This is a genomic window from Dyadobacter sp. HNCC25DJ183 (genome assembly GCF_056895175.1).
On the sequence record NZ_JBXHAP010000001.1, the window covers coordinates 173,015 to 230,685 of the forward strand.

The window sequence follows — 57,671 nt, forward strand, 5'->3', positions numbered from 1 at the left end:
ATCATGTTACGCGTGTTCACACCCCGGCAATTGGAGAAAACGGGTGTGCAGTCCGTATCGGTCGTTTCATTTTTGGTAAATGCAGTCGGCGTATCTGCGCAATAGTCGGTACCGCAATTCTGGTCGCCCCAAATGTGGATCAATCCAAGCCAGTGCCCAACTTCGTGCGTGGTGGTGCGGCCCAGATTGTAAATTCTGCTGGTGATCGCATCTGAATTTCTGCCAAAATACCTGAAATCGATAATCACACCGTCTGTTAATGCGTCTTTCGCTTCATCTTCTTCGGTACCGAGACCGGCAGTCTGGCTCGTTATTTTCGTAACAATGGGGAATTGGGAAGTGCCCAGGTACCTGTCGTTCAGGCGGCATACCCAAATATTCAGGTAGCGGTTAGTTGACCAGGCCGGAGAAATTTCAGCGAGCTCGTCAGCATCACTGACCGGGCTGAATTGCGACTTTGCATTGTAGGTGCGAACAATCGTTACCAGTTTAAACCGAATGCCGGTATCTACCCCCAGGGAATCGGTATAAAAACCCTTGTAGCCGGACGCATTGCCGTAATCTTCATTAAGTACTTCAATCTGGCTGGCGACTTGCGCATCGGTAATGTTCGCATTGTTGGCCCCACCGATCCGCTGGTTTTCCTGTCCGTGGATCAAATGCACGACGACAGGAATTGTAATAATTTCATCCGCATTGATCCGGCTGGCTTTTCTTAAACGAACCTGGTTCTGAATCAATTCTTCCGAATGCTGGCGCAGCCTGAGCAGCGCGGGATTCTTCAATACTCTCAAAGAATCCCGCTCGGTGCTCGCGCAACGGGTTAATTCAGCGTCGGGTACCTGCGCTATCGAGATAGCAGCAGTGCCCAACACCATCAGCAACAATGCCAGTAACCTATTGCTCCGATTTTTCATAAGCAGCCAGAATATCCTTAACCAAGCGGTGACGCACCACATCTGATCCGTCCAATTCAACAAAGCTGATCCCTTTGATCCCTTTCAAAACCATAATAGAGTCAGTAAGACCTGATTTAAGATTTTTCGGCAAATCGATCTGTGATTTATCACCTGTAATAATTGCCTTGGAACTCGGGCCCATCCTTGTCAGGAACATTTTCATCTGCATTGGCGTGGTATTCTGCGCTTCGTCCAGCAATATGAATGCATTGTTCAGCGTCCGTCCGCGCATATAGGCAAGCGGCGCGATTTCGATCGTCCTGCTTTCGAGGTATAACTTCAACTTCTCCGGCGCGATCATATCGTCCAGCGCGTCGTAGATCGGGCGCAGGTACGGATCGATTTTTTCTTTCAGATCGCCCGGCAAAAAGCCCAGGTTCTCCCCTGCTTCCACCGCTGGCCGTGTGATGATGATCTTTTTGACTTCCTTGTTTTTGAGAGCGCGTACCGCAATGGCCACTGCTGTATATGTTTTACCCGTTCCCGCGGGACCAATTGCGAATACCAGGTCAAACTTGGCCGCCTGCTCGACCAGCAGCCTTTGGTTAGTTGTTTTTGCTTTGATAACGAGGCCTTTATTTCCGTAAAGGATCACATCGTCATCGTCTTCGCCACTTGGCACCGGCGTTTTGGAAACACCGTTGAGGTAGCCTTTTACATTGTCATTGGTGATTTTACCATATTTCTGGTAGTGTGCCAGAAGCGAGTCCATTACATCTGTGATCCTGATAATCTCGGGCGCCGTGCCCTGAATGCGGATCTCGTTACCGCGTGAAATGATCTTGCTTTCCGGGAAAGCGGCGGCGACCTCCTTAATATTCGAATTGTGAATACCCAAAAAGTCAACCATTGAAACGTCTTCGAGCGTGATGATTTTTTCCAGCAAATGAATCAAAGTTTAGTGTTTACCTATTTGTTCTAAAATTTAGTAATAATACCAACATTTATAAAACAAAGAATTACAAAATCCTATTCCGCACACGAAAAAATAATGCAAAAACGCCTGTTTTCCGACCAACTATTTCATTATCAGATTGGCAGGAAAATGAAGTTTTTTTCCAAAAAAATAAAGGCCCAACTTCAAGATCCTTTCTTTTGATCGCGCCCTGCATTGCGTAACTTTGTCTTCTATGGAAAACGAAAAGGCACCCAATAATTCTTTCAGACAAGGCTCCAAATCAGGGGCTTTCGCTAAAAAGCCTTACGGGGCGAGGACACCATCTATCGATCAGACTCTCAGTAAATTGCCTCCTCAGGCCGTGGATATGGAAGAGGCTGTGCTCGGCGCTCTGATGATTGAAAAAGATGCTTTGACGGCCGTGGCTGACATTCTCCGTCCCGACAGTTTTTACAAAGAAGCTCACGTACGGATTTACAGCGCGATTATCACCCTTTTCGCCGATTCGGAGCCGATTGATATGTTGACGGTTACCGCCAAGCTGCGAAGCACCGGCGAGCTGGAAATGATCGGCGGTGCTCCATACATCATGCAGCTGACCAATAAGGTCAACTCCGCTGCCAACATCGAATATCACGCACGGATCATTTCGCAGGCTTATATCAAGCGGGAGCTGATCAAAATATCCTCCGAGATCCAGCGGGAAGCATTTGAAGATACTACAGACGTTTTCATGCTTCTAGATAAAATGGAACAGAACCTGTTTCAGATATCGGAATCCAACATTAAGAAGAACTACGCGGATATGGGCGCGCTGATGCGACAGGCATTGGCTGAGCTCGACCAGAAGAAAAACAATAAAGACGGTCTTACCGGGGTTCCATCGGGTTTCAGTGCCCTGGACCGACTTACTTCGGGCTGGCAGAAAACCGAATTGATGATCCTGGCGGCACGTCCTGGTATGGGAAAAACGGCATTCGTCGTTTCTTCGCTCCGAAACGCAGCTGTGGATTTCAACATGCCGGTCGCCATTTTCTCGCTTGAAATGTCCTCTGTTCAGCTTGTGAACAGGCTTATTTCGGCAGAGGCTGAAATTGACAGTGAAAAGATCAGAAAAGGGAGCCTGGCCCCGCACGAGTGGGAGCAGCTGCATCACCGCATTCATCGCCTGACTAATGCGCCGATTTTCATCGACGATACTCCCGCCCTATCCATTCTCGAACTGCGTGCCAAATGTCGCCGTTTGAAGGCGCAGCACGATATTCAGATGATCGTGATTGACTACTTGCAGCTGATGACCGGCGATACCGGCGGCAAAGGTGCAGGTAACCGCGAGCAGGAAATTGCAATGATTTCGCGGTCTTTAAAAAACCTGGCGAAAGAACTCGACGTGCCGGTGATCGCACTGTCGCAGCTTAGCCGGGCAGTAGAAACGCGTGGCGGAGAAAAACGCCCTCAGCTTTCGGATTTGCGTGAATCGGGATCGATTGAGCAGGATGCCGATATGGTTATCTTCCTTTATCGTCCTGAGTATTATGGTATTACCGAAGATGAAGCTGGCAACTCGGTTGCAGGTATCGGCGAGGTAATTCTGGCAAAAAACCGGGCTGGTTCACTGGATACCATACAGCTACGGTTTATCGGTAAGTACACGAAGTTCGCCGACCTTGATTCCGCTTACAGTCCAGCGCCCTTCTCGGTAGACAGGCCGATTCAAACCACAAACCCGATCGGTTCATTCGAGAGCCAGGCAAACCCATCATCAGCAGGCGGCACACTAAGAAGCCGCGCCAACGATCTCAGCAACTTCGACTACAAAGGCCCCGACAGCGAGCCGCCGTTTTGACCCCACCATTTACCCCTAAATCCCCCCGACGGGGGACTTTTGCAATCTGCATAGTCCCCCGTCGGGGGATTTAGGGGGGCTACTTCCTCACCAGCAACGCCACATTCTCCACGTGGTGCGTGTTTGGGAACATATCTACGGGTTGCACTTTGGTAACCTCGTAAGCTTCCGACATCAATGCGATATCCCTGGCTTGTGTGGCTGTGTTGCAGCTTACATATACAATGCGGTCCGGTGCGGCTTTCAGGATTGTTTCTATAACAGGTACGTCCATTCCGGCGCGGGGCGGATCGGTGATGATTACATCTGGTCTTCCGTGCTTGTTTAGAAAACCTTCGTTCATAATGCCGCGCATATCTCCCGCAAAAAACGACGTGTTCGTAATTCCGTTCAGTTCCGAGTTCCTGCGCGCATCCTGCACTGCGGCCTCCACATACTCCACTCCGACAACCTTCCTGGCCCTACGCGCAACGAAATTGGCAATCGTACCTGTTCCGGTGTAAAGGTCGTACACAGACTCATTACCTGTCAGGCCGGCATACTCGCGCGCGACGCTGAAAAGCTGGTAAGCCTGTTCTGAGTTCGTCTGATAAAATGATTTCGGACCAACCAGGAAGGTCAGGTCTTCCATCGTTTCACGGATAAAATTCTCGCCCGCGAAATGGATTACTTCCTGATCCTGGTACGAATCATTTCCTTTCAGGTTAATGATATAGTTGAGCGAAGTGATCTCAGGGTGCGTTTTGTGCATATACTCCATTACCTCGCTGATCGCCTCCTGATTATCGGCACCAAACTGCACGATCACCATTACGTCTCCCGTATTCGCAGTCCGCACAACCAGGTTGCGCATAATGCCGACGTTGAACTTAACATCATAGTAAGGAATGTTCTTCAGATCAGCGAAGTGGTGCAGGGAGTTGCGGATCGTGTTGGAAGGGTCCGGCTGCAAGTGGCAGTGGTCAACCGTGAAAATCTTGTCAAAACGCTTTGGAACGTGAAAACCGAGGGCATTTTTGGAAAACTGCTGTCCAGAATCCATTTGCTCCTTTGTAAGCCAGCGCCAGTTTGAAAAAGTGAATTCCAACTTATTACGGTAATATTCCGTCCTCGGAGCAGCGATAATCTGGTTAATGTCAACATTTTTGATCTTCCCGATCCGTTCAAAATGATCGATCACCTGCTGCCTTTTGAATGTAAGCTGATGCGTGTAGTCGATGTGCTGCCACCTGCAACCGCCGCAAACGGTGTGATGCAGGCAGTATGGGTCGGTACGTAGTTCGGAAAGCTTGTGTGTTTTTGTAACAATAGCTTCTTTGAGTTTCTTCTTGGTTTTTACAACCTGCAAATCAACGATGTCACCCGGAGCCACATTTCCTTCAACAAAAATTACACCGTCTTCGGACTTAAATATACATTTGCCTTCTGCCGCAAAATCGGTAATTTCAACGTACTCATATTGATTGTTTTTGAGCATACTTTCTTGTTTTAATTCTTAATCCAAATCATATAGGATCATTTTTACTGCTTCATTCAACCATGAAAAAACGTTTTCTCTGGTCTGTTTTTCTTCTTTTCTTTTTCTTTCAAGCCAAAGCAACGCACATCGTCGGCGGCCAGCTTTTCATCACGCAAAATCCCAACGAGTACTATAACTACAATATGGGACTTACCATGTACTTTGATGCCCTGAATGGTAATCCCGGCGCCGAAGATCTCTCGGTAGTAATTTACGTGTTCCGAAAACGCGACAATGCACCGATTGGTTGGCTTGAAGCCCCAAAAATAGAACGAAAATCGGTCACCTACGCTAATCCGCTTTGCGGAATATCCACACTGCAGACTTACATGATCACTTACAGTACTGCACTGCGGCTCGAACCCGGCCAATTCAACGATCCCGACGGCTATTACATGGTTTGGGACAGATGCTGCCGCAATGGAACGATCACGAATATCCAGAACCCGGGCGACGCCGGGAGCTTGTTCTACCTGGAATTCCCGCCATTGATGAAGAACAATGCAAATTTCAAAAACTCCTCCCCTGTTTTCCCGGCCATTAAAGGCGATTATGCGTGCGTGAATTCTCCTTTTTTCTTTGATTTCGGCGGTTCAGATGCAGATGGTGACAGTCTTTCCTACAAACTGATCACACCCATGCAGGGTTACTCGGATAAAGCGAACCCCAGCATTCCCGCGCGTGGCTCGTCCAGCTATCCGCGCCTTAGCTGGATCAATGGCGTTTCGGAAGCCAATATAATCCCCGGCCCCGATCCCCTGAAAGTGAATCCTAAAACGGGAATGCTCTCCGTAACGCCTGGTAGCGTCGGCCTGTATGTATTTGCGGTGCAGGTAGATGAATTCAGGAATGGCGTCAAAATCGGCTCTCTGACGCGGGATTTTCAGCTAAAAGTAGTCGACTGCCCCAAGATGGACCCACCCAAACTCTTGTACAAACCCAAAGGAAAAACAACCTGGTACAGCGAAAATGAAATAATAACCGTCAAAAAAGATGATCCCAACTGCTTCGAAGTCATTGTTACCGACCCGACAGTAAACCAGCTGATCAAGGTCAACGGGCGCGCTGTAAACAATTCCAAAGATTACTTCACGATCCTGCCAGCTGAATTCCGCACCACGATCGCGAATGATACACTTAGATTTGAAGTATGCCTCGACGAATGTTTCGTGACCTACGATAACCGCCCGATCAAGATCGAGCTGATTGCGGAAGATGAAAGTTGCCCGGTCCCGTTAATGGACACGCTCAGCATTTTCATCCGCCGGGAAAGTTCCGGCAACAATCCGCCTGTGGTGAGTACTTCGTTAGGCAGCGACTTCGTGCATGTTACTGCTGGTGTACCGGTCAACTTCACTGTTTTCGGGAAAGATCCAGATAAGGATAAGCTGGCATTATCCGGCCGCGGTCGCGACTTCAACATGAATGCAATGGGCATGAACTTCCTGGCTGCTTCGGGAACGGAGAAAGTACAGCAGAACTTCACCTGGACGCCGCCTTGCAATGCGAAAAAAGGAGATACACTTACAGTCGACTTCAAACTCGAAGATATGAGGTGCGAAGGAAATCCGATGCCGGTCTCAAAACCTGTGTACTTTGTGGTCGACGAATCACCGAACAACCCGCCGACTGTCGGGACCTCACTCCCGGTGCAGGAGGTTAGCTATACCATCGGCACTGCGGAAGGAATTTCATTTGATGTGTTCGGAAATGATCCTGATACCAACGCGATCAGCCTGGTTGCGGCCGGACGAGGGTTTGACCTGAAAGAAATGGGAATGTTGTTTGAAGGCAAAACAGGAATGAAGACCGTAAGCTCCCCCTACTCCTGGAATCCTGAATGCGGCCTGCTGGGCGGCGAAGCTGAGCAGACTTTCATGGTTGATTTTATTTCGCTGGACAAGAGCTGCGCTTCCGCAAGTGACACCACAACGGTAAGGATTACGGTGAAGGATACCGAAGAAGAACCCTTCCCGGAGTTCCCGAATGTGATCACTCCAAATGGTGATTCGAAGAACGACTGCTTCGTATTCCAGGATCTGCCCCGCGACAAATGCGACGACCAGTTCAAGGATATCACCATCTATAATCGCTGGGGGAAGCAGATCTACTACTCGAAAATCCGGCCAAACGACTGGTGCCCGGATAACATTTCAGGCGGGTATTATTACTACCTGATCCAATATACCCGCCGCTCCTATAAAGGCGGATTGACTGTCCTGAAGTGAAAATTTAGGTAGCTAATTGGTATAGTTATTTTCATTAGATCAATACAAAGAATTCATATTGGTGTGTTTAATAAATATTTAAAGTATGATAAGCTGCAAGTATATTATAAATATCAAAAGCAAGTAGCAAATTAATTGTATAATACTATAAATTCATTTCTAACATATTGATCTTTTTGTACTTTCAAAAAGTATCCAAAATATAATAAACAAAATATGTATACATTGTTTAAAGTAAGGTAACAGGCTGAGGATGAATACCACTTCTCCTCCGTTCACCTTCCTCCATTTTCCCTTCCAAATATTATTCACATCAAAAGAAACATAAATGAAAATCGCATTAATAGGAGCCACTGGATTTGTAGGCTCTCATGTGTTACAGGAACTAATTAGCAGAGGTCACGAGGTAATCGCAATTGCACGCAATACAGACAAAATTGCAACAGATAGCGGACGCGTTACGGCTGTGTCGGCGGATGTACTGAAACCCCAGGAAGTGGCAAGCGCAGTCACCGGAGCAGATGCAGTAATCAGCGCCTATAACCCTGGCTGGACCAACCCGAATATCTATGCAGAATTCCTGGCAGGTGCACAATCAATCCAGGCGGGAGTAAGGCAGGCAGGCGTGAAAAGATTGCTTGTGGTTGGCGGTGCGGGTAGCCTGTTTGTGAAGCCCGGCGTTCAGCTTATCGACACGCCGCATTTCCCGGAAGAATACAAGCCCGGCGCAAGTGCCGCGCGTGAGTACCTCGAAATATTGAACGAAGAGAACGAACTGGATTGGACCTTCCTCAGCCCTGCCATTGAAATGCATCCGGGAACTTCCGGTAGCAAAACCGGCACGTATCGCAAAGACCTGGAAAGTCCGGTCTATGATGAAAACCACAGGAGCATTATCTCGGTAGAGGATCTGGCACTCGCAATCGTGGATGAGATCGAGCAGAACAATCACATCAAACAGCGCTTTACGGTGGCCTACTAGTATAAGGTAAGTATTATCAAAAGTTTGGATAGTTTATAACAGCCTAAATGGCGCAAACTATCCAAACTTTATTTTTGTATTAACCGATATATACTTTTAATACTAATTATATTAATAAAAAGTAATACCAAATCCATACTTTAAGTACATACTATTTTATTGAAAGTACTTGATGTTCAATATTAACCCTCCTGACGGCAAATATTATAAGCTCAATACTTTAAGGCTAAAAAGCGGAAAAGTTAGGCTCAGACAGCCGCATATCTGCCAAAAATTGAGGTTCTTTGCAACTTCTGCCACCAATTGATTTTCTTAATGATACTTCGATATGCCGGATTTACACTCCTGCTTATTTGCCTGACCGCTGGTCAAGGTTTCTCTCAGCGTTTTTTAATGGACCTTGTTGATACCACCAACCAGATGGGAAAGGGTATGCTGTCCATCTATGAACGTTATAATCGCGTTCGAATCAGCGGCTACATTCAACCGCAGTTTCAATATATATCCAGAAAAGGCGCCGAAACTTACGGCGGCGGGAATTTCAGTTCAGCGGCTAACAATCGGTTTATGCTCCGGCGGGGAAGGTTGCGTGTAGATTACGCGCACTTAAATGAGCACAACGATCCGACTTCTTACTTTGTATTCCAATTTGACGGAACAGAAAGGGGCGTCGCGATCCGGGATTTCTGGGGCCGGTTTTACGAAAACAAATTCCGGCTTTTCGCATTGACCACCGGGATGTTTGCCAGGCCTTTCGGATACGAGGTCAACCTTTCCTCTGCCAACCGGGAAAGTCCGGAACGCGGCCGGATGTCGCAGATCCTGATGCGGACTGAGCGCGATATTGGTGCGATGCTCACCGTCACCAGCCGGCACACTGATCTATGGTGGCAGAAATTAAAGCTCGACGCGGGCGTCTTCAATGGGCAGGGAATGTCGGGACCGATGGATTACGACAGCCACAAAGACGTGATCGGCAGGTTCAGCCTCAAACCGACGAAAATGCGTGCATTAGGCGGCGCCACACTTTCAGCCGCAGTATCCAGTTACCTTGGCGGGATCACGCACCAGTCGAAGCTATATTACAAGACGCAGCGGCGCGGGAGTGAGTACGTCATGATCGGCGATTCGACTGAGAGCAACCTCGGAAAAGCCGCTCCGCGCAACTACGCCGGCGCAGATATCCAGATCAGCTTTCCCAACAAGAGAGGCGAAACGGAATTCAGAGCGGAGTACATCAAAGGAAAGCAAACCGCCACATTTGCCACGAGCGAGACACCGGGCGTTTACCCGGTGACAAACGGTATCAAAAATCCGCTGTACGTTCGCAATTTTGATGGAGGGTACTTCTATTTTCTTCAAAGTCTGGGGAGCCTTGAACACATGCTGGTTTTCAAGTACGACTGGTATGATCCCAACAAGCTCGTTTCTGGAATGCAGATATCTGATGTAAAAGGTTTCAGTAAGGCTGACTTACGGTACGACACCTTTGGAATGGGCTACATATACGTTGCCAACGAATCGCTGAAATTCACCTTTTACTATGACATTGTCCGGAATGAAAAGTCAGCACTGGCAGGCTTTGAAACCGATGTAGCCGACGATCTTTTTACCTGCCGCGTGCAATACAACTTCTAACTGCCGAACCGTTCGGAAAGTACCTTTTGCCGGTAAGTAAATATCGAATTTACCTCATTTCGTACGAACACCGCATTAACTACATCTCCCAGAATTCCGAGAGGTACCTTATAATTCAGGATATCTTCCATTAAAACACCGCCATCCACTTCGGTGAAGCGGTGCTGATGGTGCCAGAATGCATACGGACCAGACCGCTGTTCATCCACAAAATATTTCCTGTCGACAACGTGCGTGATCTCAGTTGTCCATTTCAATGGAATGCCCAGCACCGGCTTGACAATGTACCGGATGATCTGCCCCTCGTACATTTTCTCACCGTGGTGTCGCGACGTCACTACAAACCCCATGTGAGCGGGCGTAATATCTTTCAAATTGGCGGGATTGGAAAAAAACTCCCAGGCTTCGTCTAGTGAGACGGGCAACTTTTGCTTAAAATATAGCTCTTGCATTGTGTGTTGTTTAGGAAAATACCAAAACATCCGCGCCAGCGAACAAACCTGATGTGGCACGATTTTAGCCCAATCAAGATAGGACTAAATTCTGAGGAACAATGAACAGAAAACTGATAGCAACAACATCCACGTCGATCTACGCAAGTCCGTCTGATGTCTGGAAGGCATTGATTGACCCTGAGATCGTAAAAAAATATATGAATGGCGCCGAAATAGATTCGGAGTGGCAGGTCGGAAGCCCGATCCTGTTTACGGGTCAGTTTGAGGGCCGGACTTACGTCGACAAAGGCACGATCCTCGAAATCATTCCCGAGCGTGTTTTAAGTTACTCGTTCTGGAGCCCGCTGGCGGGCGTTGAGGATTACGAAGACAACTACGCACACGTTACCTATCACATTTCAGAATATGATGACGAAACCACGCTAACTATCACTCAGGATAACCTGGATTCGGAAGATGCTGTGGTCACAGCCGAAGGTCACTGGATGAAAGTGTCCAGGGATATCAAACGCATTCTCGAAAACGAGCACAAGCACGTTCTGTAAATGCATTACAACCTTTCCGGACTTTGAAACCCGGAAAGGTTGTTTTTTAAAGTTTCATACTAAGTGCAATCCGCTTCCTCGAAAGATCCACCTCAGTTACCTTCACCTGCACAACCTGCTGCAACTTGACAATCTCATTAGGATCTTTGATAAAGCGGTCTGCCATCTGAGATACGTGCACAAGTCCATCCTGCTTTACTCCCACATCCACAAACGCGCCGAAAGCCGTGATATTCGTGACAATACCTGGAAGTATCATTCCCACTTTCAGATCTTCCGGCTTTCTAACGGATTTGTCAAAATTAAATTTCCTTATCTGATCACGGGGATCTCGGGCCGGTTTCTCCAACTCTGCAAGAATATCTTTTAAAGTTGGCAGACCCACAGTATCAGAAACATACTGCTCCGGGCGTATCTGCTTGCGGATTTCAGGTTTGCCAATCAGGTCTTTAATAGACGAGCCTGCATCTTTCGCCATTTGCTCAACCAGACTATAACGCTCAGGATGTACCGCGCTATTATCCAATGGGTTAACGCCATTTTCAATGCGTAGGAAGCCGGCAGCCTGCTCGAATGCTTTGGCTCCCAGTCGGGGAACTTTCAATAATTGTTGACGAGATTTGAAATTCCCGTTTTTAGCCCTGAAATCCACGATATTCTGCGCCAGAGCGGGTCCGAGGCCAGAAATATACCTTAATAAATGCTTGCTTGCCGTGTTGAGATTTACGCCTACGGAATTCACGCAACTTTCTACGACTGTATCCAAAGCATTTCGCAATGAATTTTGGTCGACATCGTGCTGATATTGCCCTACTCCAATAGATTTGGGATCAATCTTCACCAGCTCGGCCAGCGGATCCATTAACCTTCTTCCAATAGAAACCGAGCCCCGAACAGTCACATCCTTGTCAGGAAACTCCTCGCGCGCCACTTCCGAAGCAGAGTAAATGGAAGCGCCCTGTTCACTTACCAGGAACAAACCGATCTCCTTATAGTCTCCTGATGCATCCAGAATTTTCTTAACAAAGTCTTCGGTTTCTCTGCCGGCAGTTCCATTCCCTACTGCAATCGCTTCTATTTTAAACTTTCGGATCAACTCTGTGACCCTGGCTTGCGCGTCGGCGGGTCGGTCAAAAGGATAAATTACCTGGTCTGTCAGCAGGTTTCCCTGGTGATCCAGCACCACCACTTTGCAGCCTGTGCGATAGCCCGGGTCGATCGCGAGTACATTCTTCTGTCCGAGCGGAGCCGCGAGCAGCAGTTGCCTGAGGTTTTCAGTAAATACCTGAATGGCGGCTACATCGGCTTTTTCCTTAGACAAATTACTGAACTCAGTCTCAATGGAAGGTTTCAGCAATCTTTTATAACTATCCGAAATCGCGGCTTCAATCTGGTCTTTACACAATGAAGAACCTCTCAGGAAGAGCCGGTCCAATGTTTCGAGCGCCTGGTCCTCGTCCGGCGAAATATCTACATTTAATATACCTTCCTCCTCGCCACGACGGATCGCAAGCAGTCTGTGCGACGGAATGCGAGAAAGCGGCTCACTGAAATCGAAATAGTCGCGGTATTTGACACCCTCTTCTTCTTTCTTCTTTTTAACCCTTGAGGTAATTACAGCACCCCTCTGAAAAACCTGCCGGACCCTGGCCCTGGCATCCTGGTTTTCATTGATCCATTCAGCCATAATATCACGCGCACCCTGCAAAGCGTCGGCCACAGTACCTACCTGATCATTCAGAAATGCGCCCGCTCTTCCTTCCGGATCATTTTCCTTACCTGAAAAAATTGCCTGTGCGAGTGGTTCAAGCCCTTTCTCGATAGCCGCAATGGCGCGTGTTTTTCTTTTTTGCTTATATGGTAAGTAAATGTCTTCCAGCTCGGTAAGTGTAAAAACACCTTCAATTTTCCTGCGGAGTTCGGGCGTCAGCTTACCCTGTTCCTCAATACTTTTAAGGATCGCTTCCCGGCGTTTTTCAACGTCCAGTTGCTTTTGCCACAGCTCACGTATCGCCCCGATCTGCACTTCGTCCAGCCCGCCTGTTGCTTCTTTCCTGTACCTGGCAATAAAAGGCAGCGTAGCGCCTTCTTCAAAAAGCTGGATAGTACTTCTAACCTGTTTCTCAGCAATGCTCGCCTGCTGGGCGATAAGTGTATAATTCATTTGGTAAAAGCTTTGTTAATGACAAATAAAACGGGTTTTTGTAGCTTTAAAAACAAATACGCGCTAAACCCGTCATTTCAATGCAAATCCGCCCGACAGCCACATTCGTTTTACAAATCCTTGTGCTGGTTTCTATTGCGGCCATCTCCGCAACATTCGCGCAGCAGCCTAAACGTTTCAAGACAATCGCCTTCTTTACAGGGAAAAACGATCAGGCACATATCAGTTTTGCAAAAGAAGCGCACAGGTTTTTTCCAGAAGCTGGCAAAAAAATGGGATTCAGCTACGATTCAACAAGTAACTGGGATAACATGAATGAGGCTTTTCTGGCAAATTATGAAGTGGTCATTTTCCTGGATACACGACCCGAAAAACCGGAACAGCGAGCAGCTTTTGAGAAGTATATCAAGAATGGAGGCGCGTGGCTGGGTTTTCACTTCTCAGGTTTTGCCTTAACTCCCTCCGCCTACCCGCAAAACTGGGATTGGTACCACAACGAATTTCTCGGATCTGGTCAGTACAAAAGCAACACCTGGCGGCCTACCGCTGCATTCCTGAAAGTAGAGAGCAAGAAAAGTCCGGCTGCAAAGAAATTACCAAAAGTATTTAAATCGGCGCCAAATGAATGGTACAGGTGGGAAAATGATCTGAAAACCAATCCGGATATCGAGATACTGTTGTCCATAGATCCGAGTAGCTTTCCGCTGGGGACGGGGCCAAAGCAGCATGAAATCTGGCAAAGCGGATACTATCCGGTAGCCTGGTCGAACAAGAAGTATAGGATGATTTACATGAATATGGGCCACAATGACATTGATTACGAAAACAAGACAAACAAGGATCTGTCCCTTACGTTTGAGAACGAAACGCAGAACGAATTCGTAATCAATGCATTGATGTGGCTCGGCAAAAAGGAAAAATAGCTATTTCACTTATGGATTTTCAGACTCAATTTCACCGACATCTTCTTCGTCAATGTCCTGAGCAGGAATATCATCGTCCATTCTTGAACCTGTACTTACTTCCGGTGCATCAGCGCCCGGCGCATTTGGCGAAGGATTCAATGGCCCCGGCTCGTCAGGTGAAGGCTGGTCTGGCCAGGGTGGCTGTTTGTCCGGCATTTCATTGGTAATATCAGGCGACGCATAACTTGTTAGGAAATCCATGGTTATTTTGTTTGATGATTGAACATCACAGGGAAAAAACCATGCCGACTGGTCAGCTTTTGCGTTGCAGCAGCGCCATATAGAAGCCGTCAAAACCGTCCCGGGCAGGCGATGTTCTGTGTTCGGATAGCAATTCCCATTCTTTCCCCTGCTCCTTCACAAACCGCTGCACCTGCTTTTCAGACTCCGAAGGAAGCAAACTGCAAGTCGCATACACCATCTTGCCGCCCTTCTTCACCATGCGGCTGTATGTACTCAGAATGTTCCATTGAACCTTAATGATATTTTCCAGAAAATCGGGCTTCAACTTCCATTTCGAATCGGGATTGCGCTTCAACACACCCAGCCCTGAACAAGGTACATCCAGCAACAGTCGGTCTGTGGTTTCCGAAAGCTTTAATATATCCTCGTCCGACTGGATCAGCATCGTTTCCAGGATAGTTACCCCATTCCGGTCGGCACGCCTTTTTAGCTCAGTGAGCTTAGGCTGAATAATGTCCATGGATAAGATAGAGCCCTGATTCTGCATCAATGCAGCCAGGTGCAGACTTTTCCCGCCAGCGCCGGCGCATGCGTCAATCACCGAAAGACCCGGTTTAACATTGAGATAAGGCGCGATCAGCTGCGAACCTGCGTCCTGTACTTCCACCAATCCGCTCTTGAAAGCCTCGCTGCCTAATATATTCTGACGTTTATTAATCAGAACAGCATCGGGAACACCATTGACAAGCGCCGCATGTTCTGCGCCAAATAATGCTCTGAAATCCTCAGCAGTAGTTTTCAAAGTGTTTGCACGCAAAAATAGAGGTGCCGGCTGGTTCAATGCATGCAACTCCGTTTCCCACTGCGCACCCAGTTCCTTCAAACCCCGCTCGTCAAGCCAGTCAGGGATAGATTGTGCTATCTTTCTGACATTGAGACCTTCTTTATATCTTTCAAGAATCTGATCTGCCGTAAAATACTGAAATTCTGGCCAGTCAGGAAGTTCATTAGATTCTCCGGAATGCAAATGCACAGGCTTGATCAGCAACCAGGCGCCAACAATTTTCCAGAATTCAGGTGTTTCTGTTACTGCTTCAATGTTAGCCGCATACTTCACAAGCCGCCACCAGCGCACAATCTCATAAATATGCTCGGCGATAAAGGACCTGTCGCGCGCGCCCCACTTTTTGTTCGACTTTAAAAGCTGCTCCACAACCTGATCAGCTTGCCTGTTCCTGATAAAAATCTGCTGCAAGCCCTCAACAACAGCTGTGACCAGTCCACGATGTATCTTCAAAATGTATTTTTTTAGGTATCAAATAAAAATTGCGCTGCCTCCAAAGTGCCGGAAGCAGCGCAATTTCGTTAAATACGCTTAACGCACGTTCATCAACCTGCCAATTCTTTGATCGGGATAGCACCGATCTTCTGAAATCGGAAGGATTAGTATAATTTCTGAGGCAAATCAATGATAAAAGAAGTACCCTTACCAATCTCCGAGCGGATATCCAGCTCACCATCCAGCGAGGATACCAGATGTTTCACCAGCGCCAGTCCGAATCCATAGCCTTGCTCACCGTTGGTACCATCCGTGGACGAAGCCTGGCCAGACAAGATCGCTTCGATATTTTCCTGCGTCATGCCCACACCTTCATCGCTTACGATGACCTGCAATGTAGGACGGTCCAAATGCAGCAACAAGCTGAGATTCACAGTTACTTTGGCCCCCGTAGGAGTAAATTTAATCGAATTGGATATCAGGTTACCTGTAATTTGAAGCAGCTTGTTCTTTGAAAATGAGATGTTTGCAGTTGATGGGGTAATGTTTACCGCAAAATTGATCTGCTTGTGTCGCGCCTGCGGACCGTAAAGCTTTTCGAGCTTATCCTTAAAGACATTAAGATCAAACAGGCTGCTGTCGGCGGCTCCTGGCGCCGTAGGCAGCCGCTTTTCCCTATGTGTTTCCAGGATCTCCGCCGCAAGATCGAGTATGGAGTTCCCGCTTCTGTGGATCAGATTAATAAATTCCAGCACCTCATCCATTTGGTTGCTTTCGCCCTGGTCGCGGATAATCTGCGCAAGACCTACAATGCCGCCCAGCGGACCGCGGATATCGTGCGCAACCTTCTTCTGTGCCTGTTTTGCCTCGGTAAGCTTTGCTTTCAGATTTTCCATCAGCCTTGCAGTTCGCAGCCGGCTAACGATTTCATCCGCAATGATTTTCAGCAGCTCAATTTTCTCAGGATCCAGTGTAACACGCTGCTGGTCCATCACACACAAAGCGCCAATATTTACGCCGCTGCTGGTTTTGAGCGGCACGCCATAATAATACCGGATATTAGGATCGCCTGTTACATAGGTTCTGTCCTTGAAACGCTCGTCGGCTGAAAGGTCGGGAACTTCAAAAAACTCATCTGCCATAATGGTGTACTGGCAAACAGATTCTTCCCGCAACATCTGATCGATATCCAGCCCGTGATTGGATATGGTCCACTGCGTAAGTGAATCGATGAGGTTAACAAGGGAGATTTTTGTACCAGTGACTTTCGCCGCAAGCTTGGCAAGATCTTTGAATGTATTTTGTTGATCGCTGTAATCGATGTCCAGATCCGAAAGGCCCAGCAATCGTTCCATTTCATTTGCAGGAATGGGTGCGGGAATTAAAGTCACGATATGAAGATATTGATATTGGAGAATGGAATTGTGTTATATGAACAAATTTAGAAGTAATTCTATATAGCGCAATATCCGCTATCAACTTTCTCGAAGTGTGCTTTGGCGACACAATGCAGCATCTTAGAAAAATGATGTATTGCGTGAATGAGAAAGTGTTGTATATTGGTTCACCATTTCAGTCACGAGTTGGTACTTATCTACGATGCTTGTTATAGTAAAAATTCAGCTAACAGTGGTAAGTCGATGATCTTACGTTGTTAGTTTAAAAACCATTGATAGAATATAACGTTTAAACGCTATAAACATGGTTTGCAGTTATTCACAGTAATTTAACAGTGTTCCTGCCTGCTTTGTAAATCTTGAATATTTTGAAGACCGTTTTCTTCATTTAAGCCATGATCATAATCGTTCCGTAGATGTACAGAATCATTTTTACAATATTTTTTGTCTTTGTTTCCTTCTTGTCAAACGCGCAGGTAAGCACTGCAGACAAGATATTGGGAGACTGGATCAGTGAAGAGAAAGACAGCCGGATCGAGATCTACAAAACCGGCCAGGTATACTTCGGCAAGCTGGTGTGGTCGGTTGATCTTTTTGAGGCAGATGGTACCACTTCCCGGAAAGATGTACAGAACAGAGAAACGAATTTGCGCACCCGTGAACTACACAATGTGAATTTGCTGCAAGATTTCGTTTACAGCGACGGCATCTGGGATAATGGTAAAATGTACGACCCTCAGAGCGGCAAAACTTATAACTGTATTCTGCGTCTGAAAAACGACCTACTCGAAATACGCAGCTATATCGGTTTTCCATTACTCGGCCGCTCCACCTATTGGAAACGCGCCCTCAAAGAAGCATTGTAACTCCCCTACTTTCCCGAAGTATAGTCCGTTTTCTATCCAAAAATGAAAGGAATGCACATTTATGCTGTTCTGAAATAAACAGAACTACATAATGAGCAATATAAAACTGGGAGTATTGGACCAATCGGTTGTAAGAGCCGGCACCACGGTCCAGCAGGCTATTCAGGAAACCATTGAGACAGCCAAAGTAGCCGAAGAACTGGGATACAGCCGTTTCTGGGTGTCTGAACACCACAATTCTACTTTCATTGCAGGATCCACACCAGAAGTATTGATGGTGAAGCTTGCCGACGCAACCAAACACATACGGATCGGCTCGGGCGGGATCATGCTTCCAAACCACAGCGCATTGAAGGTAGCCGAGAATTTCCGTATGTTGGAAACACTTTTTCCTGGTCGCATTGACCTGGGAATGGGCAGGGCGCCTGGTACAGACAGGATCACTTCGTCTATCCTGAACCCTTCAAACGATTTCAGCGAAAGCAGTTACCTGCGGCAGTTGGAGCATTTACAGCATTTTTTCCGGGATACAGCCGGTACGGAGCGCGGCTTTACTTACGCAACACCCCAATCCGAAACCATTCCGATGCAATGGATACTGAGTTCAAGCGGAGGCAGCAGCAACATTGCGGCAAGATTCGGTCTTGGTCTCGCAGTAGCGAAGTTTATCAATGGCTTCGTCAGACCGGATGTGGTGGAAACTTACAGACGTAACTTCCGCCCGTCGGACCAATATCCGGAGCCACATGCATTGCTTTCGGTATTCGTATTGTGCGGAGAAACCGAGGAAAAAGCCGCAGAAATGCGCAAAATGATGGATTACGTTCTGATTGAGTTTGAGAAAGGCAAGTTTGGCCCGTTCCCTGATCCGGAAACAGTGAAGAATTACCGTTTTACTGCCGGCGAATTGGAGCGTATCAAATACAACAGCGGCCGACTCATTTCGGGTACCAAAGAGGATGTGAAAGAGCAGCTGACCAGGCTGGCTAATGAATTTGAAGTGGATGAAATCATCATTTCTACAATGGCGGACAGTGCTGAAAACAGGCTGCGTTCATTCGAACTGATTTCGGAAGCATTTAATTTGAGAGAAGCGGTAGTTTAAGCATCTTTGCGTCTGATCTCTTCTTACCGACGCAAATGAACCGCTTTGACCGCATTACTGCCATTTTGATACAGCTTCAATCCCGCAAAATCGTCAAGGCGCAGGATTTGGCCGAGCGCTTTGAGATCAGCCTCAGGACAGTTTACCGGGATATCAATTCGCTTGCAGAAGCGGGCGTACCGATTATAGGCGAGGCAGGTGTCGGTTATTCCATTATGGACGGCTATCGCCTGCCTCCCGTTATGTTTACCAAGGAAGAGGCGCGGACTTTCATCACTGCCGAGAAGCTGATGGAGAAGTTTACCGATTTCTCGACACAATCGCAGTACCAGTCGGCTATGTTTAAAGTGAAAGCTGTACTGCGGAGCAGTGACAAATCAATGGTGGAAAACTTGGAAAACCACATTGAAGTCCGTAAAAACCACCACGCTTTTCACAAGCCTAACAGCAACACCCTCGACGTACTTCTGAAAAGTATCTCGGAAAAGAAGATTGCCAGGATTAACTACAATGCGATCAACAGCGACGACCCGATGGAGAGGATCGTGGAACCGGTTGGGGTATATCACGAAAATAGCTACTGGTACACCATTGCCTACTGCCACCTTCGCAACGATTACCGCAATTTTCGCTCCGACCGCATTCTGAACTGCGAACTGACCGACCGCTCTTTCGAACACAAGCACGCGCCGCTGAAAGACTTCCTCGAAGAAACCTACAACCACGCCGATCTCCGGCTGGTGCGGATCAGAATGGACAGAAAGATCGCGCGGTACATTCGTGAACAACGCGCGTACTACGGATTTGTCTCCGAAACAATCAAGGATGATGAAGTCGAAATGAGCTTCCTCACTCCTACTCTTGAAGGTTTCGCCAGATGGTACCTGATGATCGCGCCGAATGCACGGATTTTAGAACCGGTATCTTTAAAAAACACGATCAGGGGCCTTGTAGCGAAGATTTCAGAAAACCTCGATTAACGTCGAAGCTGCTGACATACTGTTGTCATCTGACTGGGTTTACTTTGTCATAAACCAAAACAACAGCTAAAATGTCACAACTCACTGCAACTCCCGCAATCGAATCCAGTCTGGCTTATCTGATGCAGAATTACGCGGATTACAACCACTGGGCAAACTGTACATTGATCAACTGGTTAAAAACAAAACCAGGTGAAGTTGTTGAAAGAGAGGCACTTTCAAGCTTTCCGACGATCCGTGAAACGCTCATTCATATCGTTGAAACACAGCGATACTGGCTGTCGGTGATCAATCCGGATGCTGATTACAGCGGCCAGGATTTCGATGGAGACCTGGACGAAACTTTTTCCTTTGTTATGGCCCAATCTCAGGAGCTTGCAGAATACGTTGAGACATTGTCGCCGGAAGATTTGTCGGAGGAAACACTTGTTGTAAATCCGTGGTTCGAATGCAACTTTCCCAAGTTTGAATACATTATGCAATGCATGAACCACAGCACTTACCACCGCGGACAGATTGTGACCATGGGGCGAAATCTTGGTTTCACCGATGCGCCGATGACAGACTACAACTTCTACAATGTAATGGCTAAGTGACGATCACTTGCTGGTAGATTTGTATCCTGAAATGCGCTAACTTGTATCATGGAACAAATTAAAATTCTCGGGATTTCAGGAAGCCTTCGTACCGATTCAACAAACACCATTATCCTGAATACATGCAAAACATTGCTGCCTGCCAATGCGACACTCACTGTCTTTCAGGGCCTGGACCTGATCCCGCATTTTAGTCCGGGGCTGGAAGACAATGAGGCTGTCGCCAGATTTAAGTTAGCCGTCGCGCAGGCCGACGCAGTTATTTTCTCCACTCCTGAATACGCATTCGGGCTGCCTGGAACTTTGAAGAATGCATTAGACTGGACGGTTGGGACGGGTGAATTCAATGCCAAACCGGTTGCTGCAATCAGCGCGTCGCCATTGAATACGGGCGGCGATAAGGCGCTTGCTTCCCTCCTGCTTACACTGGCGGCGCTAGGCACTTTGCGGAACGATCACTCCTCAGCTGCCATTCCCAACATCAAGGGCAAAATAGAACAAGGCTACGTCACTGATATTCAAACGTTAGATATGCTGCGTGCACTGATTAATAACCTGACAAGCCTGCTGAACCTGCGCGGGGTAAATTGAAGCGGAATTATCCAATTTATTATCCCGCAAACAAAAGACTACCAAACCAGTATAGTTGTATCGTTATTTTAATACATTTGGGTTTAATCCACATAAAACGTATTAAAATATGAAATTTGAGACCTTGCAGCTACACGCAGGCCAGGAACCAGACCCTGTAACCAACTCACGTGCGGTACCTCTTTACCAGACTACATCCTACGTTTTCAACAATGCCGAACATGCGGCAAACCTCTTTGCATTAAAGGAATTCGGAAACATCTACACCCGGATCATGAATCCGACCAACGATGTTTTTGAGAAAAGAGTGGCTGCTCTGGAAGGCGGTGTTGCCGCATTGGCTACTGCATCCGGGCATTCAGCGCAGTTTTTGGCGATTAATAACATTACGACTGTCGGAGATAACTTCGTCACTACTTCATTTCTGTACGGCGGTTCTTATAACCAGTTCAAAAATTCATTCAGGAATATCGGCGTTGAAGCAAGGTTCGCTGATGGAGACGATGTGAGCAGCTTTGAAAAGCTCATCGATGATAAAACCAAGTTCATCTATCTCGAAACAATCGGAAACCCAAGTTACAGCGTTCCCGATTTCGAGGCATTTGCCGCATTGGCCAACAAATATGATCTTCCATTGATCGTGGACAACACCTTCGGTGCTGCCGGGGCTATTTTCCAGCCTATCAAACATGGTGCTCACGTAGTTGTACAATCTGCAACCAAATGGATCGGTGGACATGGAACATCTATCGGTGGCGTGATTGTCGACGCTGGTACCTACAATTGGGGCAACGGTAAATACCCGCAGTTTACTGAACCTTCACCAAGCTACCACGGACTGGTGCTCAACGATGTATTTGGAATCGGCGGTCCGTTTGGCAACATCCAGTTTATCATCCGCGCACGCGTGGAAGGTTTGCGCGACTGGGGTCCGTCACTATCTCCATTTAACTCATTCTTGTTCCTGCAAGGTCTGGAAACATTGTCCCTCCGCGTGGAGCGTATCGGCGAGAATGCATTGAAACTCGCGCAGTGGCTGGAACAGCATCCTGCGGTGGAAAGCGTCAACTACATCGGACTGGAAGGCAACAAGTACAATGCGCTGGCTAAAAAGTACCTGACAAGAGGTTTCGGAGGCGTTTTATCGTTCGCGCTGAAAGGAGAAAAAAGCCAGGCCGAGAAGTTTGTAGATAACCTGAAACTGATCAGTAACCTGGCCAATGTAGGCGACGCAAAAACGCTTATCATTCACCCGGCGTCGACCACGCATTCGCAGCTCTCACCCGAGGAGCAGATTTCAGCAGGTGTACACCCTACCCAGCTGCGTATCTCGGTAGGTATCGAGCACATAGACGACATCAAAGCAGATATCGAACAAGCAATCGGAGCATTGTAAAGGCAATCGGCGATAGGCAAAACAAAGCCCAAATGCCGTCAGGCATACAACATCGGTAGACATGCAATATCGGTGTAACAGAACGCAAATGCCATTAGGCATGCAACAACATCACAAACGTTACATCCCTACGGGATTTCTACCGAGGTTTCATCCCTATGGGATTGTGAAAAGCCAGGTTGCCGTTCGGCGCCTGGCTTTTTTGATCAAGATCTATGTTCGACGGCCGACAGCCGACAGGCTCTCCACCTACTTCTCAATCCCTTCCAGCGCGAACATAAATGCGTATTGTAATGCGATTTCTTTGAGATAGTCGAAGCGGCCTGAAGCTCCGCCGTGGCCTGCGTCCATATTGGTTTTCAGGATTAATACATTTTTATCCGTTTTGTGCGTCCGCAGGCGGGCTACCCATTTGGCGGGCTCGAAATATTGCACCTGACTGTCGTGCAGGCCCGTCATCACCAGCATATTCGGATAAGCCTTTTTCGCCACATTATCATAAGGCGAATAGGATTTCATGTACGTGTAAGATTCCTTGTTCTTTGGGTTACCCCATTCATCAAACTCGTTTGTCGTCAATGGAATGCTTTCGTCCAGCATGGTTGTAACCACATCCACAAACGGTACCACCGAGATAATCCCGTTCCAGAGATCAGGCCGCAGGTTGGAGACGGCGCCCATCAGCAATCCGCCAGCACTTCCCCCCATCGCGTACAGGTGCCGCGTTGACGTATAGTTCTGTTCGATCAGGTATTCGGCACAATCGATGAAATCGTTGAATGTATTCTTCTTTTTAAACATTTTCCCGTCTTCATACCACTGCCGCCCCATTTCCTGTCCGCCGCGGATATGTGCAATGGCGAACACGAAACCCCTGTCGAGCAGGCTCAATCTTGTGCTGCTGAAACTTGCATCCGTACTGTAACCGTACGAACCGTAAGCGTAGAGTAAAAGCGGTGTTTGCGGACTTCTGCCCGTTTTCTTTTTATAAACAATGGATATCGGAATGCGGACTCCGTCGCGGGAATTTGCATAGAGCCTTTCTGTTACATACTCTTCGGGATTGTATCCGCCCACCACTTCCTGGCGCTTCTTCAATTCCTTCTTCTTCGACTCCATATCGTAGTCGTAAACCGAGCCTGGCGTTGTGAGCGAGGTATAAGTGTAACGCAGGTTTTTAGTGTCGTACTCGGGATTTCCGGAAGGATGCGCGGTATACGCCGCCTCGCCGAAGTCAACGTAGTGCTCCGAATTGTTTCTCAGATCGCGTACCCTGATCTGCAGCAAACCGTTCTTGCGCTCACTTACGACCAGAAAATTCCTGAAAACCTCAATATTTTCAAGCAGCACATCATTTCTGTTCCCAATTACTTCCTTCCAGTTTTCTACGCCTGTGTTCGAAACCGGCGTCTCCATTAACCGGAAATTGAGTGCATCCTTGTTGGTAACGATCAGGAACTTGTCTTCATGGTGATCAATCTCGTACAGCACATCCTTCATTCTCGGCTGAAAAACGTGGAATTCACCCTCAGGCTGATCCGCATCGAGAATGCGGTACTCCGACGACATGGTGGCCGAAGAACCGATTACAATGTATTTCTCCGACTTGGTTTTGCCTACTCCTATGTAATTGCTTTTGTCCTTTTCTGCATAAACAACCACATCCTTCTTCGCGTCGGTACCCAAAGTGTGACGTTTGATCTTCTCGCTAAGCAGCGTTTTCGCATTTTTAGAGGTATAAAAAAGCGTTTTATTGTCATTTCCCCATTCATATCCGGGATCAGTGCGCGGAATGGCGTCAGCGAAATCCTTTCCTGTTTCCAGATTTTTGACAAACATGGTATACTCCCGTCGCGAGACAGTGTCCACACCATAAGCCAGCAGCTTGTTGTCCGGACTTACACTGAAACCATCCGCAGAATAGTAATTATGTCCCTCGGCGAGCTGATCTACATCAAGAAGTATTTCCTCAGGAGCTTCCAGCGTACCTTTCCTGCGGCAGTATTTAAAATATTGTTTCCCTTCCTCACTCCTCGTGTAATACCAATATCCGTTTGTGAAAACGGGCACGGATTCATCCTTCTCTTTGATCCTGCCCTTCATTTCCGAAAACAAATCCTCCTGGAATTTCTTCGTTCCAGCCATCAGCGTGTCTGCATATGCATTCTCCGCTTCGAGGTATTCTACCACTTTGTTGCTGTCGGGACCGTTACTGAAGTAGTCCGCCATCCAGTAATATTCATCATTCCTTTTGTCGCCATGCATTCCGGTTTCATGGTCTTTCTTCTCTGCTACGGGCGCTTTCACGTCCGGCCATTGATATGCTTTTCTGTCCAATTTCTTGTTTTGATTACATGAAAAAACGATAACAGTTAACAGGAGTAAAATAATTCTCATTATCAGATGTATTATTAAATGTTTAAAATGTATTATATGTGAAATACTTATTCAGCTTTTCAAATGATTTATATTATAGGTACTTTAAATAGGTTTGTCATATATAAAATAGGTTAGTAATCTTCTAGTTATCATTATTTTAAAACTATAAATACATTTAATACTCTTACAGATTTACGATATTTATTGAATGTAACATACTTTTAATACTTATCGTAAATTCAATACTAACGTAACTATTATAACATTTAAAAAGAACAAAACCGTATGCGCTTCTGAATCAGCAAGCTACAAAAATACCTTCGTTATCCCTGTCGGTCGTTCGACTTACGTTATATTTGAGTCTTGTAACAAGACTTACCTCATGGATAAACCCGTTCATAAACTCTTTCTGCTCGACGCAATGGCGTTGATATACCGTGCACACTTTGCATTCATCAAAGCGCCGAGGATTACATCGAAAGGTTTAAACACCAGTGCCGTGTTTGGATTTACAAATACACTGCTGGAAGTACTGCAAAAAGAAAAGCCCACACACATCGGCGTCGCATTCGATACTGCGGCACCTACATTCCGCCACATTCAGTTTGAAGCTTACAAGGCGCAGCGGCAGGAGCAGCCCGAAGACATTACCGTGGCTATCCCGCTCGTGAAACGCCTGCTTAAAGCAATGTGTATCCCCATACTGGAACTGGATGGTTACGAGGCCGATGATATCATAGGTACCATCGCCAAGGAAGCTTCCATTGCAGGCTTCGAGGTTTTCATGATGACACCCGACAAAGACTACGGTCAGCTGGTGGAAGAACACGTTCACATTTACAAACCCGCCTTTCTTGGTAAAAGTGCGGAGGTACTCGGAGTGAACGAAATCCTGGAACGCTGGCAGATCCAGCGCATTGACCAGGTGATCGACATACTCGGGTTAATGGGCGATGCGGTCGACAACATTCCCGGTGTGCCGGGCGTAGGTGAAAAGACGGCCCAGAAACTGATTTCTGAGTACGATACCATCGAGAACCTGATCACGCATGCAGATGAGATCAAAGGAAAGCTCGGGGAAAAGATCAGGGAAAATTTTGACAAGGCTGTTTTAAGCAAGCAGCTGGCCACGATCGATATCAAGGTGCCTGTACCTTTTGACGCAGAAGACCTGACCGTGTGCCCCGCCAATGCAGACCAGATCGTGGAGCTGTTTGACGAACTAGAATTTAAAACCCTTAAACAGCGCGTACTGGGAATCGGACACCCGATACAGACCACGCAGGTAACCCGCCCGGTTGCAAAAAGCCAGAAAGGCCAGCTCGACCTCTTTGGAAATCCGACGGAAGAAGTGGGCAAGCAACCCGCGATCCTCAGCGAAGGCATTGCCGACGACGATGCGCCGGCACAAGCCTACGAAGACCTGAGAATACCGACAACGCGGCGCACGATCGACAATACTTTCCACAGGTACCACACAGTGGACACGCCTGAGCTCATGAAAAGTCTGGCTTATTACCTCAACCTGCAGGATGCATTCTGTTTTGATACCGAAACCACTTCGCTGGAAACGATCCACGCAGAACTGGTTGGCTTGTCATTCTCGTACCTCGCCGGCGAAGCATTTTACGTGCCCGTACCAGCCGATCGCACGCAGGCACAGGAAATCGTCGAGTATTTCAGAGGGGTTTTTGAAAATGAAAACATTGAAAAGATCGGACAGAATGTCAAATATGATCTGCTGATCCTGAAAAATTATGGTATCGAGGTAAAAGGAAAATTGAGCGACACGATGCTCGCGCATTACATCCTCGAACCCGATAAACGCCACGGAATGGACATCCTGGCCGCATCTTACCTCAACTACGATCCCGTGTCCATTACTTCCCTGATCGGCAAAAAGGGTGTGAAACAAGGGACAATGCGCGATGTAGCTATTCCTGAAATCACGCAGTATGCCGGTGAAGATGCGGATATTACTTTGCAGCTGAACGAGATCTTTTCGCGTGAGCTGCCGAAAGTAAATGCTTCAAAGCTGTATTACGAAGTCGAAATGCCGCTGACGAAAGTGCTCGCTTCTATGGAAAGTACCGGCGTGCGGCTTGATATCAATGCACTGCGGGAAATGTCGGCTGTGCTGGAATCAGACCTGCGCGTAACGGAGTCGGAAATCTACGAAGCGGCCGGACAGTCTTTCAATATCAGCTCCCCAAAGCAGCTGGGTGAGGTTTTATTCGAAAAAATGAAACTGATCGAGAAACCTAAAAAGACCAAGACGGGCCAGTATGCAACCGGAGAGGATATCTTGTCAGACCTCGAAAACAACCACGTCATCGCGCGCAAGATCCTGGACTACCGCGAGCTTCAAAAGCTGAAATCGACCTATGTGGATGCACTTCCGCTGCTGGTCAGCAAAAAAAGCGGCCGCATTCATACCTCGTACAACCAGGCGGTAGCGGCTACCGGACGTTTGAGTTCAACGAACCCAAACCTGCAGAACATCCCGATCAGAACGCCACGCGGGCGCGAGATCCGGAAGGCATTTGTGCCCGATACAGAGGAATTCCAGATTCTCTCTGCCGATTATTCGCAGATCGAGCTGCGCATTATGGCCGCATTCAGCCAGGACAGCAGTATGACGGAAGCCTTCAACCAGGGCCGCGATATTCACTCGACAACAGCCAGCAAAGTGTTCAAGGTTGATCTGGAAGACGTTACTTCGGATATGCGGCGTAAATCGAAAATGGTGAACTTCGGTATTATATACGGTATATCTGCATTTGGACTCGCTCAGCGGCTAGGTATCGCGCGTGGCGAAGCGAGTGAGATTATCCGCGCTTATTTCGAAGAATTCCCGGCTGTGAAAGGCTATATGGACCGCGTCGTAAATGAAGCACGCGAGAAGAAATATGTGGAGACGATCCTCGGGCGGCGAAGGTACCTGCCGGATATTATCTCAGGTAACCAGACCAACCGCGGCTACGCAGAACGAAATGCGATCAATGCACCTATTCAGGGCTCAGCGGCGGATATGATCAAAGTGGCGATGATCAATATTCATGACTGGATGCAAAAAGAGCAACTGAAATCCCGGATGATCCTGCAGGTGCATGACGAACTTGTTTTCGACGCGCACAGGGACGAGATTTCATTGCTGAAAGAAAAAGTAGACGACCTGATGCGGAATGCAATTCCGATGAGCGTGAGAATGGAAACCGGAATAGGTGTCGGCGCCAACTGGCTGGAAGCACATTGAGTTGTCACAATAAACAAAAGCGGGCTGCCTCAGATAAGTTGAGGCAGCCCGCTTTTGTTGAAAATGCAGGTAAGTCAAAAGCTTATTTCGACAACCAAATCTGCTGATTGATATCGTCCTTACCAGCAAACTGGCTTTGAACGGAAGCATTATAGTTTGCCTCATTCGTAGTACGTTCAGACAGCGGATACTGCCAGCGCACTGCAATGCGGCCTGAGTTACCTGTACCTACTCCCGTCATAAACTTCGGAAAGCCCGTGCGGCGGTAATTGAAATAAGCCTCCATGCCCGAATTCATGAAGAATGCGAGGTACTTCTGCGTCACGATCTGTTCAAGTCCCGCTACATTGTTGCCTGCGTACTTCACGAGCGGCTGTGCGTAATATTCATCAAAATTGAAGTTGATGGTATAGTTCGCGAAATCCGAGGCAGCGCGGCCGCCGGTTTTGGAGTAAGTCATTGTCAGTGCGCCGGTTTTTACACCATAAAATTCCTGTGAAGCCTGGATTCCCTTTTTGTACCAGTCTTCGGCACTTCCAGTTGCCCAGCCACGATTAATACCTTCCGCGATATTGAAGCACATTTCAGGATAGCCGATAATGAATGCATTCTCGCCTGTGTAATTAGAATAGTAGCGCGACCGGCTCTGGAACGAATATTCACCCGGAGCAAAGCCCGGTCCATTGTCTTTTCCGGCTTTGTTTGACATATCCGAAAGATCCTCCCCTGAACTCGCTGCGATGAATGCAGAGAAGTCCGAAGGCTGCTTGCCGGCTTTCAACTGGGCACCTGCCGGCTCTGTGGTAACCATCACGCGCGGATCTTTGCGCGCTGTCAGCAGTCCCACGTAGGTTTGTGCCATATTCTGGCGGGTCGCGTCAAAACCGAAGTTGTCGGGATTGGAAGGATACTTATTGAAGGTATTGAATTTGAATTCCAGGTTATCTCCCATTCCTTCCATCAAAGGATATTTGGCTGGATTTGAAATGATATCCGCAAACTGTGATTTCACATTCATCCCCGCCTCATTCTCTTTTTTACTCAAACGGATCAAAACGCGCAGACGGAAGCTGTTTACCACTTTCTGCCACTTTTTAAGGTCCTCGTTCAGGTAAAAATCTCCCGTTACTTTGGTATCTCCGGCAGCGATCAGCGTTGTCATTTCTGCATTCGACTGGTCAAGCCAGGTCAGGATCTGCATGTAAACATCCTTTTGAGAATCGTATTTAGGAGTTACATTTTCCAGCCCGAGCAAAGCCTCGCTCATCGGGAGATCACCCGCCCTTACAGACATTTGATCAAAGAAAAACGCCCGGAAAAACTTGCCCATCGCCGAGTAAACTTTCGCGTCGGTAGCGCCGGCACGTTTAGCTTCCTCTTCCATTTTGATCACATTCTTCAACGTAGGGTAATGGTTTTCGAAGGAAGACCATTGATACTCATTGTTTCCGTAATAATTATAATTAATCGCGTAAAACTGGTTCCAGCGCATTTCGTCGCTGAAAGGCGTACCAATCTTATTATACATATCCATTTCAATTCCCTTCAAAACGAGGGAAGCAGGGGCAGTTACGGGCCGGTTCGGATCTTTTTCCAAATCCTCAAAGCTCCTTTCGCACGACGAAAGCGTGAATGCGAAAACGGCGCTTAATCCCAGAAGTTTTATGTTCAATTTCATTGTTTTGAATATTTTCAAGTGACAGTTTAAACAGTCGGATTTTAGAAAGTCAAGCTCACGTTAACACCGTAGCGGCGCACAGAAGGCGTTTGCAGATCGGAGCTGCCGCCTGCTACAAACTGGTTCAGATCGAGGTCCTTTTTCTCTGCGAAATACAGCAGGTTCCGCCCCACCAGTGACACCGACGCATTGCGGATGAATTTGCTTCTTGTCAGCCAGCTTTGCGGCAAAGTATAGCCAATTACCACTTCGCGCAGCATCCCGAAAGAGCGGCTCATCAGGTTACCTTCATCGCTGTTGTAATAGCGGCTTACCCAGTCCTGTACGTTTTGTGCGGTTGCATTCGGCTTGAAACGCAGCTCCGAAAGGTTCGTGATCTTTCCGTCAGCATCGAAATTCAATGCAGTTCCGCCTTCAACTTGCACACCCTGACCTACATACGTCTTGTTCTCGGTGTTGTTTTTAAATGCCTGGTAATCCGTTTCTCTCGATGCACCCAGCTGGCCTTGTACCAGTTCAATGTGGCGACCACCGCGGAAGGTTTGTTTCTGGATGTAGTTAGAGATCACACCGCCAAAACGCCCGTCAAACTGGAAGCTGAAATTGACATTCTTGTAGTTGAATTTGTTATTAATACCCAACACAAACTTCGGGTTCACATAACCAAGAAACTGGTTTACAGGCGAGTACACCGGTCGGCCTGAATCATCATTAATGATCTGCCCGTCAGCAGTTTTCGCGAAAGCACGACCATAGTACTTGTCCATTCTGTCACCCACACGGAAGAAGGTATTTAATGCATCCTGGCCAGGGTAAATGTCCGTAAGTACTTCCTTGAAAGTTGAATAATTGGCTACAACATCCCAGTTAAAGCCGCCGTCAGTCTTCACGGGAGATCCTGTAACGGAAGCTTCCCAGCCTGTTTTCTTCGTCTTGATACCATTTACCAGCGCCGTGCTGTAGCCGGTAGTTGTTGAAATCGGCAGGGCAAAAATCCGCGGACCTTCGTTGGAAGTAAAGTAAGTCACGTCAAATCCCAGGCGATTGTTCATGATACGCAAGTCCAGGCCAACTTCTGTTTGAGAAGAAGTATTGGGTACCAGCGCAGGGTTGTTCAGCTGGTCTGTAAAATAGGCTGCGGGTGTATTGTTATAAGCAAAAGGCGTTGAATAAACCGCCGCATTCTGGTAGGAAGGGCCGTCATAAGGTGATCTGTACTGATCGCCATATTCGAGGGGATTGACATTGTTGGCCGTAGTACCAATCGTCGACATCGTTAATCCGTCTTTTACATTCGCATAAGAACCACGCAGTTTAAGGAACGAGATCACCTCGGGCAGCTGCACGTAATCCGATACGACTGTGGATGCGGCAACTGACGGATAAAAGAAGGTATTGTTCCCCGAAGGCAGCGTGGACAATTTGTCCATTCTACCGGTGGTCGACAGCGTGAAGTAATCTTTAAAGGTAAAATCGGCAGAATAATAAGCTGACGCAACGCGCATGGCTGAATTAAAATTCTCAATTTTCACCGGATTCGCGGAGTTGCTGAAATTGTACAAGCCCGGTACGTTCAGGTAGTTGGTTGATCCGTAAGCCGAGTTGTATTCAAAGCTTCTGATGTTACCGCCCGCCCAGACTTTCGCATTCAATCCCGGTAAAATGTCCTTATCAAACTTCACGAGAATGTCCGTGTTGTTCTCAAACAGGTTACGGCGGTCCTCCCGGTAATCACCACGGCGCTCGTCACGTCCGTAAGCACCCGCCGAGTAAGGCATTTTCTCGGTGCGCAGCAAGTTCCAGGTTGTGATTTGTGAACGGAATGTAGCTTCCAGGAAATCGGTGAACTGGTAAGTCATGGCAGCCTGGCCGATGATATCCGATTTCTGGTGACCTCTCAGCCACTCGTAGCTCATGAAATAAGGATTGTTGTAACGCTGGTACTCTGCGTAGATCTGCTGCACACCTTCTTTCCCGGGCTGCCAGTAGTTGCGCATCTGGTCAACATCCCAGTCAGCTCCTGCCCACAGTACGATGTTGTAGATAATCGAGTTGGGCCCGTAGTTTACGTCCGGAATGTTGGGCGTGTACTGCCGGTTGTACTGCAATGAGGAATTAAATTTCAGCTTTTTGGAGAAATTGTAATCCGCCACCATGTTAAAGTTGGTGATATTCAGCTTCGTGTTTGGCACAATCCCTTTCTGGTGTGTGTGCGAAGTTGAAAAACGCAGGTTGTACTTTTCACCGGAAGCAGATACCGAAATGTTATTGGTCGAAAGCAAACCTGGTTGCAGGAAGCGTTTCAGGTTGTCTTTCCCGCGCGCTACCCACGGAGTTCCCTGCCGCTTGCCGGTTACAGGGTCCACCGGACTGTCGTACTGTGGGATCAGCTGACCTTCAAACTTGGGCCCCCAGCCTCCATCGTAGTCACCATCGTTCAAACCGCCACCCTTTCCATCGCCGAATGCATAGCGGCCGTGGTCACCCGGACCGTATACGTCCTGTACTTTCGGGATCGCGTAAAATCCGTTGTCCATCATTGTCGATGAATTGAAATCAACCGAAAACCCGCGCTTATCTTTCGAGCCACGTTTGGTGGTGATCAGGATCGCACCATTCTTTCCGCGAAAACCGTAAAGTGCCGAGGCAGAAGCACCCTTTAAAACCGAATAAGTATCGATATCATCCGGGCTCACATTCCAGGTATCGGAGTTAACAGGTACCCCGTCCACCACGAAAAGCACATCAGAATTACCGCGCAGCTGGATATTTGGCTTGCGCAGCAGCTCCGACTGGATACCTACCGTCAATCCCGCTACTTTACCCGCAAGTGCATTGATTGCATTCGGCTCACGCGCTTTCACCACCGAGTTACCATCCACTGTCTGGATAGCGACACCGATGCGTTTTACGTCTTTTTTGATACCCAAAGCGGTTACGACAACCTCGCTAAGCTGCCTCAGGTCGGTACCCAAAGTAACATCCACGGTGCTTCGCCCATTCAGGTTAACTTCCTGGGTAGCAAAGCCGAGGAATGAAAAAGTGAGAACGGACGCATTCTCACGCACTTCGATTTTGTACTTTCCTTCCGAGTCGGTAATCGTTCCGTTGGTAGTACCTTTTACTATGATACTGACACCGGGAATGGGCGCATTATCCTCAGATGCAGTTACCTGGCCAGTTACGACCGATTGTGCGACAGCTACTTGTGAAAGCAACCCGAACATGAGCAGAAAGCCCGCTTGCTTATTTCGTCTGACGAAATCAAGCAGTAAATGAGAGTAGAATTGTTTAATCATCTAAGCAAACGTTTCCGTTGTTTTTGTTTGAAAAAGCTGTTTGATATGCGGGGAATTTTGAAATGCAAAACTCCGGCATACTCGTCTACTTGGCGTTAAGTATTTGTTAACTTACCATCAACAAATCAGCACAACCGCGCGCGGCTTGCATACGAACAAATCAGGGAAGCTGCATTTAATGGAATTGGATGATAAAGTATCACAGAAGTAACTGTCGCTCTACTTCGGTGCAGGATATGAAGTTTCATGTCCATGCATTTATCCACCTGGTTTTTAATTGCACATACCGCCTTTTAGCGACATTCATGCAAGCTGAATATTCAATGGGATTGAACTTTCATTTGGAAACGTCGGGCGCGATGCATCAGCCTGGTGAGATACCGCCGCATCTTTGCATTATTCCCGCAAGGGCTAAAAATAAATCCTAATATTTCCGGGTATAATAGAAGAAAAATTTGCGAACTTCGCTTTTTAATTGTAAACAATACACTTAATAGAGCCGATGCTTCATTTTTTCCGGAAAGTCTCTCTCCTTTTATTCGCTTGCCCGGCGGTTGTCGTGGGCCAGGGTACAAAAGGAAATTACACTCCCCTGCCTCTCAAAGACCTCAGTGCATTTGAATCCGGCAGCCCCAACTGGACAGTTCAGGGCAACATTGCCATTCATCCCGCCGGTTCGGCCAAGATCAAAACCCAGTCGGGCGAAGGTATCCTGGTCGGCAGTCCAGGCAAGCCTATCGTAACTAAACTGAAAGCAAACGATCTTCGCTTTTACGCAGAATTCAATCTATCCCCGGGCGCAGAAGGAAATCTGATCCTGCCCGGTGGCCAGAAAGTGCGGCTCTCAGACAGCAGCAAGCAAAAAGGACAGGGAACACAGACTTCGGGTTATGTCGGTCAGTTTCCAACCCAGAACGCGGCGAAAGCGCCGGGTTTGTGGCAGACGATCGAGCTGGCTTATGATGCATCTGTGCCTAACCTGGCTGGCTCTGCAAGGCTGAATTCACTTTCGCTGAATGGAGTGACCGTATTGGAAACGATTTATCTTCCAAGTTCCAAATCGCCTGCCGAGGGACAGTCCATTGCGATGGAAGTGACGAAAGGCACGATCGCATTCAGGAATGTTGGGTACCAGCTGCTCGCAAGCCGCAAGCCGCTGACATTGACCAGCCTGAACTATAAAGTGTATTCAGACAAATGGGACAGCAAAGAGTACAGCAAGCTGGACCATGAAGGTACCTCCGGCGTACTTACCCAGGAAGTAACCAACGGAATACGCGAATTCCACCTTGTTTATGAAGGTGATATGGAAGTGAATGAGGCAGGCGACTATATTTTTACCAGCATTTACTCCGGCCCGATGCTCGATATCGAAATCGATGGAAAAAGCGTGCTCACCAGCGGAGAAGCTACTTCGCAGGAAACGCACCAGGGTACCGTGAACCTCACACAGGGAAAACACAAGTTTAAACTCCATTACTCGCGCTTTCCATGGAGACAGCCTGCACTTGGGCTTAGAGTTGAAAAGGCCGGTATCAGACCTTACGATCTGCATACATTATCGTCGCTTCCAGAGCCTGAGCCCAAGCCTTACATCAGCGTAACGCCCGATATGCGGCCGGAAATGGTACGCTCCTTCATTCAGTTGGACGGAGAAAAAATGAAACGGACACACTGTATCTCGGTAGGCAGCCCCGACGGCTGGAACTACACCGTAGACCTTAACCGGGGTGCATTGATCCAGGCGTGGCGCGGACAGTTCGCGGATGTTACCGAAATGTGGTACGAGCGCGGCGAACCGCAGCTGCTATTTCCTGCGGGCCTCAAAGTGCACGTGTCCGGACGCAGCAGTCTGGCCTCTCTCGAAAACAGCAATGCAACCTGGCCTGATTCTTCAAACATTAACTACCTGGGTTATAACATCAATGCACAGGGTTATCCTGTGTTCAGATATGCGCTGGGTGCAGCAACCGTGTCCGATCAGCTTGTTTCGGGTGGCAATTCACTTTCCCGCACTTTTCAGGTTCAGGGCAATGCAGCCGCGCCGTTGTTCGCGCTGGTTGCATCGGGTAAGCAGATCGTCGAAATCGAAAAAGGTTTGTACCAGATCGATGACCGCTTTTATGTTCAGCTTGACAAAAAATACAAACCGACGATCAGACCGGCGGGAGAAGTGCAGGAACTGATCCTTCCTGTTTCGGGTACCACCAGCTATTCCATGTTTTGGTAAAATCTTTTGAACTGCATTCTTTTTAAATGAAAAATATACTATTAACAACCCTGATCTCCTTCTGCTGCATTACCAGCTATTCTCAATCCAAACAGAATAAGGAGGATGATTTTTACCGGATCATCACAATCCCCATTCCTGAAAATATCCAAATGGAAGTGGGCGGAATGGCGGTATTGCCCGACGGGCGGCTCGCTACTTCAACACGCCGCGGAGAAGTGTGGCTGATCGGCAATCCGTACCTGAAAGGCGATGGTAAACCTTCCTTTAACAGGTTTGCGGCCGGCTTGCACGAGCCGCTTGGACTATTGTACCGCGGCAAGGATTTCCTGATCTCGCAACGCGGCGAGGTAACCAGGCTGGCCGATACCAACAACGACGGTGTAGCCGACGTGTACGATTCATTTGCCAAATGGCCGCTTTCGGGTAACTATCACCAGTATTCCTACGGTCCGGTGGCAATGCCGAACGGCGAGCTGCTTGTTACGCTCAACCTTGACTGGGTGGGGCGTGGCGCAAGCCAGTCCAAATGGCGCGGCTGGATGCTCAAATTGGGCGAAGACGGCAAGCTTACCCCCTACGCTACCGGTCTCCGCTCTCCTTCCGGCTTCGGATCTTACAAGGGTGATATCTTCTATACCGAAAACCAGGGCGACTGGGTTGGCTCGGGAAGAATGACGCACCTGGAAAAAGGTGATTTCGCAGGTAACCCTGCCGGTTTGAAATGGAGCAAGGAAGAAGGTTCTCCCGTGAAGCTGAGCGCAAGAGATATCCCGAATACAGGCGAGCCGCTGTATGACGTGGCCAAGAAAGTGCCAGGTATCAAGCCGCCGGCAGTATGGTTCCCGCATACGATCCTGGGTATCTCTACTTCGGACTTCAAAGAAGACGTTACAAATGGCAGCTTCGGTCCGTTCACAGGGCAAATGTTCGTGGGCGACCAGGGCCACAGTATCATTACCCGCGTGGATCTTGAAAAGGTAAATGGCGTTTGGCAAGGAACTGTTTTTCCTTTCCGCGAAGGTTTTATGTCAGGTATCCTGCGCCTTGAATGGGGACTGGACGGTTCTTTGTTTGTAGGACAAACGAGCCGCGGTTGGTCTGCGACTGGGAAGTCTAACTTTGGTATCCAGAGACTGGTCTGGACAGGCAAAATGCCGTTTGAAATGAAAACAGTGCGTTCAATGCCGGACGGATTCGAGATTACCTTCACGAGCCCGATTGACAAAGCGGCGGCTGCCAACCAGGATGCCTATAAACTGAGCAGCTTTACTTACAAATACCACTCTACTTACGGCAGCCCGATCGTTAACACACAGGAAGTTCCTTTTAAAGGGATTGTTGTTGCGGAAGACGGCTTGCACGTGCGGCTGGTTGTAGACCCTGCTGTACTCAGAAAGGGGTATATCCACGAGATCAAGGCGGAGGGAATCAAGTCGGCAGAGGGTAACTCACTGCTGCATGCTACCGGCTATTACACGCTCAACGAGATCGCATCAGGAAACCCTGTGGCGGCCAGCCAGTTTACAACTACTGTCAAAGCGGCCGCTGTTGATCACAGCGCACATATGGCAGCTGCGTCGGAAACTGCGGCTAATACAGCACCTTCCGCGAAGAGAGTTACAGAGATGCCTGCCAGCTGGACCAGTGGCCCCGATCAAACCATTACGATCGGTACTGTTCCTGGTTTGAAGTTTGATATCTCGGAAATCCAGGTGAAAGCCGGTTCCAAAATCAGGATTGTTTTCAATAATAATGACGATATGCTGCATAACCTGGTAATTACCAAGCCCGGTACTGCCAATGCAGTTGGAGAAGCGGGTTTGAACCTGGGCTTGAAAGGCTCTGAAATGAACTATGTACCGCGCACCAGCGATGTACTTTTTCACAGCAACATCGTAGAGCCTGAGAAATCAGAGTCCATTTATTTCGTTGCTCCAAAACAAACCGGCACTTACCAGTACGTTTGCACATTCCCAGGGCATTACACGCTCATGCAAGGCAAACTGAAAGTAGTCAGGTAACTCGATACTTCATCCGCAGGACCAACTTTTCAATCCGGTCCTGCGGATTTTTTCAATACAAATTTCAGCATATATAACACAGCCTGGACAAAAGGAGATTTATAATTCAGCCCGCTTTAAGTAGTACAATTCTTTGAATAAATTAAACAAACCATCGTCTGTCGTTTGCGCAAAGAAGAGATTTCATACGACCCCATCGAACTTGACGTGCGGCTCTGGAAGCGGTTTAAAGCCGGAGATCCGGATGCAATGGGACTACTCGCCCAGATACATTACCGGGCACTCTACAATTATGCCGCCAGGTTCTCCTGCGATCCCGATTTTATACGCGATGCAATCCAGGAACTCTACCTCGATCTCTGGGAGCGTCGTACCTTCCTCAGCGAGACTGCATTTGTAAAATCTTACCTGCTCAAAGCATTAAGGCACAGGCTGATCAAGGAAGCGCTCAGACTTAAGAAATTCCACGAGCCCGAATCTGCATTCTTTGATGAGGACAATACAGATCCTTCCATTGAAGTAAATATCATTGAAAACGAAAATCTGCGGCATCAGCAGGGGCGTTTGAAACAGATCATTTCGCTGCTATCAAAAAGACAGCAAGAGATCATCTACCTCCGCTTTTACCAGAACCTGGCCAACGACGAAATTGCCAATATCATGGGCTTGGGCAAACAAAGCGTTGCCAACCTGCTTTACCGTACCCTGAAAGAGATCAAGCAGATCTGGGTTCCTGCCGAATTCTTCTGGCTGCTGATCATCAGCTTCGTAGCTTCCTGATACACTGGCTTTGCCAAGGGCATCAACCCACAGCATCTTACCTCCCCATTTTGCCGCATTATCATTATTTCAAAAATATTTTGATTTTTTTGGTTATAACCTGATGATATCCTGACATAGTGTTTAAAGAGCAAAAGTGCGGGCGGCTTCCCCGCAAATCCTTACGCTATGATCAATTACAGGACCCACTCGGTTGAAGAACTGGCAACTGATGAAATGTTCCGCCGCTGGGTCATTGATCCTACGCCGGAGCTGAATTGTTTCTGGTCGCAATGGATTCACGAAAATCCCGACCGGTCACAGACGGTTAGTCTTGCGAAGGAGCTGGTAATCTCGGTTAAGGATATGTACCGGGACGAGCTCACCAGCGAAATGATGCGGCAGGACATCAATGAGATCGTCAGGCTTGCTTCCGAACGCCGGAATACGAGCGGGTGGCGTATATACCTGCCCGCTATATGGAGAGTGGCAGCGGCCTTTGTCCTTATTTCAGGCCTCAGTGTCGCCTACTACAACGCCCGGCTTTTACCTAAAACTGTCCAAACAGCACACAAAATCCCCGTTATACCCGCGCTTCAGATGCGCGTCAGTTCCAACAATGACAAGGACGTTATGACGGTATTGCTCAGCGACAATACAGTAGTCACCTTGTCGAAAGGCAGCTCCATTACGTATCCCGCAGAATTTAGCGGAAGCGAGCGGCGCGTTTCACTGCGTGGCGAGGCGTTTTTTGATGTCAGCCGCAATGAGCAGCAACCTTTTGTGGTATATACCGGTGAAACCGTCACCCGGGTACTTGGAACGAGCTTCCGAATCAAGGCATTTGACCAGGATAAAACAGAGCTGATCGCTGTCAAAACGGGTAAGGTGAGCGTTTTCGCGAAAAAAGAATATGAAAAGGCCAACGCGAAACCCGACGCGAAAATACCAGGCGTCATCCTGACACCCAACCAGCAGGTGGTATATATTAGGAAAGAAAGCCGGCTTGAACGCGGCGCCGTAAGTCAGCCCACAATGCTCGTGGAATCCATCGCAGCCAGGGAACAGCTCTTCGACGACAAACCGATACCTGAAGTATTGGTATCCCTTCAAAAGCTGTACGGGATTGATATCCGCTACGACAAGGAACTGCTATCTAAATGCAGGATCAATGCGCAGTTCGATGATGAAAATCTGAAACAAAGAATGAATGCAATCTGCCAGGCTATCGGGGCAAGCTACGATATGGTTGACGGCCAGCTGGTGATCACCGCCAGGGGCTGTAACTAAATACAGTTTTACATCTTCAATTATATAACAAACAATTCATGGTATGAAAAAACGTCGACGCACGTCCTGGCAATTTTACAGGCTTTTGAGAATATCATTTTACCAACTATTAATTGCCTTTATCTTCGGTGTGGCCGCAAGTGCCGCGGGTGCGCAGGATATCCTGAACCAGCACATTACGTTGCAGATGAACAATCAGGAGATTAAAACGGTGTTGAGCAGGCTGAACAAATTGACGCAGGTCAAATTCACTTACAATTCCTCCCTGATCAAGCCGCAGCAGAAAGTCTCGATCAACGCCGTGGAAAAGCCGCTTTCAGACGTACTTGACGAACTTTTAAGGCCCTTGAATGTAGGCTACAAAATTGACGGAAAGCAGATCGTACTGGTCAAAAACACCGCAGAGCCGACCAGCGGCATGATCCTGCGCCAGCTTCCTCAGGGGATCGACAGAACAATAAGCGGGACTGTCTCAGACGAAAAAGGCCAGCCCCTGCCGGGCGTCAGCATTGTGCTCAAAGGTTCAAAAGCGGGTACTGCAACAAACACCGAAGGTACCTACCAGCTTAGTGTGCCTGATGCAGGCGGCATTCTGATATTCTCTTATGTCGGCTACACGCCGCAGGAACTTGCACTGGGAAGTCAGTCTGTGTACGACGTTACCTTGCAGCCCGACGTTCGCAACCTGGAAATGGTCGTAGTCACTGCTTTGGGTATCAAGAGGGATGCGAAAAAGCTGGGTTACTCAACAGCAACCATTGACACAGAAGAACTTACAACCAACCGTACGACGAACCTGGGAAACAGTCTGCAGGGAAAAGTGGCGGGATTGAATGTGACGCCACCTGCGAGCGGACCGGGCGGTTCAACCAAAATCCGTATTCGCGGACAATCCTCATTTGGCGGCAATAACTCGCCGCTGATCATTGTAAATGGCGTTCCGATCAACAACAGCAGCGTTTCTGCGGGCGGCTCGAACGGAAATGGAACAGGTAACCCCACCGGCGGTTCGTCTGATGCAGGTGACGGTCTGCAGAGCATCAACCAGGACGATATCGAATCAATGACGGTGTTAAAAGGTGCGGCAGCGGCTGCCTTGTACGGTTTCCGCGCGAAAGACGGCGCCATTATCATCACGACCAAAAGCGGCAGCAAAACGACAGGTATCGGTGTTGAACTCAACTCCAATTTCCAGGCGCAGCAAGCACTTGATTATACGGACTTCCAGTATGAATATGGACAGGGAGAATTCGGTAAACGCCCCACGAGTGTAGCTGAGGCGCAGAGTTCGGGGGTATTTGCATTTGGTGAAAAGCTCGACGGCAAGCCCACGCCGCAATTTGATGGCAGCACCCAGCCTTACATTGCGCACAAAGACCGCATTAAAAATTTTTATCGCACCGGTACGAGCTTCACCAATTCCATTGCGCTGTCTGGCGGGAATGAGAAGGGGAATTTCCGGTTGTCATTTGCCAATACGGATGCGAATGCGATCATGCCGAATTCCGATTATCACAAACGCATTTTCAACCTCGGTCTGAATTACAAGTTCTCTAAAAAGCTCTCTGCGCAGGTAAATGCCAATTATTCAAACGAATACAACAAAAACCCGCCGCAGATTGGTATCCAGGATATGAATGCGAATACGACAATTTATACCCTTGCGACCAGCATTGATACAGATTGGCTTAAAAACAGGAAGGATGCGAATGGGAACGAAATGCCGCTTGCGCGTTTTACCAACCGGAACAATCCCTACTGGGTGGCTTACGACCGTTTTGAGAATGTAAAACGCGACCGGATTTTTGGAAATACATCCGTGCGCTACGATTTTACGAGCTGGCTGTTTGTGCAGGGTCGTATTGGTCAGGACTACTACACCCGCCCCTACAATTATAACCGCCCCACAGGAACGCGCTCGATCAGTGCTGTGACTACCGGCTTTAATGGTTACTACTACCAGGATGTTTCCACCTTCCGGGAGCGGAATATGGACGTGCTCATCGGTGCTAACCGTACTTTCGGGGATTTCGGTATCGATATAACCCTCGGGGGCAACCAGATGCTGCAGATAAGCGACAATGTGTCTACTGCGGTAACCAACTTCTACGTCCGCGATTTGTACACGATTGCAAATGGCCAGGTAAAAACGCCCAATTACGGATATAGCAAGAAGAAAGTAAACTCCATTTACGGCGCAGCTGAATTCTCTTTCAGGAACTTCCTTTTTGTGAACGTGACGGGCAGAAATGACTGGTTCTCAACATTAAACCCGGAGTCGAACAGCTACTTGTATCCTTCTGTGAGCGGAAGTTTTGTATTCAGTCAGGCATTCGCGAATGCACCGGCCTGGCTTAATTACGGAAAACTCCGCGCGGCTTACGCGGAAGTGGGAGGCGATACCGATCCGTATTCAAACAACCTGTATTACGGGATCAATGCAAACCCTTTCAATGGGACCGCTTTGGGGAATTTACCTTCGACAGTAAGTCCGAATGCGAATTTGAGGCCGCTTAAAGTGAAGGAAACGGAGATTGGTCTAGAAATGAAAACCTTCGATAGCCGCCTGAACCTTGACGTTTCTATTTACCGCAAAAACACTGTGGATGAAATCCTGAACGTGGATATTTCAAATACCTCCGGTTTCAGCCAGACCAAAGTGAATGTGGGTAAGCTGCGTAACCAGGGCGTTGAATTCCTGCTGACGATCGTGCCTGCGCGCACCGACGCATTTACCTGGGAAACCAGCTTCAATGGAAGCTACAACATCAGCAAAGTGATCGAGCTGGCGGCTAATCAGCCTCGTTTTGACGTCGGTACTGGCGAATTCTTCGGCATTGTTTCCCATGAAGTGAACAAGCCCCTCGCCTCTTTGCGCGGGTTTGACTACAAAAGAGATGCGCAGGGCCGCATTATAACTTCGGGCGGTTTGCCGCAGCAGGGTAACCTTACCACTTTCGGCAGCGCAATTCCTAAATGGGTGGGTGCCTGGGTGAATACATTCAATATCAAGGGAATCCGCATCGGCACGCAGATCGACTTCAAAGCGGGTCACAAGATTCTTTCCAACTCCAACCTCAACTTCCTGCGCGAAGGTTTGTCGAAACCGTCGCTTGTGGGACGCGAAGGCGGCGTGCTGCTGGACGGCGTCAAAGCTGACGGTTCGCCGAATGATAACCGCGTAGAAGCAGAGCAGTTTTACACGGCTTACCGCAGTACCAACCTGGCGTCGCCATTTGTGTACAACGGTGCATTTGTAAGATGGCGGACAGTGTCGCTTGGTTACGATCTCTCCCGTTTTGTGAAAGACAAGACCTTCATCAAAGGCCTGACGATTTCTGCGATGTGCAACAATGTGTGGCTGATCAAAAAATACATCGACAACCTGGATCCCGAAGCACAAGTATCCGCATCCGACAACCTCCAAGGTATCGAAACCCACACACTGCCTACTACGAGAAGTTACGGTATCAACTTGAATGTTAAGTTATAAGGGAGGAAACTCATTCATCGCACCGGCGACCCGGTCATTCAGTCATACTATCATTCAATCATTAATTATGAAGCAAATATTCCTATACGCAGCAACCATCGCCATCCTCGCAGGGGCTAGTTCTTGCGACAGTGGTTTTGAGGAGGTTAACAAAAATCCGGTTCAGGCAACCAGTATTGATCCGGTGTATCTCTTTTCCAATGCCGAGTTTTCGTCCGCCATTGCGACGCAGCATTATCAGATGCAGATCGTGCAGCAAATCAATACGCCATTTACGGGCGTGGTGGAAGGCGGTAATCATAATGTGGTTTCCGATCCGAATTCAAATGCCAATTTCAATTCATTATACCTGCAAAACGGCCCGGTGAACCTGCTGACAACCGTAATTGCGCAGACCAAAGACAATCCGACGCGGTCTAATCTGTACAATATGTCGCGCGTCTGGAAGGCTTATGTGTTTATGGTTTTGGTAGATACTTACGGTGATGTTCCCTACTTCCAGGCGGGAAAGGCATTTCTGGAAGGCATTAACCTGCCTAAATACGACGACCAGAAGCTGATTTACGACGATATCCTGAAAGAACTGGTAGAAGGTACCAAAGCATTGGACGCATCGAAACCGATCGAAACGGGCGATCTTTTCTTCAAAGGCAATATCGCGCAATGGAAAAAGCTGGGTAACTCCCTGCTGCTGCGGGCTGCGATGCGCTACTCGAAAGTAGATCCGGCCAGGGCAAAACAATACGTGGCGATTGCAGTGGATCCGGCCAATGGAGGTTTGCAAAGCTCCAACGCGGATAATGCTTTTATCGCATTTAACAGCACATTCAACCACCCACTCGCCGGCTATTTTCAGGGAACAGAGCGTGGGAATGTGTACATGGGCAAAGCATTTATCGATTTCCTGAAAACATCAGCTGATCCGCGCCTAAAATACATTGCTGTCAAATACGAAGCGCCGGGAAATCCGCTCGCGACCGTCGGTGCCGAGGACACAAACCCTGCGAATCAGGAAGGCATGCCTTACGGGTACAATGAATCTACGATCACCACCATTCCTGGCTTTCCGGGAAAAATCGGGTCGGCATTTAAATATTCGCAGATTAACCGCCGGACTGTCGGCAAAATCGATGCACCGGAGTTTTTTATTACTTACTCCCAAACTTCCCTCCTGCTGGCCGAAGCCGTGCAGCGCGGGTGGGCAACGGGTGATGTGAAAGCATTGTATGAAGCTGGTGTAAAGGCACATATGTCGCAGCTGGCGACTTACGATGTATCGGCGACGATACCCGAAGCGACTCAAACAGCTTACCTGGCGGCCAATCCTTTTAATCCGGCAAAAGCATTGGAACAGATCAACAACCAGTACTGGGTCTCTTCCTTCCTGAATGGTTCCGAAGCGTGGGCCAATTTCCGCAGAAGCGGCTTTCCTACGCTCCCGATCAACAATTATCCGGGCAAAGATCCGTCAGTGAAAGACTTCATCAGAAGATTGGTGTATCCCGTCCGCGAGCGTTCGGTGAATGAAGCCAACTACAAGGAAGCAGTAGCCAGAATGGGCCCTGACGAACTTGGAACACCCGTTTTTTGGGATAAATAAGAATATTAACTAACCCTTAATTGTTTTTTTATGCTTAAACAAACCTTGCTGGTGGGAGTACTGGCTTGCTGGGGACTGGCGTCCCAGGCACAATCAATCTCTCCCAGCCCCGACCAGATCAAAGCGTACACTGCTGCCTGGAAAGGTGAACGCCTGCCCGACGGCCGACCGAAGGTATCTGACGCGATTCTTGCCCGCCTCAAAAACATCTCGATGGAAGAAGCCTGGGGTGTACTGCGCAACAAAGGCTACCACAACCAGTTTGAAGGCGAATGGCAGCTGATCCACAACGACAGTACCATGACCGGCCGCGTGGTGACAGCGCAATACATGCCATCGCGCCCCGATTTACAGGATCTCGTAAAGGAGACCGGCAAAAAGGAAGGCCGCGTGCAGACCGGCGGTACCAACTCCTGGCCCATTGATGTGCTGAAAGAAGGTGACGTGTACGTGGCCGACGGCTATGGCAAGATCGCCGACGGTACGCTCATCGGCGACAACCTCGGGAATTCCATTTATGCTAAATCCAAGCGCGGGGTGATCTTTTACGGCTCAGTGCGGGATGTAGAAGGTTTGAGTGAAATCAAAGGTTTCAATGCCTGGATCAAAGGCCAGGATCCTTCTTATATCCAGCAAATGATGCTGTCCAATATCAACACCCCGATCCGCATTGGTCGCGCCACGGTGCTGCCGGGCGATGTGGTACTTGCCAAGAAGTACGGTACCATCTTCATCCCGGCGCATTTGGTGGAGGAGCTGGTGATCACCTCGGAAGTAACTGCATTACGCGACGAGTTCGGGCATCTGCGCCTCCGCGAGGGCAAGTACACGCCCGGTGAAGTCGATACGAAATGGTCTGATGCTATCCAGAAGGACTTTCTGAACTGGGTAAACAACTACCCCGGCAAGCTCCCGATGACGAAGAAGGAGCTGGATGATTACTTGAAGGAGAGGAATTACTGACCCAACTTTTGTCACCCGGAGCGCAGTCGAAGGGCCTTCTTTTGTCACCCTGAGCGCAGTCGAAGGGCTACCATGAAAGCGTGGCCGCATTGTGCTTCGACTGCGCTCAGCATGACAAAAGTGACTACATCAAAGTGACACGGCGATATTTCAATTTTACACTACTCAAAAACCAATAAAATGAAAGACATTCTCAAACAAATCATAGCAGAAAACAAACAACAGGAAGAAGCCGAAAAGGCAGCGCGGATTGTGGAAATCAATGACCCGGCAACTAAGCCCAGCAGGAGAAACTTTTTGCGGAACTCTGCTTTGGGAGGCATTGCGCTCGGCGGGTTTATGTCCATGTCGGCCGAGGATACCATTGCGCAGGCTACTTCCAAGGTAAACCGCGCTTCGAAGCCTTCCGAACTCAAAATCACAGATTTGCGCTATTGCATTGTACAGAATGTGGGCCGCACGCCGATCATTCGCATTGATACCAACCAGGGAATATACGGGTTGGGTGAAGTGCGGGACGGGGCTGATGAACGCTACGCGCTGTTTCTGAAAGCGCATTTACTGGGTCAGAATCCCTGCAATGTGGAGCAGCTGTTCAAGTCCATCAAGCAGTTTGGCTACCACGGCAGGCAGGCTGGCGGTGTTTGCGGGGTCGAAATGGCACTCTGGGACCTTTGCGGAAAAGCATACGGCGTTCCCTGCTGGCAGCTGCTCGGCGGCCGGTACCGGGATAAAGTTAGATTATATGCCGATACGCCGGAGTCGAATGATTTGAATGAATTTAAACAAAAGATCAAATTCCGCACGGTGGATCAGGGCTATACCTGGCTGAAAATGGATGTTTCGATCGGCATGCTGCGTAACAGCGAGAATGCGGTGGTCAATAACAAGTTCTGGGGTGGTGGCTTTTCGCAATGGGCGGGAGATTTCCATTCCTATGCCAATACCAAGCATCCTTTTACTGCCATTCAAATCACCGAAAAAGGCCTGGCCGAAATGGCGCAGGTTGTGGAAGATGTAAGAAGTGTAGTGGGTTATGAAATTCCACTTTCTACGGATCATTACGGTCACTTTGATCTGAACAACGGGATCCGCCTGGGCCGCGCGCTGGACAAGTACCGCCTTGCCTGGCTGGAAGATATCGTGCCCTGGGAGTATGTGGATCAATGGAGGACCATTACAGACGCACTTGAAACACCGACTTTGACGGGAGAAGATATTTACCTGAGAGAAGGCTTCAAATCGCTGATAGACAAGCGTGCTGTCGACATTGTACACCCCGATCTGGCTTCCTCGGGCGGTTTGCTTGAAACAAAACGCATTGGCGATTATGCAGAGGAAAACGGGATCGCGATGGCCATGCACTTTGCTGGAACGCCGGTGAGCTTCATGGCAAATGTGCATTGCGCCGCCGCAACCCAAAACTTCCTGGCGCTCGAACACCACTCTGTGGATGTTACCTGGTGGGAAAGTCTGGTGAAAACGACGGACGGTCGCAAGCTGATCGACAAAGGCTACGCGCCGGTACCGCTCGAAGCGCCTGGGCTAGGGATTGAGCTGGTAGACGATGAGGTGAAAAAACACCTGAACCCGAAAGACAAAAGCTACTTCGCTCCTACGCCCGACTGGAACGAAAAGCGCTCGCACGACCGTCTCTGGAGTTAGCAGACTACCGTGGTAAGTCCGCCAGACTTACCACGGTTACAACCCGTGAATGCCCTCCCGGACGCTAGCACACGTAACTGTGAAAGATTTTTTTGGTATTTTGCATATCGTCACTCCCATATGTAACCATGAAAAACTTACGCAGTGCACTATTTTATACGCTGACAATCGGGATATTTTCAGTCTTTCTGTACTTCTTTATCCGGCAGGGCACTTTCCTGGAAACGGCTGCCACCAAATTACACAGCCACGTCAGCAGTGCATCTTCCTGGGAGCAGTTTACGGATACTTTCGGGCATAACCTCACGCACCCGCTTGCCACACTTTTACTGCAGATCATCACCATCATTGTAGCCGCGCGCCTGTTCGGGTGGCTCTGCAAGCTAATAGGACAGCCGACGGTGATCGGTGAAATTGCGGCGGGTATCTTTCTCGGGCCTTCGCTGCTGGGCATGTTCTATCCCGAATTCTCCAACTTCCTTTTTCCAAAACAATCCCTCGGTAATCTCCAATTCCTGAGCCAGATCGGTCTGATACTCTTTATGTTTATCATCGGAATGGAGCTTGACTTGAAAGTACTCAAAACCAAGGCGCAGGAAGCTGTTGTCATCAGTCACGCCAGCATTATGCTTCCATTCGCATTGGGTGTGGGGCTGGCTTTGTATATGTACCAGCAATTCGCGCCCGACGGGATCAGCTTTCTTTCTTTTGCTTTATTCATCGGAATTGCGCTGAGTATCACAGCGTTCCCTGTACTTGCCCGCATTGTGCAGGAGCGCGGATTATCGCGGACAAAGCTTGGTATGATGGTGATCACCTGCGCGGCGACGGACGATATAACTGCCTGGTGCATTCTGGCTGCCGTGATCGCGATCGTAAAGGCAGGCTCGTTTGTAAGCTCCATTTACACGATCATCCTTGCAGGCGCCTATGTATTGTTCATGCTGAAAGTACTGAAACCAGTTCTGAAACGGGTCGGCGACCATTATTCTTACAAAGAGGGATTGACCAAACCTGTAGTCGCTATGTTCTTTGTGGTGCTGCTGATCTCCTCCTACACGACCGAGGTAATCGGCATTCATGCATTGTTTGGTGCATTTATGGCGGGTGTGATCATGCCTGCTAACCTGAGTTTCCGCAGCATTTTTATTGAAAAGGTAGAAGATGTATCCCTGGTACTGTTACTGCCGCTCTTCTTTGTTTTTACGGGTTTGAGAACGCAGATTGGCTTGCTGAATGATCCTTATCTGTGGCAGGTTACTGGGCTGATTATCCTTGCGGGCGTCGCCGGGAAGTTTGCCGGCAGTACCATTGCCGCGCGCTTTGTCAAGCAATCATGGCGCGATAGTCTGATTATCGGTTCATTGATGAACACACGCGGACTGATGGAGCTCGTCGTGCTTAACATTGGCTACGACATCGGTGTGCTATCTCCCGAAATCTTCGCGATGATGGTCATTATGGCGCTGGCTACAACCTGCATGACGGGACCTGCGCTCGATCTGATCGACAAGTTCTTCCCGCAAAAAAAGTGGGAGGCCCTCCGCGACAAGCTTGAACCTTCCCGTTTTTCTGTCCTGATCGCATTCGCCAGTCCGCAGGGAGGTCGCAAGATGCTGCGTCTGGCGGATAAAATGATCTGGAAAGAAGCCGATGACCAGCAAATTACAGCCCTCCACCTTTCGCCGAGCAGCTATCTGAATCAGGTTAACACAGAGGAATACCAGTTTGAAACCTTCCGTCCGCTCAATGAAGAAGCGCAGCAGCTGGATGTTTCATTCACTTCCCTTTTCAAACCTTCGCAGGATGTGGAGCACGATATCATCGAAATTGCGAACAATGGCGACTATGATATGCTGATGATCGGAATCGGCAGATCGGTATTTGAAGGGACTTTCCTGGGCAAAATCCTGGGTTTTACTTCCAGAATCATCAGCAGAGAGCGGCTGTTTGATACCATTACCGGCAAAGAAAGATTGTTCCATGAGGATGTCCTGGACGAACGAACTACGCAGATCATCAAGTCTGTGAAGATACCCGTGGCCATTATGATAGAGAAGAATTTGAAGGAAGTGAACGATATCTTCATTCCGATCTTCTCTCCGCAAGACCAGTTCCTGCTGGAATATGCGCAGAAGCTTGTTTCCGCAGGCGACCTCAATGTGACGATCATGGACCCCTCCGAGATGGTCAGCGCGTATGCCGAAGTGCAGGATTCACTCAATGCTATCCAGGATTATGCGCCTGAGAAAGTGAGAATGCACTTCGACAATGCATTGGAAAAAGAGTTTCTGGAACAAAAAGATCTGATGATAATCAGTTTTGAAAGCTGGAAGAAAGCGGTTGAATCTCACAGTGTGTGGCTCGCAAATTCGCCTTCTGTCCTGATCATACGTGCGTAGGTTGCTGTTTTTAATAGAAATAATAAGTGTTTACTTTACGTAAGCGAATCAGCTTTCCGACTTATGATCTCCTTTTTAAAGAATAGATATACCAATTCCTTCAATCCGCAGACAATCCTCTTTTTTTTCCATAATTTCTTTATCAATGTAGGTACCACGCTGGTTTATGTTTCCGCCAACGTGCTTTTGCTCGAAAATCACCCTGAATACTCCCTGCCGATCGCATACATAGCTGCGGCACTGGCCGTGATGACAGCGGGGAAGATTTACGAATACTTCGAGCACCATTTGATCCTGAAACGCCTGAGCCTCGGGACCATGTTCTCGTCGCTATTTATGGTGGCGGTAGTGATGGTGCTGCTGTGGCTCGGTCACGGCATTGCCACGGCCATTTCCGTGATGGTAGGTTACCGGATCATTTACCTGCTTATCAATCTCGAATTCTGGGGCTTGTCCGCATTGGTTTTTGATGTGCGCCAAAGTAAGCGACTATTCAGTGTGATCGGGTCCGGCGATATGCCCGCCAAAGCGCTGGGTGCCGTGCTGGCTGTGCTCATCCACTCTCCTTCCGTACTGATGATCCTGCTGGTGATTTCGTTGATCTTCTTTGCGCTGGCCTTTTACACCCAGATACTTACATTCAAATACACCGAAATCCCCAACCCGCACCACGCAAGACCGCGCCAGGTGTCGGCATCGGATTCGAAGATTATTCAAAAGTATTTCGGCGGGAACAAGCTGCTTACCTCGCTTTGTCTCGGTATGGTCGCCATTGCCGCGACAGCGACGTGGATCGAGTACCACTTTTTCGTGAATGTAAAATACAAATTCCACAGCCAGCACGATGTAATCACCTTCGTAGGTACGCTGCTTGCCGCTACTTACGGGATTTCGACGATCGTTAAATTGTTATTTTCGGGTAAAACGGTGGAGCGTTTCGGGGTAAAAATCACCTTGTACCTGCTGCCGCTGACTACCATTTTCATTTCGCTCGGTCTGCTGATCTCCTCTTACTTCCGGAAAGACGAACCCTCGCTCCTGTTCTATTATTGCGCGGCATACCTGCTTTTTGAATTGGTAAGAAGAACGATTTTCGATCCCGTATTCCTCGTGCTATTTCAGCCGCTTTCCACCAAAACCAGGCTGAAAGGGCACACATTGGCAAAGGGACTATTTGAACCAATGGGGATGCTGATCGCAGGTGTATTGCTCTGGATCGTGTACTCGAGAAACCTGAGCAACATCAGTCTTACGTTCGATCTTTCGCTGCTCTTTGCAGTTGCGGCGCTGATTATTTTCAGGAAAGCTTACGGACATTATACCCAGGAGCTAAAATCGGCAATCGGAAAAAGGTTTATAAAAAGCGGCGAAATGGCCTCCCCTGCCGAGGCGCTGCCGATTATTACTGAAAACCTGAAAAGTGAAAGAAGAGAAGAAGTACTGAATGCGATTGACTGGCTGGCGAAAAACAAAGTGGCGCTCTTCCGCAAAAATGTTGATCTGCTGATCAAAAATCCGCACGTACAAGTGCGCCTGAAAACGCTGCAAACGCTGGCAACGCTGGATCAGCCCGAATTATCCGATGCTTTTTTGAAGTATATCGAGGCCGAACCGGATACAGCTTGTCAGACGCTCGCCGTGCGCATTGCCTGCGCTGCTTCCCGCTTGTCGGATGAGCAGCTGGCAAGGTTCCTGGCCCACCCCGACCTGGATATCGTGAGCGGTTCCGTGATGGGAAGCTGGGAAGCCGGCAAATCTCTGCCGCTGGTGCACGGTACCCTCCGCAAGCTTTTCATTTCCGGACAGGAACAACAGCAACTGACCGCATTGGCATGTATCAGGGTAATCGGGATCCATTCCTATGACGACCAAATCAAAAACAGCATTCAAAACGGTAGTGAAAAAGTCAAAAATACGGCGCTGGAAGTAGCCGCAGGCTCAGGGTCGGCCCAGCTGCTGCGCGAGTTGAAGCCACTGCTTGGGGGCACGCTTTCCCGATCCACAGTCATCGCATTGATCAAGTCCGGTGACGCCGGTATCCGGATTATTGAGGAATGGCTGCAAAATGATCAGTCGGGAGAATGCATTCGTTTGTTCATTAAAGTAGCTGAAAAAACGAAACACGAATTTATACTTCAAATACTTTTCAATCTAATTAAAAGTATTTACCTGAATAAACATTCTGAAAGTAAAGAACTTACAATTAACATTGATAAGATTGATACTTTTAGCTTGTTGGACGCATTGAAAGCGATGTCGAACTACCTGCTTGTTGCTGAGTATAAATTAGTTGTATCAGATTTTGTGGAAAAGGAATTGATTCACGCGTCGCAGCTCCTGGCCGAAATGGAGGACCATGCAATTGATAAAACATGGAATGACACGCTTGAATATGAACTGGAACTCACCGGACAGCGGCTTTTCTATCTGTTTATGATGCAGTATGACAAGGATGCGGTGTCTAATGCGTGGCGCGGAATTCGCCACGCGAGCAAGGAAAAACGGGCGAACTCGCTGGAAATGATCGAGAGCCTTTTGCCGCGGACACTCTACCCTGCGTTGCACGCCTTGTTCGAAAACATCCCTGTCCAGCGAAAGCGGGAGGCACTGCGCCAGTATGTCGGCAACCAGGATGGCGGACTTGCATTGATACCTTACATTCTGACTCACCACGACCGCTCATTTACGACCTGGACAGTCGCAGTGGCGATTAAAAAGTTTGATCCGGCAGCTGGCGAACTTACCTATCTTGAACATCTTGTACACCATCCCGCGCGCCTGATCAGGGAAGCAGCTGCGGAAAAATACAGGGCGCTTGCCTTAAATCCCGAACTCAGATTCAGCCTTAACATTCCTATGCAACATACAGAAACTGCACAGACTATCTCAGAAATGGAGCGGGTGATTGTTTTGAAAAACACACAGCTTTTTTCCCAAACTCCTGAAAACGTACTGAGCTCGATCGCCCCGATCATGAAAGAGGTGACCTACAGTGAAGGTCAGCAGATCTTCGCCAAAGGCGACCTGGGCGATTCGATGTACATTATATATACGGGCTCGGTGGGGATTTACGACGGCAAAAAACAGCTCGCGTTGTTTGACAAAGGGGAGATTTTCGGTGAGCTTGCATTGCTGGATACCGAGCCGCGGTCGGCTTCAACTGTTGCAGAAACGGACGTGCTCGTTTTCCGCATTGACCAGGAAGATTTCTTTGAATTAATGGAAGAACGCGACGAGATTCTAAGAAATGTGCTGCGGATCCTCTGCCAGCGCATCCGCGTTCAAAATGAGAAAATGCGGATGCAAGGCTGAGACAGTATCAATGTGCGGCTTGTTTGAGCTTTTCCAGGTGCAGCGCTTTGGCCGCATTGCGTCGTTCCTGCTGTGATTTGGTCCAGTAAAAATGCGTTTCCAGGAAAGATACCTGCGTCTCGTTCCAGTGACCGGGATCTGATACCAGCTCGCGTGCGTTCAGCTCTTCGAACAATGTAGCAGATATGGTTTCAAAATCACCTCTCCCGAGGTAGTCCAGATCTGCGTCTGCCAGGATCATTTCCATTTTATTTTGCGGCATTTGCGGGATTTTAGTTGCCATAATCATCCCGCAGATCGCCTCCATTTGTTCGTCAGAATATCCATAGTCCGGCAGGATTTCCCTCACAATCCGGCAGCCCTCTTCTTCGTGGCCACGATACACATTCATGAAACCTGAATCGTGGTACAAAGCCGCTGTTTCCAGCAAGATCAGGGCATTTACATCTGTAATTTCCTCCAATGCAGCCAGCTCCATGGCGGCAGCCACTACATCTTTGGTGTGGTGTAAACCGTGGTAAAAAAGGTTACTGTCCAATCGGGTGCGCAGCTCTTCAAAAATGTATGCTCTTGCGGCCTCAATATTCATCGCTATTCCAGTACTTCGTAAATCATCACAGCATTTTCCTTGTTTTTCAAGTTCACCTCGCCGACGGGGTTACATTGAAAAGCCTCTTTAATGCGCTGGTATGCAGATTCCGGCACTACTACCTGGCCGGGCTTCGCCACAGACTGCAAACGCTGCGCCACATTCACCACGTCCCCGATCACCGTATAATCCAGCCGCCGCAATGCAGCCGAGCCGATGTTACCCGAAACCATTTCGCCGGAATTGATCCCGATAGAAACCTTCGGACAATAAGCGGAATTGTCAGACAGCTCTTCCCTGAACTTATCAATGTGATTGCGCACTGCCAGCGACGATTCCACCGCCCTGTCGAGGTGATAGTCCCCGCGGAAAACGGCCATTACTGCATCTCCCATAAACTTGTCAACCAGCCCGCCCTGCGCGATGATCTCTTTGACCATCACATCAAAATACTTGTTGATCATGGTAACGACACGGTCCGCCGGCTCCTTTTCAGATATAGAAGTAAACCCGCAGAGGTCCATAAAAACGACGGTACCCTCGATATTTTCACTCGTCATCAGCGATTTTTCAAAAGTATCCTGCGTCATGAATTGCAGCACAGAGGAGTCAACGTACATTCTCAGAATGTCATTTTCACGCACTGCTTTCAATGTTTCTTTCAGCTGGGCGACGTACTGGAGTGTTTTCTCCATTGTCACTTCAAGGTCTTTGAAATCAATGGGTTTGGTCAGGAAATCGTATGCGCCGCGGTTCATGGCGGTGCGTATGTTATCCATATCCCCGTAAGCCGACACGATGACCGCTTTCAATACCGGACTTACCTCTCCAATGCGGACAAGCAACGTCAGTCCATCCATTTCCGGCATATTGATATCGCTCAAAACCATATCGATATCCTGGTTCTCGGCGATTACTTCAAGCGCTTTCACACCATTTTCGGCAAACAAAAATTCGTACTCCTGCTCACGGATCTGCCTCCTGAACTTTTGCTTGATCAGCAGCTGCAAGTCAGCCTCATCATCCACAACCAATATCCTGGCTTTCATAAGATTGTCAGCAGTTTTTCTTTCAGTTCAACAAAATTGACCGGCTTGGTCAGAAAATCATCTGCGCCAAGCTGCATGGCCTGGTCGTGATTGGCGCTGTCGCCGTAGGCCGTGATCATCATCACCTGGGGCGGTGCAGACGGGTGGTCTCTCCGTATCGTCTTCAAAAGTTCGATCCCGCTCATTCCCGGCATATTGATATCGGAAAGGATCATCACTACTTCCGAAGGATGCGCGGCAAGGTAAGTCAGCGCCTCTTCGCCCGAAAACGAAAAGGAAAACTGGAACTGCCCGCTTCGTATCTCCTTTCTGAACTTCTGTTCAAACAGGGATTTCACATCTTCTTCGTCGTCAACAACTAGTATTTTCATGAAGGTTTTTCGAAAATGTCAGGATTGGCTGATTGGTTCGCTGACAGGTATTGTAATTCTGAATTCTGTTCTCTCTCCGGGTATTGACTCCACGTCCAGTACGCCACCGTGCCCGTTAGTGATAATATCGTAGCTCATCGAAAGCCCCAGACCGGTTCCCTGGCCTGTCGGCTTGGTGGTAAAAAACGGCTGGAAAATCTTGGCTTTTACGTGTTCGGGCATTCCGGTTCCATTGTCGGTAACGCGGATATAAAGCTTATTGGCAAATTTTTTGGTACTGATCTTCACCTCGGGCTTATAGTCACTGCCCAAACCCTCGGCCGCCAGCTTGCGCTTTTTCTCCGCCACCGCGTAAAATGCATTGGTAAAAAGATTGAGGAATACCCTTCCCAAATCCTGCGGAAGTACATTCACTTTGGCTATTGTTTCATCAAAATCAGTGACCAGCGCGGCATTGAATTCCTTGTCTTTGGCGCGCAGACCGTGGTAAGCCAGCCGCATGTATTCGTCGGCCAGCGCATTGATCTCGACGGGTTCTTTCTCACCGGACGAAAGCCTCGAATGCTGCAGCATTCCTTTTACAATGGAGTCTGCACGCTTTCCGTGGTGGGTAATCTTCTGCTGGTTCTGGTTCAGGTCTGCGATGATCTGCTTGATGTAGTCTTTATCTTCCTCCGCCAGCTCCGACTTTTCGATTTCCTCTTCCAACTCCGTACAAAGCTCCGCAGATACCTCCGAGAAGTTGTTTACAAAATTCAGCGGATTCTGGATTTCGTGCGCGATACCGGCTGTCAGTTCACCGAGCGACGCCATTTTCTCACTTTGAATCAATTGATTTTGCGTGGATTTCAGCTCCTCGATCGTACGTTGCAGCTCTTCTTTTTGCATCGTAAGCTCCTGAGTCCGCTCATTCACCAGGTATTCCAGCGATTCCTTTTGTGCGCGACTTGCCTGCTCTTCTCTTAGCCGGTCTTCCCGCTCCTTTTGAAGCACTTTCATCTGCTTTCTTGCATAAAACCACACGAAAAAGCAGAGTACGAATGCAAACGCGACCGCTACCTGAAAAAAGCTGTCATTCTCTTCATAAAACTTCGGGAAGATACCTTTGACAAAATCCCGGATAATCGAGATCGCTACGAAAGGCATAACCGTTTGCGCAGTAGTGCGGAGCGAGTTGAATACTTCGTTCCGGTAAATAACGACGATCAGCCAGACCAGGAAAATGTCCCACACCCAGTTGGTCCAGAAAGGCTCTTCGGCGATGTAGAAGGTGGCGATCCAGGCAATACTGAAATACCGCGCGAAGACCAGCCGCTTATCCCACTCAGGATGGTTGACGGCGGTTTGTAAAGATGTGCGGATGTACTGGATCAGGAAAAAGGAAACTAAAAAATAATCCATGCAAGGCAGGGTTGCTGTTTCTTCTTTTGAATTAATCGATTGTACAGCCAAAGTAAAGATTTTACTTCAAATAACCGATTCAGCAGATGCCAGGCGCGATCGCCGGGATTATACTTTTGTGTAAATCTCGTTTTTAATCAACTTTACATTATTCAGCTGCGGAATTGCCAATACCTTGTTACGCGGTACCACGCCGCGCGAAATCCAGTTTTGTACGCGACTGACTTTCAGATTATGGATGCGCGAATATTCTGAAATAGTAATCCATTCATGCAAATCATACTCTGCACCTTCAACAACAATCCGCACATCTTGTAACTGCTGCAATTCGTTCAGAGCATCCTTAATTTCAGCGATGGTTTGTCTTGCACGATCCTTGATAGCCTTCCAGAATGGTTTGATCTCCTCTCGTTCGGCTTCCGAAAGCCCATAATACCAATCTGCAAATTCTTTACGGATAGCGGGCCTATCCTCACTGCGAGCCACTTTCATGCGCGCTGTATACCGGTCAATGTAAACTTGGAAGTCCTCTCTCATAACTCATCGAAATCTGTTAAAAAACCAAGTGCCTCCCTAAGCCTGACAGCCTCTCTTACCAGCTCTTCATACTCCGAATCAAGCTCGTCAAAGGGCGGCAACAATAATTCTATCTCCAACTCAGCTAGCCGGGTGGTTATCTTTAATATAAGTTCCTCTTTTCGGGACTGTCGTGACATGGAAAAGTGTGTGTTATTTTTTCAAATCTATCTAATGTAAAGTTATTTTACAAAATAACATTTGTACTTACTTTACACTATAATTGCTCTTCGCATTTCCGTACAAGGTTTGTCCGAATCTGAACGAAAGCGAGACAATGCGAAAAGCTAAGATCCTATTTTCCAAATGTTTGCAATTCTGGTACAATGTTTATACATAGAACTATGCATTACATTGTAGTTCCTGTTAGCCATGATATTTAATTTCCCCCGACTTCAACGAATTGCACGATGATCCAAAACTATTTCAAGATCGCCTGGCGGAACCTGCTGCGGAACCGCGCGTTTTCTGCCATTAATATTGCCGGCCTCGCCATTGGACTGGCTTCCTGCATGCTGATCAGTCTGTACGTGATCGACGAACTGAGCTTTGACAGGTTTCATGAAAAAGCCGACCGGATCGTGCGGGTTGTTTTCAAGGGATCCATGCAGGGCGGCAAGTTCAATGAAGCCCACGTAATGCCGCCCACAGCAGCCGCATTGAAAGCCGATTACCCCGAAGTACTCGACGCGACACGCCTGAGACAAGGCGGCAGCCCGATCATTTCCATCGACGATCAGCTA

Annotated in this window: 41 protein-coding genes (2 of these 41 running past the window's edge); 24 read left to right on the forward strand and 17 right to left on the reverse strand. The window is 48.3% G+C overall.

Going from position 1 to position 57,671, the window contains the following annotated elements; translation table 11 throughout:
* Both AC1XTG_RS00670 and AC1XTG_RS00675 read right to left on the reverse strand, forming a co-directional pair.
* A protein-coding gene (locus tag AC1XTG_RS00670; RefSeq protein WP_484840621.1) for a M43 family zinc metalloprotease crosses the window boundary here: on the reverse strand, window positions 1-917 show its 5' portion. It extends 370 nt beyond the left edge of the window; 917 of the gene's 1,287 nt are visible here — the first part of the coding sequence; it begins with the start codon at window positions 915-917; its stop codon lies off the left edge, out of view.
* Complete coding sequence (locus AC1XTG_RS00675) at window positions 898-1,845, reverse strand: PhoH family protein (RefSeq protein WP_056288641.1); 948 nt, start codon at window positions 1,843-1,845, stop codon at window positions 898-900. The genes AC1XTG_RS00670 and AC1XTG_RS00675 overlap by 20 nt, the downstream gene beginning before the upstream one ends.
* 244 nt (window positions 1,846-2,089) lie before the next feature.
* On the opposite strand from AC1XTG_RS00675, the gene dnaB reads away from it, so the two are divergent.
* Window positions 2,090-3,703 carry a replicative DNA helicase gene (dnaB, locus tag AC1XTG_RS00680; RefSeq protein ID WP_056288073.1) on the forward strand — a complete coding sequence of 538 codons (1,614 nt, stop codon included), beginning with the start codon at window positions 2,090-2,092 and terminating at the stop codon, window positions 3,701-3,703.
* Between the two features lie 79 nt (window positions 3,704-3,782).
* Here dnaB and rlmD read toward each other — a convergent pair whose 3' ends face one another.
* Window positions 3,783-5,180 (reverse strand): 23S rRNA (uracil(1939)-C(5))-methyltransferase RlmD, encoded by a 1,398-nt coding sequence (gene rlmD / locus AC1XTG_RS00685; RefSeq protein ID WP_484840622.1) that lies wholly within the window; start codon window positions 5,178-5,180, stop codon window positions 3,783-3,785.
* 62 nt (window positions 5,181-5,242) lie between these two features.
* Between rlmD and AC1XTG_RS00690 the strand changes: the two genes are divergently transcribed.
* The 3 genes from AC1XTG_RS00690 to AC1XTG_RS00700 all read left to right on the forward strand — a co-directional run bounded on the left by AC1XTG_RS00690 (window position 5,243) and on the right by AC1XTG_RS00700 (window position 10,070).
* Window positions 5,243-7,450 carry a T9SS type B sorting domain-containing protein gene (locus tag AC1XTG_RS00690; protein WP_484840623.1) on the forward strand — a complete coding sequence of 736 codons (2,208 nt, stop codon included), beginning with the start codon at window positions 5,243-5,245 and terminating at the stop codon, window positions 7,448-7,450.
* Window positions 7,451-7,778: 328 nt separating this feature from the next.
* The gene (locus tag AC1XTG_RS00695) at window positions 7,779-8,432 is read left to right on the forward strand and encodes an NAD(P)-dependent oxidoreductase (protein WP_484840624.1); all 654 of its coding nucleotides are present in this window, start codon (window positions 7,779-7,781) and stop codon (window positions 8,430-8,432) included.
* Window positions 8,433-8,747: 315 nt separating this feature from the next.
* Window positions 8,748-10,070 (forward strand): porin, encoded by a 1,323-nt coding sequence (locus AC1XTG_RS00700; protein WP_229238704.1) that lies wholly within the window; start codon window positions 8,748-8,750, stop codon window positions 10,068-10,070.
* On the opposite strand, the gene AC1XTG_RS00705 is transcribed toward AC1XTG_RS00700, so the two are convergent.
* Window positions 10,067-10,522, reverse strand: coding sequence for an SRPBCC family protein (locus AC1XTG_RS00705; RefSeq protein ID WP_056288056.1), 456 nt, complete (start codon window positions 10,520-10,522; stop codon window positions 10,067-10,069). The two genes, AC1XTG_RS00700 and AC1XTG_RS00705, sit on opposite strands and share 4 nt — an antisense overlap.
* A gap of 101 nt (window positions 10,523-10,623) precedes the next feature.
* On the opposite strand from AC1XTG_RS00705, the gene AC1XTG_RS00710 reads away from it, so the two are divergent.
* A complete protein-coding gene (locus AC1XTG_RS00710) occupies window positions 10,624-11,070 on the forward strand; it encodes an SRPBCC domain-containing protein (protein WP_056288053.1) in 447 nt (148 codons plus the stop codon).
* A gap of 46 nt (window positions 11,071-11,116) precedes the next feature.
* On the opposite strand, the gene AC1XTG_RS00715 is transcribed toward AC1XTG_RS00710, so the two are convergent.
* Window positions 11,117-13,234 (reverse strand): Tex family protein, encoded by a 2,118-nt coding sequence (locus AC1XTG_RS00715; RefSeq protein ID WP_484840625.1) that lies wholly within the window; start codon window positions 13,232-13,234, stop codon window positions 11,117-11,119.
* An 80-nt stretch (window positions 13,235-13,314) separates the two neighbouring features.
* Between AC1XTG_RS00715 and AC1XTG_RS00720 the strand changes: the two genes are divergently transcribed.
* Window positions 13,315-14,157 carry a ThuA domain-containing protein gene (locus tag AC1XTG_RS00720; RefSeq protein WP_484840626.1) on the forward strand — a complete coding sequence of 281 codons (843 nt, stop codon included), beginning with the start codon at window positions 13,315-13,317 and terminating at the stop codon, window positions 14,155-14,157.
* Window positions 14,158-14,166: 9 nt separating this feature from the next.
* Here AC1XTG_RS00720 and AC1XTG_RS00725 read toward each other — a convergent pair whose 3' ends face one another.
* The 3 genes from AC1XTG_RS00725 to AC1XTG_RS00735 all read right to left on the reverse strand — a co-directional run bounded on the left by AC1XTG_RS00725 (window position 14,167) and on the right by AC1XTG_RS00735 (window position 17,052).
* Window positions 14,167-14,400 carry a hypothetical protein gene (locus AC1XTG_RS00725; protein WP_056288040.1) on the reverse strand — a complete coding sequence of 78 codons (234 nt, stop codon included), beginning with the start codon at window positions 14,398-14,400 and terminating at the stop codon, window positions 14,167-14,169.
* A 52-nt stretch (window positions 14,401-14,452) separates the two neighbouring features.
* On the reverse strand, window positions 14,453-15,679 hold the full coding sequence (locus AC1XTG_RS00730) for an RsmB/NOP family class I SAM-dependent RNA methyltransferase (RefSeq protein WP_484840627.1): 1,227 nt from the start codon (window positions 15,677-15,679) through the stop codon (window positions 14,453-14,455).
* Window positions 15,680-15,825: 146 nt separating this feature from the next.
* On the reverse strand, window positions 15,826-17,052 hold the full coding sequence (locus AC1XTG_RS00735; RefSeq protein WP_484840628.1) for a GAF domain-containing sensor histidine kinase: 1,227 nt from the start codon (window positions 17,050-17,052) through the stop codon (window positions 15,826-15,828).
* 422 nt (window positions 17,053-17,474) lie between these two features.
* Between AC1XTG_RS00735 and AC1XTG_RS00740 the strand changes: the two genes are divergently transcribed.
* The 6 genes from AC1XTG_RS00740 to AC1XTG_RS00765 all read left to right on the forward strand — a co-directional run bounded on the left by AC1XTG_RS00740 (window position 17,475) and on the right by AC1XTG_RS00765 (window position 22,592).
* Window positions 17,475-17,924 (forward strand): DUF2147 domain-containing protein, encoded by a 450-nt coding sequence (locus AC1XTG_RS00740; protein ID WP_056288023.1) that lies wholly within the window; start codon window positions 17,475-17,477, stop codon window positions 17,922-17,924.
* Window positions 17,925-18,015: 91 nt separating this feature from the next.
* Window positions 18,016-19,029 (forward strand): LLM class flavin-dependent oxidoreductase, encoded by a 1,014-nt coding sequence (locus AC1XTG_RS00745; RefSeq protein ID WP_484840629.1) that lies wholly within the window; start codon window positions 18,016-18,018, stop codon window positions 19,027-19,029.
* Between the two features lie 35 nt (window positions 19,030-19,064).
* Window positions 19,065-20,009, forward strand: coding sequence for a helix-turn-helix transcriptional regulator (locus tag AC1XTG_RS00750; RefSeq protein ID WP_056288018.1), 945 nt, complete (start codon window positions 19,065-19,067; stop codon window positions 20,007-20,009).
* Between the two features lie 71 nt (window positions 20,010-20,080).
* Window positions 20,081-20,605 (forward strand): DinB family protein, encoded by a 525-nt coding sequence (locus AC1XTG_RS00755; RefSeq protein ID WP_484840630.1) that lies wholly within the window; start codon window positions 20,081-20,083, stop codon window positions 20,603-20,605.
* Between the two features lie 48 nt (window positions 20,606-20,653).
* Window positions 20,654-21,196: an NADPH-dependent FMN reductase gene (locus AC1XTG_RS00760; protein ID WP_484840631.1), complete on the forward strand. Its 543-nt coding sequence runs from the start codon at window positions 20,654-20,656 to the stop codon at window positions 21,194-21,196.
* A 109-nt stretch (window positions 21,197-21,305) separates the two neighbouring features.
* On the forward strand, window positions 21,306-22,592 hold the full coding sequence (locus AC1XTG_RS00765) for an O-acetylhomoserine aminocarboxypropyltransferase/cysteine synthase family protein (RefSeq protein WP_056288010.1): 1,287 nt from the start codon (window positions 21,306-21,308) through the stop codon (window positions 22,590-22,592).
* 249 nt (window positions 22,593-22,841) lie between these two features.
* Here the strand turns inward: AC1XTG_RS00765 and AC1XTG_RS00770 are convergent, their stop codons facing one another.
* Window positions 22,842-24,989, reverse strand: a complete 2,148-nt coding sequence (locus AC1XTG_RS00770; RefSeq protein WP_484840632.1) for a S9 family peptidase — start codon at window positions 24,987-24,989, stop codon at window positions 22,842-22,844.
* Between the two features lie 364 nt (window positions 24,990-25,353).
* Between AC1XTG_RS00770 and polA the strand changes: the two genes are divergently transcribed.
* Window positions 25,354-28,227, forward strand: a complete 2,874-nt coding sequence (gene polA / locus AC1XTG_RS00775) for a DNA polymerase I (RefSeq protein ID WP_484840633.1) — start codon at window positions 25,354-25,356, stop codon at window positions 28,225-28,227.
* Between the two features lie 82 nt (window positions 28,228-28,309).
* On the opposite strand, the gene AC1XTG_RS00780 is transcribed toward polA, so the two are convergent.
* Window positions 28,310-29,905: a SusD/RagB family nutrient-binding outer membrane lipoprotein gene (locus AC1XTG_RS00780; protein ID WP_056288004.1), complete on the reverse strand. Its 1,596-nt coding sequence runs from the start codon at window positions 29,903-29,905 to the stop codon at window positions 28,310-28,312.
* 41 nt (window positions 29,906-29,946) lie between these two features.
* On the reverse strand, window positions 29,947-33,132 hold the full coding sequence (locus AC1XTG_RS00785) for a SusC/RagA family TonB-linked outer membrane protein (RefSeq protein ID WP_484841099.1): 3,186 nt from the start codon (window positions 33,130-33,132) through the stop codon (window positions 29,947-29,949).
* Window positions 33,133-33,706: 574 nt separating this feature from the next.
* Between AC1XTG_RS00785 and AC1XTG_RS00790 the strand changes: the two genes are divergently transcribed.
* The 10 genes from AC1XTG_RS00790 to AC1XTG_RS00835 all read left to right on the forward strand — a co-directional run bounded on the left by AC1XTG_RS00790 (window position 33,707) and on the right by AC1XTG_RS00835 (window position 52,942).
* A complete protein-coding gene (locus AC1XTG_RS00790; protein WP_484840634.1) occupies window positions 33,707-35,434 on the forward strand; it encodes a 3-keto-alpha-glucoside-1,2-lyase-like domain-containing protein in 1,728 nt (575 codons plus the stop codon).
* A gap of 26 nt (window positions 35,435-35,460) precedes the next feature.
* Entirely contained in the window at window positions 35,461-37,458 is a 1,998-nt protein-coding gene (locus AC1XTG_RS00795; protein ID WP_484840635.1) for a plastocyanin/azurin family copper-binding protein, read from the forward strand.
* A gap of 165 nt (window positions 37,459-37,623) precedes the next feature.
* On the forward strand, window positions 37,624-38,238 hold the full coding sequence (locus AC1XTG_RS00800; protein WP_056287992.1) for an RNA polymerase sigma factor: 615 nt from the start codon (window positions 37,624-37,626) through the stop codon (window positions 38,236-38,238).
* Between the two features lie 168 nt (window positions 38,239-38,406).
* Window positions 38,407-39,507 carry a FecR family protein gene (locus AC1XTG_RS00805; protein WP_484840636.1) on the forward strand — a complete coding sequence of 367 codons (1,101 nt, stop codon included), beginning with the start codon at window positions 38,407-38,409 and terminating at the stop codon, window positions 39,505-39,507.
* Between the two features lie 43 nt (window positions 39,508-39,550).
* On the forward strand, window positions 39,551-43,000 hold the full coding sequence (locus tag AC1XTG_RS00810) for a SusC/RagA family TonB-linked outer membrane protein (protein ID WP_484840637.1): 3,450 nt from the start codon (window positions 39,551-39,553) through the stop codon (window positions 42,998-43,000).
* A 67-nt stretch (window positions 43,001-43,067) separates the two neighbouring features.
* Window positions 43,068-44,600 carry a SusD/RagB family nutrient-binding outer membrane lipoprotein gene (locus tag AC1XTG_RS00815; RefSeq protein ID WP_484840638.1) on the forward strand — a complete coding sequence of 511 codons (1,533 nt, stop codon included), beginning with the start codon at window positions 43,068-43,070 and terminating at the stop codon, window positions 44,598-44,600.
* 30 nt (window positions 44,601-44,630) lie between these two features.
* Window positions 44,631-45,563, forward strand: a complete 933-nt coding sequence (locus tag AC1XTG_RS00820) for an RraA family protein (RefSeq protein WP_484840639.1) — start codon at window positions 44,631-44,633, stop codon at window positions 45,561-45,563.
* Window positions 45,564-45,743: 180 nt separating this feature from the next.
* On the forward strand, window positions 45,744-47,228 hold the full coding sequence (locus tag AC1XTG_RS00825) for a mandelate racemase/muconate lactonizing enzyme family protein (protein WP_484840640.1): 1,485 nt from the start codon (window positions 45,744-45,746) through the stop codon (window positions 47,226-47,228).
* A 128-nt stretch (window positions 47,229-47,356) separates the two neighbouring features.
* Complete coding sequence (locus AC1XTG_RS00830; RefSeq protein WP_484840641.1) at window positions 47,357-49,630, forward strand: cation:proton antiporter; 2,274 nt, start codon at window positions 47,357-47,359, stop codon at window positions 49,628-49,630.
* A 63-nt stretch (window positions 49,631-49,693) separates the two neighbouring features.
* A complete protein-coding gene (locus tag AC1XTG_RS00835) occupies window positions 49,694-52,942 on the forward strand; it encodes a cyclic nucleotide-binding domain-containing protein (RefSeq protein WP_484840642.1) in 3,249 nt (1,082 codons plus the stop codon).
* A 7-nt stretch (window positions 52,943-52,949) separates the two neighbouring features.
* On the opposite strand, the gene AC1XTG_RS00840 is transcribed toward AC1XTG_RS00835, so the two are convergent.
* From AC1XTG_RS00840 to AC1XTG_RS00865, 6 genes are all read right to left on the reverse strand, one after another.
* Entirely contained in the window at window positions 52,950-53,531 is a 582-nt protein-coding gene (locus tag AC1XTG_RS00840; RefSeq protein ID WP_056287967.1) for an HD domain-containing protein, read from the reverse strand.
* A gap of 2 nt (window positions 53,532-53,533) precedes the next feature.
* Window positions 53,534-54,580, reverse strand: a complete 1,047-nt coding sequence (locus AC1XTG_RS00845) for an adenylate/guanylate cyclase domain-containing protein (RefSeq protein ID WP_056287965.1) — start codon at window positions 54,578-54,580, stop codon at window positions 53,534-53,536.
* The gene (locus tag AC1XTG_RS00850) at window positions 54,577-54,951 is read right to left on the reverse strand and encodes a response regulator (RefSeq protein WP_056287960.1); all 375 of its coding nucleotides are present in this window, start codon (window positions 54,949-54,951) and stop codon (window positions 54,577-54,579) included. The genes AC1XTG_RS00845 and AC1XTG_RS00850 overlap by 4 nt, the downstream gene beginning before the upstream one ends.
* Window positions 54,952-54,969: 18 nt before the next feature.
* Window positions 54,970-56,352, reverse strand: coding sequence for a sensor histidine kinase (locus AC1XTG_RS00855; RefSeq protein ID WP_484840643.1), 1,383 nt, complete (start codon window positions 56,350-56,352; stop codon window positions 54,970-54,972).
* A 108-nt stretch (window positions 56,353-56,460) separates the two neighbouring features.
* Window positions 56,461-56,889, reverse strand: a complete 429-nt coding sequence (locus tag AC1XTG_RS00860; protein WP_056287954.1) for a hypothetical protein — start codon at window positions 56,887-56,889, stop codon at window positions 56,461-56,463.
* Window positions 56,886-57,068, reverse strand: a complete 183-nt coding sequence (locus AC1XTG_RS00865; RefSeq protein WP_056287952.1) for a hypothetical protein — start codon at window positions 57,066-57,068, stop codon at window positions 56,886-56,888. The genes AC1XTG_RS00860 and AC1XTG_RS00865 overlap by 4 nt, the downstream gene beginning before the upstream one ends.
* 270 nt (window positions 57,069-57,338) lie before the next feature.
* Here AC1XTG_RS00865 and AC1XTG_RS00870 point away from each other — a divergent pair, with 270 nt between their 5' ends.
* A protein-coding gene (locus AC1XTG_RS00870; protein ID WP_484840644.1) for an ABC transporter permease crosses the window boundary here: on the forward strand, window positions 57,339-57,671 show its start. 2,100 nt of this gene lie beyond the right edge of the window; the window shows 333 of its 2,433 coding nt (coding positions 1-333); it begins with the start codon at window positions 57,339-57,341; the stop codon falls past the right edge of the window.

Coding starts and splice junctions, on each gene's coding strand:
- AC1XTG_RS00865 (WP_056287952.1), bottom strand. CDS start 57,068: ATGTCACGACAGTCCCGAAAAGAGGAACTTATATTAAAGATAACCACC.
- AC1XTG_RS00710 (WP_056288053.1), top strand. CDS start 10,624: ATGAACAGAAAACTGATAGCAACAACATCCACGTCGATCTACGCAAGT.
- AC1XTG_RS00695 (WP_484840624.1), top strand. CDS start 7,779: ATGAAAATCGCATTAATAGGAGCCACTGGATTTGTAGGCTCTCATGTG.
- rlmD (WP_484840622.1), bottom strand. CDS start 5,180: ATGCTCAAAAACAATCAATATGAGTACGTTGAAATTACCGATTTTGCG.
- AC1XTG_RS00725 (WP_056288040.1), bottom strand. CDS start 14,400: ATGGATTTCCTAACAAGTTATGCGTCGCCTGATATTACCAATGAAATG.
- AC1XTG_RS00855 (WP_484840643.1), bottom strand. CDS start 56,352: ATGGATTATTTTTTAGTTTCCTTTTTCCTGATCCAGTACATCCGCACA.
- AC1XTG_RS00785 (WP_484841099.1), bottom strand. CDS start 33,132: ATGTTCGGGTTGCTTTCACAAGTAGCTGTCGCACAATCGGTCGTAACT.
- AC1XTG_RS00820 (WP_484840639.1), top strand. CDS start 44,631: ATGCTTAAACAAACCTTGCTGGTGGGAGTACTGGCTTGCTGGGGACTG.
- AC1XTG_RS00840 (WP_056287967.1), bottom strand. CDS start 53,531: ATGAATATTGAGGCCGCAAGAGCATACATTTTTGAAGAGCTGCGCACC.
- AC1XTG_RS00770 (WP_484840632.1), bottom strand. CDS start 24,989: ATGAGAATTATTTTACTCCTGTTAACTGTTATCGTTTTTTCATGTAAT.
- AC1XTG_RS00705 (WP_056288056.1), bottom strand. CDS start 10,522: ATGCAAGAGCTATATTTTAAGCAAAAGTTGCCCGTCTCACTAGACGAA.
- AC1XTG_RS00750 (WP_056288018.1), top strand. CDS start 19,065: ATGAACCGCTTTGACCGCATTACTGCCATTTTGATACAGCTTCAATCC.
- AC1XTG_RS00795 (WP_484840635.1), top strand. CDS start 35,461: ATGAAAAATATACTATTAACAACCCTGATCTCCTTCTGCTGCATTACC.
- AC1XTG_RS00780 (WP_056288004.1), bottom strand. CDS start 29,905: ATGAAATTGAACATAAAACTTCTGGGATTAAGCGCCGTTTTCGCATTC.
- AC1XTG_RS00825 (WP_484840640.1), top strand. CDS start 45,744: ATGAAAGACATTCTCAAACAAATCATAGCAGAAAACAAACAACAGGAA.
- AC1XTG_RS00745 (WP_484840629.1), top strand. CDS start 18,016: ATGAGCAATATAAAACTGGGAGTATTGGACCAATCGGTTGTAAGAGCC.
- AC1XTG_RS00790 (WP_484840634.1), top strand. CDS start 33,707: ATGCTTCATTTTTTCCGGAAAGTCTCTCTCCTTTTATTCGCTTGCCCG.
- AC1XTG_RS00740 (WP_056288023.1), top strand. CDS start 17,475: ATGTACAGAATCATTTTTACAATATTTTTTGTCTTTGTTTCCTTCTTG.
- AC1XTG_RS00815 (WP_484840638.1), top strand. CDS start 43,068: ATGAAGCAAATATTCCTATACGCAGCAACCATCGCCATCCTCGCAGGG.
- AC1XTG_RS00860 (WP_056287954.1), bottom strand. CDS start 56,889: ATGAGAGAGGACTTCCAAGTTTACATTGACCGGTATACAGCGCGCATG.
- AC1XTG_RS00765 (WP_056288010.1), top strand. CDS start 21,306: ATGAAATTTGAGACCTTGCAGCTACACGCAGGCCAGGAACCAGACCCT.
- AC1XTG_RS00700 (WP_229238704.1), top strand. CDS start 8,748: ATGATACTTCGATATGCCGGATTTACACTCCTGCTTATTTGCCTGACC.
- AC1XTG_RS00760 (WP_484840631.1), top strand. CDS start 20,654: ATGGAACAAATTAAAATTCTCGGGATTTCAGGAAGCCTTCGTACCGAT.
- AC1XTG_RS00755 (WP_484840630.1), top strand. CDS start 20,081: ATGTCACAACTCACTGCAACTCCCGCAATCGAATCCAGTCTGGCTTAT.
- AC1XTG_RS00720 (WP_484840626.1), top strand. CDS start 13,315: ATGCAAATCCGCCCGACAGCCACATTCGTTTTACAAATCCTTGTGCTG.
- AC1XTG_RS00850 (WP_056287960.1), bottom strand. CDS start 54,951: ATGAAAATACTAGTTGTTGACGACGAAGAAGATGTGAAATCCCTGTTT.
- polA (WP_484840633.1), top strand. CDS start 25,354: ATGGATAAACCCGTTCATAAACTCTTTCTGCTCGACGCAATGGCGTTG.
- AC1XTG_RS00805 (WP_484840636.1), top strand. CDS start 38,407: ATGATCAATTACAGGACCCACTCGGTTGAAGAACTGGCAACTGATGAA.
- AC1XTG_RS00715 (WP_484840625.1), bottom strand. CDS start 13,234: ATGAATTATACACTTATCGCCCAGCAGGCGAGCATTGCTGAGAAACAG.
- AC1XTG_RS00835 (WP_484840642.1), top strand. CDS start 49,694: ATGATCTCCTTTTTAAAGAATAGATATACCAATTCCTTCAATCCGCAG.
- AC1XTG_RS00810 (WP_484840637.1), top strand. CDS start 39,551: ATGAAAAAACGTCGACGCACGTCCTGGCAATTTTACAGGCTTTTGAGA.
- AC1XTG_RS00690 (WP_484840623.1), top strand. CDS start 5,243: ATGAAAAAACGTTTTCTCTGGTCTGTTTTTCTTCTTTTCTTTTTCTTT.
- dnaB (WP_056288073.1), top strand. CDS start 2,090: ATGGAAAACGAAAAGGCACCCAATAATTCTTTCAGACAAGGCTCCAAA.
- AC1XTG_RS00845 (WP_056287965.1), bottom strand. CDS start 54,580: ATGAAAGCCAGGATATTGGTTGTGGATGATGAGGCTGACTTGCAGCTG.
- AC1XTG_RS00830 (WP_484840641.1), top strand. CDS start 47,357: ATGAAAAACTTACGCAGTGCACTATTTTATACGCTGACAATCGGGATA.